Origin of the sequence: Micromonospora sp. NPDC048843, from assembly GCF_040649965.1 — a bacterium.
GTDB lineage: Bacteria > Actinomycetota > Actinomycetes > Mycobacteriales > Micromonosporaceae > Micromonospora > Micromonospora hortensis.
On sequence record NZ_JBEZGJ010000001.1, the window covers coordinates 56,445 to 112,825 of the forward strand.

58 protein-coding genes (2 of these 58 cut by a window edge) are annotated in these 56,381 nt (G+C 71.3%); 19 read left to right on the forward strand and 39 right to left on the reverse strand.

What is annotated here, in order from left to right; genetic code table 11:
• The 5 genes from pheA to AB0C20_RS00290 all read right to left on the reverse strand — a co-directional run.
• Positions 1-812: the 5' portion of a prephenate dehydratase gene (gene pheA, locus AB0C20_RS00270; RefSeq protein WP_357178516.1), read on the reverse strand. It extends 142 nt beyond the left edge of the window; 812 of the gene's 954 nt are visible here — the first part of the coding sequence; its start codon is at positions 810-812; its stop codon lies off the left edge, out of view.
• A 10-nt stretch (positions 813-822) separates the two neighbouring features.
• Positions 823-1,317: a hypothetical protein gene (locus AB0C20_RS00275; protein ID WP_357178513.1), complete on the reverse strand. Its 495-nt coding sequence runs from the start codon at positions 1,315-1,317 to the stop codon at positions 823-825.
• Between the two features lie 207 nt (positions 1,318-1,524).
• Entirely contained in the window at positions 1,525-1,914 is a 390-nt protein-coding gene (locus tag AB0C20_RS00280; RefSeq protein ID WP_357178510.1) for an ACT domain-containing protein, read from the reverse strand.
• Between the two features lie 75 nt (positions 1,915-1,989).
• Positions 1,990-2,448: a hypothetical protein gene (locus tag AB0C20_RS00285; RefSeq protein ID WP_112583869.1), complete on the reverse strand. Its 459-nt coding sequence runs from the start codon at positions 2,446-2,448 to the stop codon at positions 1,990-1,992.
• Between the two features lie 169 nt (positions 2,449-2,617).
• A complete protein-coding gene (locus AB0C20_RS00290) occupies positions 2,618-3,355 on the reverse strand; it encodes a hypothetical protein (RefSeq protein ID WP_112583868.1) in 738 nt (245 codons plus the stop codon).
• A 163-nt stretch (positions 3,356-3,518) separates the two neighbouring features.
• Here AB0C20_RS00290 and AB0C20_RS00295 point away from each other — a divergent pair, with 163 nt between their 5' ends.
• Positions 3,519-4,736 (forward strand): arginine deiminase, encoded by a 1,218-nt coding sequence (locus AB0C20_RS00295; protein ID WP_091396783.1) that lies wholly within the window; start codon positions 3,519-3,521, stop codon positions 4,734-4,736.
• An 82-nt stretch (positions 4,737-4,818) separates the two neighbouring features.
• On the opposite strand, the gene AB0C20_RS00300 is transcribed toward AB0C20_RS00295, so the two are convergent.
• From AB0C20_RS00300 to AB0C20_RS00355, 12 genes are all read right to left on the reverse strand, one after another.
• Entirely contained in the window at positions 4,819-5,706 is an 888-nt protein-coding gene (locus AB0C20_RS00300) for a DUF5926 family protein (RefSeq protein WP_357566893.1), read from the reverse strand.
• A 59-nt stretch (positions 5,707-5,765) separates the two neighbouring features.
• A complete protein-coding gene (locus AB0C20_RS00305; RefSeq protein ID WP_357566894.1) occupies positions 5,766-6,185 on the reverse strand; it encodes an ATP-binding protein in 420 nt (139 codons plus the stop codon).
• Positions 6,186-6,246: 61 nt separating this feature from the next.
• Positions 6,247-7,701, reverse strand: coding sequence for a PAS domain-containing sensor histidine kinase (locus AB0C20_RS00310; RefSeq protein ID WP_357178499.1), 1,455 nt, complete (start codon positions 7,699-7,701; stop codon positions 6,247-6,249).
• A 54-nt stretch (positions 7,702-7,755) separates the two neighbouring features.
• The gene (locus AB0C20_RS00315) at positions 7,756-8,544 is read right to left on the reverse strand and encodes a glycerophosphodiester phosphodiesterase family protein (protein WP_357566895.1); all 789 of its coding nucleotides are present in this window, start codon (positions 8,542-8,544) and stop codon (positions 7,756-7,758) included.
• Positions 8,545-8,554: 10 nt separating this feature from the next.
• Positions 8,555-8,890 carry a rhodanese-like domain-containing protein gene (locus AB0C20_RS00320; protein WP_030487745.1) on the reverse strand — a complete coding sequence of 112 codons (336 nt, stop codon included), beginning with the start codon at positions 8,888-8,890 and terminating at the stop codon, positions 8,555-8,557.
• Positions 8,891-8,948: 58 nt separating this feature from the next.
• Complete coding sequence (locus tag AB0C20_RS00325) at positions 8,949-9,866, reverse strand: LCP family protein (RefSeq protein WP_357566896.1); 918 nt, start codon at positions 9,864-9,866, stop codon at positions 8,949-8,951.
• Between the two features lie 220 nt (positions 9,867-10,086).
• Positions 10,087-11,118: an LCP family protein gene (locus AB0C20_RS00330; RefSeq protein ID WP_357179475.1), complete on the reverse strand. Its 1,032-nt coding sequence runs from the start codon at positions 11,116-11,118 to the stop codon at positions 10,087-10,089.
• Between the two features lie 399 nt (positions 11,119-11,517).
• Positions 11,518-12,744: an LCP family protein gene (locus tag AB0C20_RS00335; protein WP_357178489.1), complete on the reverse strand. Its 1,227-nt coding sequence runs from the start codon at positions 12,742-12,744 to the stop codon at positions 11,518-11,520.
• A 76-nt stretch (positions 12,745-12,820) separates the two neighbouring features.
• Positions 12,821-13,798, reverse strand: coding sequence for an NAD-dependent epimerase/dehydratase family protein (locus AB0C20_RS00340; RefSeq protein ID WP_210782732.1), 978 nt, complete (start codon positions 13,796-13,798; stop codon positions 12,821-12,823).
• A gap of 89 nt (positions 13,799-13,887) precedes the next feature.
• Positions 13,888-15,579, reverse strand: a complete 1,692-nt coding sequence (locus tag AB0C20_RS00345) for a cation acetate symporter (RefSeq protein ID WP_112679586.1) — start codon at positions 15,577-15,579, stop codon at positions 13,888-13,890.
• Complete coding sequence (locus tag AB0C20_RS00350; protein WP_088950720.1) at positions 15,557-15,922, reverse strand: DUF485 domain-containing protein; 366 nt, start codon at positions 15,920-15,922, stop codon at positions 15,557-15,559. Before AB0C20_RS00350 ends, AB0C20_RS00345 begins: the two co-directional genes overlap by 23 nt.
• A 175-nt stretch (positions 15,923-16,097) precedes the next feature.
• A complete protein-coding gene (locus tag AB0C20_RS00355; RefSeq protein WP_357179472.1) occupies positions 16,098-16,850 on the reverse strand; it encodes a flavin reductase family protein in 753 nt (250 codons plus the stop codon).
• Positions 16,851-17,299: 449 nt separating this feature from the next.
• On the opposite strand from AB0C20_RS00355, the gene AB0C20_RS00360 reads away from it, so the two are divergent.
• Positions 17,300-17,572 (forward strand): Scr1 family TA system antitoxin-like transcriptional regulator, encoded by a 273-nt coding sequence (locus AB0C20_RS00360; protein WP_357566897.1) that lies wholly within the window; start codon positions 17,300-17,302, stop codon positions 17,570-17,572.
• Complete coding sequence (locus AB0C20_RS00365) at positions 17,569-17,775, forward strand: DUF397 domain-containing protein (RefSeq protein ID WP_357178482.1); 207 nt, start codon at positions 17,569-17,571, stop codon at positions 17,773-17,775. The genes AB0C20_RS00360 and AB0C20_RS00365 overlap by 4 nt, the downstream gene beginning before the upstream one ends.
• Here AB0C20_RS00365 and AB0C20_RS00370 read toward each other — a convergent pair.
• The gene (locus AB0C20_RS00370; protein WP_357179469.1) at positions 17,772-19,457 is read right to left on the reverse strand and encodes an ABC transporter permease; all 1,686 of its coding nucleotides are present in this window, start codon (positions 19,455-19,457) and stop codon (positions 17,772-17,774) included. The two genes, AB0C20_RS00365 and AB0C20_RS00370, sit on opposite strands and share 4 nt — an antisense overlap.
• Complete coding sequence (locus tag AB0C20_RS00375; RefSeq protein WP_357178479.1) at positions 19,454-20,218, reverse strand: ABC transporter ATP-binding protein; 765 nt, start codon at positions 20,216-20,218, stop codon at positions 19,454-19,456. Before AB0C20_RS00375 ends, AB0C20_RS00370 begins: the two co-directional genes overlap by 4 nt.
• A 255-nt stretch (positions 20,219-20,473) precedes the next feature.
• Between AB0C20_RS00375 and AB0C20_RS00380 the strand changes: the two genes are divergently transcribed.
• Complete coding sequence (locus AB0C20_RS00380; RefSeq protein ID WP_357178475.1) at positions 20,474-20,974, forward strand: SigE family RNA polymerase sigma factor; 501 nt, start codon at positions 20,474-20,476, stop codon at positions 20,972-20,974.
• Positions 20,967-21,821 carry a hypothetical protein gene (locus tag AB0C20_RS00385; protein ID WP_357178472.1) on the forward strand — a complete coding sequence of 285 codons (855 nt, stop codon included), beginning with the start codon at positions 20,967-20,969 and terminating at the stop codon, positions 21,819-21,821. The genes AB0C20_RS00380 and AB0C20_RS00385 overlap by 8 nt, the downstream gene beginning before the upstream one ends.
• A 19-nt stretch (positions 21,822-21,840) precedes the next feature.
• Here the strand turns inward: AB0C20_RS00385 and AB0C20_RS00390 are convergent, their stop codons facing one another.
• From AB0C20_RS00390 to AB0C20_RS00435, 10 genes are all read right to left on the reverse strand, one after another.
• Positions 21,841-23,484, reverse strand: a complete 1,644-nt coding sequence (locus tag AB0C20_RS00390; protein WP_357178469.1) for a cation acetate symporter — start codon at positions 23,482-23,484, stop codon at positions 21,841-21,843.
• Entirely contained in the window at positions 23,485-23,898 is a 414-nt protein-coding gene (locus AB0C20_RS00395; RefSeq protein WP_238687560.1) for a hypothetical protein, read from the reverse strand.
• Positions 23,899-23,942: 44 nt separating this feature from the next.
• A complete protein-coding gene (locus AB0C20_RS00400) occupies positions 23,943-25,643 on the reverse strand; it encodes a DUF4173 domain-containing protein (protein WP_357178465.1) in 1,701 nt (566 codons plus the stop codon).
• On the reverse strand, positions 25,640-26,722 hold the full coding sequence (locus AB0C20_RS00405; RefSeq protein ID WP_357178462.1) for a HAMP domain-containing sensor histidine kinase: 1,083 nt from the start codon (positions 26,720-26,722) through the stop codon (positions 25,640-25,642). Before AB0C20_RS00405 ends, AB0C20_RS00400 begins: the two co-directional genes overlap by 4 nt.
• Positions 26,719-27,399 carry a response regulator transcription factor gene (locus tag AB0C20_RS00410; RefSeq protein WP_357178459.1) on the reverse strand — a complete coding sequence of 227 codons (681 nt, stop codon included), beginning with the start codon at positions 27,397-27,399 and terminating at the stop codon, positions 26,719-26,721. Before AB0C20_RS00410 ends, AB0C20_RS00405 begins: the two co-directional genes overlap by 4 nt.
• A 226-nt stretch (positions 27,400-27,625) precedes the next feature.
• Positions 27,626-28,288, reverse strand: coding sequence for a DUF5701 family protein (locus AB0C20_RS00415; RefSeq protein WP_357566898.1), 663 nt, complete (start codon positions 28,286-28,288; stop codon positions 27,626-27,628).
• A 66-nt stretch (positions 28,289-28,354) separates the two neighbouring features.
• On the reverse strand, positions 28,355-29,116 hold the full coding sequence (locus AB0C20_RS00420; RefSeq protein WP_238670054.1) for a LytTR family DNA-binding domain-containing protein: 762 nt from the start codon (positions 29,114-29,116) through the stop codon (positions 28,355-28,357).
• Positions 29,117-29,139: 23 nt separating this feature from the next.
• A complete protein-coding gene (locus AB0C20_RS00425; RefSeq protein WP_357178452.1) occupies positions 29,140-30,366 on the reverse strand; it encodes a histidine kinase in 1,227 nt (408 codons plus the stop codon).
• A gap of 39 nt (positions 30,367-30,405) precedes the next feature.
• Positions 30,406-31,977, reverse strand: coding sequence for a sugar transferase (locus AB0C20_RS00430; protein ID WP_357179465.1), 1,572 nt, complete (start codon positions 31,975-31,977; stop codon positions 30,406-30,408).
• Positions 31,978-32,241: 264 nt separating this feature from the next.
• Positions 32,242-33,102, reverse strand: coding sequence for a DNA-formamidopyrimidine glycosylase family protein (locus AB0C20_RS00435; RefSeq protein WP_357178449.1), 861 nt, complete (start codon positions 33,100-33,102; stop codon positions 32,242-32,244).
• 80 nt (positions 33,103-33,182) lie between these two features.
• Here AB0C20_RS00435 and AB0C20_RS00440 point away from each other — a divergent pair, with 80 nt between their 5' ends.
• The gene (locus AB0C20_RS00440; RefSeq protein ID WP_357178446.1) at positions 33,183-34,451 is read left to right on the forward strand and encodes a glycosyltransferase; all 1,269 of its coding nucleotides are present in this window, start codon (positions 33,183-33,185) and stop codon (positions 34,449-34,451) included.
• A gap of 33 nt (positions 34,452-34,484) precedes the next feature.
• Here the strand turns inward: AB0C20_RS00440 and AB0C20_RS00445 are convergent, their stop codons facing one another.
• The 5 genes from AB0C20_RS00445 to AB0C20_RS00465 all read right to left on the reverse strand — a co-directional run bounded on the left by AB0C20_RS00445 (position 34,485) and on the right by AB0C20_RS00465 (position 38,263).
• The gene (locus AB0C20_RS00445; protein ID WP_357178443.1) at positions 34,485-35,207 is read right to left on the reverse strand and encodes a CDP-alcohol phosphatidyltransferase family protein; all 723 of its coding nucleotides are present in this window, start codon (positions 35,205-35,207) and stop codon (positions 34,485-34,487) included.
• Complete coding sequence (locus AB0C20_RS00450; protein ID WP_179781433.1) at positions 35,182-36,249, reverse strand: iron-containing alcohol dehydrogenase family protein; 1,068 nt, start codon at positions 36,247-36,249, stop codon at positions 35,182-35,184. The genes AB0C20_RS00445 and AB0C20_RS00450 overlap by 26 nt, the downstream gene beginning before the upstream one ends.
• The gene (locus tag AB0C20_RS00455) at positions 36,237-36,968 is read right to left on the reverse strand and encodes a phosphocholine cytidylyltransferase family protein (protein ID WP_124854040.1); all 732 of its coding nucleotides are present in this window, start codon (positions 36,966-36,968) and stop codon (positions 36,237-36,239) included. The genes AB0C20_RS00450 and AB0C20_RS00455 overlap by 13 nt, the downstream gene beginning before the upstream one ends.
• A gap of 78 nt (positions 36,969-37,046) precedes the next feature.
• Positions 37,047-37,814, reverse strand: a complete 768-nt coding sequence (locus tag AB0C20_RS00460; RefSeq protein WP_357566899.1) for a hypothetical protein — start codon at positions 37,812-37,814, stop codon at positions 37,047-37,049.
• The gene (locus tag AB0C20_RS00465; protein ID WP_181518408.1) at positions 37,811-38,263 is read right to left on the reverse strand and encodes an NUDIX domain-containing protein; all 453 of its coding nucleotides are present in this window, start codon (positions 38,261-38,263) and stop codon (positions 37,811-37,813) included. The genes AB0C20_RS00460 and AB0C20_RS00465 overlap by 4 nt, the downstream gene beginning before the upstream one ends.
• Positions 38,264-38,372: 109 nt before the next feature.
• On the opposite strand from AB0C20_RS00465, the gene AB0C20_RS00470 reads away from it, so the two are divergent.
• The 4 genes from AB0C20_RS00470 to corA all read left to right on the forward strand — a co-directional run bounded on the left by AB0C20_RS00470 (position 38,373) and on the right by corA (position 41,986).
• On the forward strand, positions 38,373-38,765 hold the full coding sequence (locus AB0C20_RS00470; RefSeq protein ID WP_030487774.1) for a CBS domain-containing protein: 393 nt from the start codon (positions 38,373-38,375) through the stop codon (positions 38,763-38,765).
• Positions 38,766-38,848: 83 nt separating this feature from the next.
• The gene (locus AB0C20_RS00475) at positions 38,849-39,307 is read left to right on the forward strand and encodes an ester cyclase (protein ID WP_124770741.1); all 459 of its coding nucleotides are present in this window, start codon (positions 38,849-38,851) and stop codon (positions 39,305-39,307) included.
• Between the two features lie 106 nt (positions 39,308-39,413).
• Complete coding sequence (locus tag AB0C20_RS00480) at positions 39,414-40,508, forward strand: PLP-dependent aminotransferase family protein (RefSeq protein WP_357178429.1); 1,095 nt, start codon at positions 39,414-39,416, stop codon at positions 40,506-40,508.
• Between the two features lie 323 nt (positions 40,509-40,831).
• Positions 40,832-41,986, forward strand: coding sequence for a magnesium/cobalt transporter CorA (corA, locus tag AB0C20_RS00485; protein ID WP_203119035.1), 1,155 nt, complete (start codon positions 40,832-40,834; stop codon positions 41,984-41,986).
• 81 nt (positions 41,987-42,067) lie between these two features.
• Here corA and AB0C20_RS00490 read toward each other — a convergent pair whose 3' ends face one another.
• On the reverse strand, positions 42,068-42,844 hold the full coding sequence (locus AB0C20_RS00490) for a hypothetical protein (protein ID WP_238687541.1): 777 nt from the start codon (positions 42,842-42,844) through the stop codon (positions 42,068-42,070).
• An 84-nt stretch (positions 42,845-42,928) separates the two neighbouring features.
• Here AB0C20_RS00490 and AB0C20_RS00495 point away from each other — a divergent pair, with 84 nt between their 5' ends.
• On the forward strand, positions 42,929-43,459 hold the full coding sequence (locus AB0C20_RS00495) for a peptidylprolyl isomerase (protein WP_238687540.1): 531 nt from the start codon (positions 42,929-42,931) through the stop codon (positions 43,457-43,459).
• 94 nt (positions 43,460-43,553) lie between these two features.
• Positions 43,554-44,465, forward strand: coding sequence for a rhomboid family intramembrane serine protease (locus AB0C20_RS00500; protein WP_357178424.1), 912 nt, complete (start codon positions 43,554-43,556; stop codon positions 44,463-44,465).
• On the opposite strand, the gene AB0C20_RS00505 is transcribed toward AB0C20_RS00500, so the two are convergent.
• A complete protein-coding gene (locus AB0C20_RS00505) occupies positions 44,458-44,886 on the reverse strand; it encodes a PH domain-containing protein (protein WP_357178421.1) in 429 nt (142 codons plus the stop codon). The genes AB0C20_RS00500 and AB0C20_RS00505 overlap by 8 nt on opposite strands.
• A gap of 196 nt (positions 44,887-45,082) precedes the next feature.
• Here AB0C20_RS00505 and AB0C20_RS00510 point away from each other — a divergent pair, with 196 nt between their 5' ends.
• The 6 genes from AB0C20_RS00510 (at position 45,083) to AB0C20_RS00535 (ending at position 50,840) form a co-directional block, all read left to right on the forward strand.
• Positions 45,083-46,255, forward strand: coding sequence for an acetyl-CoA C-acyltransferase (locus tag AB0C20_RS00510; RefSeq protein WP_357178418.1), 1,173 nt, complete (start codon positions 45,083-45,085; stop codon positions 46,253-46,255).
• Between the two features lie 55 nt (positions 46,256-46,310).
• Positions 46,311-47,324 (forward strand): aminoglycoside phosphotransferase family protein, encoded by a 1,014-nt coding sequence (locus AB0C20_RS00515; protein WP_357566900.1) that lies wholly within the window; start codon positions 46,311-46,313, stop codon positions 47,322-47,324.
• 111 nt (positions 47,325-47,435) lie between these two features.
• The gene (locus tag AB0C20_RS00520) at positions 47,436-47,942 is read left to right on the forward strand and encodes a hypothetical protein (RefSeq protein WP_357178412.1); all 507 of its coding nucleotides are present in this window, start codon (positions 47,436-47,438) and stop codon (positions 47,940-47,942) included.
• A gap of 90 nt (positions 47,943-48,032) precedes the next feature.
• Positions 48,033-48,725 (forward strand): response regulator transcription factor, encoded by a 693-nt coding sequence (locus AB0C20_RS00525; RefSeq protein ID WP_124822475.1) that lies wholly within the window; start codon positions 48,033-48,035, stop codon positions 48,723-48,725.
• Complete coding sequence (locus tag AB0C20_RS00530; protein ID WP_357566901.1) at positions 48,718-50,184, forward strand: HAMP domain-containing sensor histidine kinase; 1,467 nt, start codon at positions 48,718-48,720, stop codon at positions 50,182-50,184. The genes AB0C20_RS00525 and AB0C20_RS00530 overlap by 8 nt, the downstream gene beginning before the upstream one ends.
• 56 nt (positions 50,185-50,240) lie before the next feature.
• Positions 50,241-50,840 (forward strand): hypothetical protein, encoded by a 600-nt coding sequence (locus AB0C20_RS00535; protein ID WP_357566902.1) that lies wholly within the window; start codon positions 50,241-50,243, stop codon positions 50,838-50,840.
• Positions 50,841-50,879: 39 nt separating this feature from the next.
• Here AB0C20_RS00535 and AB0C20_RS00540 read toward each other — a convergent pair whose 3' ends face one another.
• Together AB0C20_RS00540 and AB0C20_RS00545 are read right to left on the reverse strand one after the other, a co-directional pair.
• Positions 50,880-52,481 (reverse strand): ricin-type beta-trefoil lectin domain protein, encoded by a 1,602-nt coding sequence (locus tag AB0C20_RS00540; RefSeq protein WP_357566903.1) that lies wholly within the window; start codon positions 52,479-52,481, stop codon positions 50,880-50,882.
• 247 nt (positions 52,482-52,728) lie between these two features.
• Entirely contained in the window at positions 52,729-54,948 is a 2,220-nt protein-coding gene (locus AB0C20_RS00545) for a glycosyltransferase family 39 protein (protein WP_357566904.1), read from the reverse strand.
• A gap of 123 nt (positions 54,949-55,071) precedes the next feature.
• Between AB0C20_RS00545 and AB0C20_RS00550 the strand changes: the two genes are divergently transcribed.
• Positions 55,072-55,779: a glycosyltransferase family 2 protein gene (locus AB0C20_RS00550; protein ID WP_030487790.1), complete on the forward strand. Its 708-nt coding sequence runs from the start codon at positions 55,072-55,074 to the stop codon at positions 55,777-55,779.
• On the opposite strand, the gene AB0C20_RS00555 is transcribed toward AB0C20_RS00550, so the two are convergent.
• Positions 55,765-56,381: the 3' portion of a transketolase gene (locus AB0C20_RS00555; RefSeq protein WP_357566905.1), read on the reverse strand. The gene runs 277 nt beyond the window's last position; 617 of the gene's 894 nt are visible here — the last part of the coding sequence; its start codon lies beyond the right edge, outside the window; its stop codon occupies positions 55,765-55,767. The genes AB0C20_RS00550 and AB0C20_RS00555 overlap by 15 nt on opposite strands.

Genomic DNA, 56,381 nt, shown 5'->3' on the forward strand with positions numbered 1-56,381 from the left:
ACGTCGGCACAGACCCTGCGGAGCCCCTGCAACGCCTCGCCCAGGCGTACGTCGGCCACGTGGCCGGTGCAGTCCAGGAAGAAGACGTAGCGGCCCAACGCCTCGCCGGTCGGCCGGGATTCGATCCGGGTCAGGTTGACCCCACGGACGGCCAACTCCATCAGTACGGACAGCAGCGCGCCGACCCGGTCGTGGGCGATGTAGACCGCGAGCGAGGTGAGGTCGTCACCGGTCGGCGGTGGTGGCGGCCCGGGGCGGGACACCAGCGCGAACCGGGTCACCGCGTCGGGGTGGTCGGCGATCTTGTCGGCGAGTGTGGTGAGTCGGTGCCGAGAGGCTCCGATCGGTGCGCAGATCGCCGCGTCGTACTCGCCAGTGCCGGCACCCGCGGCCGCCGCTCCGTTGGAGAGCACGTCGACCACCACGGCGTCTGGCAGGTGGTCGCGCAACCAGCCCCGGCACTGGGTGGACGCCTGTGGATGGGCCGCCACGGTGCGGATCGCGGTCAGCGGGGTGTCGGGCCGCGCGGCGAGCACGAACTCCACCGACAGGATCACCTCCCGGGTGATCACCAGCGGCTCGCCCTCGGCCATCTCGTCCAACGTGACGCCCACCGCGCCGCCGATCGAGTTCTCCAGCGGCACCAGCGCGGCGTCGGCGTCGCCGGTGCGGACGCTGTCCAGCGCCTCTCCGACGCTGCGAGCGGGCGTACGGGTGCCGCGCTCGGCGGCGGGTATGGAGCGCAGGGCCTGCTCGGCGAAGGTGCCCTCCGGCCCGAGGAAGACGAAACGTGTCGGTGGTGTTCCCGGCATGCCGATCAGCCTACGCACCCGGCCCGTTGGCCGGGCCGGCGTCGCAGGCGAGGGCGCGGATCCCGGCCGGGCTGGTGGCGCGTACCTCGATGGTGCAGACGTCAGTGCCGGCGGTGACCAGCACCGGGGAACCGGGCTCGCCCCGGGTGACCACCTGGAGTTCCTCGTGCCCGGTCACCGTCAGCACTGTGAACTGCCAGTCGCCGGCGCAGAGCGGCCCGGTGCGGACCTGGACCCGGACGTTCGCCGGCAGCACTCCGGCCCTGCCGCGCAGCAGTTGCAGCACCCGCTGGCCGGTCGGCCCGTTGCGGCAGGCCGTCGCGACCAACCCGGCGTCCGGGGTGGGCGTGACCGTACCGAGAGACGGCGCTGTGGTCGGCGGGGTGGACGGTGCGGTGCTCGGGCCGGACGGTGTCGGGGCTGCGGTGTGTGTGGGCACGCTGGTCGGCTCCCCCAGCCCGGGTGGGGCGCCACAGCCGGCCAGCACCGCGACGGCGAGCGCCATCGGCAGGACTCGGGCGAGGCCCCGCGCCGGAACGCGATCGGCTGCCCGGCCAGGGGTCGCCGGTGAGGGGTGGATCGTCGACCGCGGCGAGGGGCACGCGGGCGGGGGTGGGGTGAACGGCACGGGCCGATCCTCGGGACATCGGAGAATTCGTCGCGGCCGGGGTGGCCGAGCCCATCGTAGGGTGAGCGGCCGAACGGGAGAAGGTCAGCCGGTGACGCGGTGCCCGGCGCGCTGGAGCGCGGCCGTGCCCTCGGTCAGCCGGACGGTCGGCACCAGCAGATAGTCGGTGTCGAACGTGGAGAACGTGACGGCGTTGACCCGTGCCTCGGCGAGCGGGTCGACCAGCGCGGCCAGGCTGCCGGTGCCGGCCAGCGCCACGGGGGCGGTGACCCGTAGGCAGCGCCAGGTCGTTTCCACCACGGCCTGTGCCGGGGCCCGCTCGGTCGGGCAGATCACAGAGATCCCGTCGGAGGTCCAGCTCACCGTCACCACGTCCGCGCCGCGCAGCCCGCTCGACAGCGCGTACGGCACTGTGGTGCCAGCGGCCAGCCGGCACACAGCGTATTCCCCCGGCAGCAGAGCGATATCGAGCATGAGGGCACCCTACGGCCTTCGTGCGGACCCATCCGGGCAACGCCGCGTGCGGCGAAGGCCACACTGCGCCGCAGGTCAGACCTCGGAGAAGAAGGTGAGTGAGCCGGCGACGGTGCCGTCGGTGAGCACCGGGGTGGAGATCGCGTCAACTGTCGCGTCGGAGCTGTTCGCCGAGGCGGCCTGCACCCTGAGTAGCCCACGGGCGAGTCGGCCGGAGGAGAGCGCCAGCAGGGGCGGAATCTTGTCGATCTCGGCTTCGGTCAGCTCGCCCCGGTTGGCGGTGAAGTCGAGCAGGCGCAGCCCGCCATCGAGCAACGGTCGCCCGATCAGCCCGGCCGGCTCACCGAGACAGAGCAGCTCGCAACCGGCCGTGGAGATCGCCACCACCCGGGTGTCGGCGTCGATCAGCAGGCACGGCTCGTCGGCCCGGGAGACTGTCGACGACCATTGGCCGACGTTGTCGGACTCCGGCTCTGTCGAGGCCCGCGCCGCCGGCACGAACGCTTCCGAGAGCGAAAGTTCGACGTGGGCCACCGCGCCTCCTATGTGCACCGATCGACTGTCCACGCTAGCGGGTCGCCGACGGAATCACCGAGCGCACCGGGTCACCGGGGCGCGCAGCGTGAACCGAGGCGACCGGTGACGGCGCGGAGACCGGTGAGGTGAACGGGGGGACCGGAGCCGCGTGGCGTCGCCGGTGACGTTACCGGCGGTGGGCCGGCTTGTCAGCGGCCGTTCGGCCCTCGTCGTACCACCGGTAGTCGGCGGTTGGACGGTACGTGCCGTTCAGCCAGGTGCCCGGGTGCTGTGCGACCCGGGAAAGCTTCTCGGCGGTGGCGGGGCTGATCCGGCTGCCGCCGGCCACGAGCAGCCGGTCCAGTTCCCGGTGGGTGGCCATCAGGCAGTCCTTCGGGAGGCCGTAGACGCTGATCACGCCCGAGCCGACGAAGGTCAGCACCGGCGTCACCGGAACGGGCAGCCCCACCGCCTCGGAGAGCGCCTTGCTGGCCCGCTTGGCGTCCCGGCGGGACTCGGCCACGTACGGAGGTCGCTTGCCGTTGATCTGCACCACGTCTCCGGCGACGAGCACCCGGGCCCGGCCGTGGTCGGCGATGGTCACGGCAAACAGACCACTCGGCCCGATGGCGAGGAACCCGGCTCGCTCGTCCTGACCGCGGTCGAGGACGTCTGTCACGTCGGTGCGCGGCCACTCGATCACGTGCCAGGCAGGCCCGAGGTGGTCGAGTTGGCCCAACGCCCGTGCCCCGGCCGCCTCCAGGCGGCGTGCACCCCGCTCGGCCCGACGGCGGCGGGCCCATTCGAGCGGTGTCGGACGGACCGGTTCGAGAACCCCCGGCGCCTCGACGCGGGGGTGTGGCACCGCGACGGGCGGCAGTGCCCGAGCGGACGGTACGGCTCGTCGTGCGGGAAAGACAGTCATCGCGACCTCCGGCAAAAGGTCCCTCGAAGTTATGTCCTCACTACCCTACGTTGCCACTACCGGTGTTCTGCAAGCCGGAGCGCCGGAGTGACTGTGGATGAATGCCATATTCATCCACAGTTCTTTTCTCGGATGCCGCTAAACCCTGCCCTACGCTGCGGGAGTGACCCACTACGTCGACAGTGAAGTCGGGCGGCTCGGCACCGTACTGCTGCACCGGCCCGGCCCCGAACTGGCCCGGCTCACCCCCCGCAACAACGACTCGCTCCTGTTCGACGCGATCCCCTGGGTGGGGCGCGCCCAGGAGGAGCACGACGCGTTCGCCGCCGCCCTGCGCGAGCGCGGCGTCGAGGTGCTCTACCTGGCCACCCTGCTGGCCGAGACGCTGGCCGTCGCGGACGCCCGGGCCGAACTCACCGAGCAGGTGCTGCGTTCCCGGCGGCTCGGCGACACGCTACGCGCCCGCGTCGCCGACCACCTCTCCTACCTGGACCCGGCAGCGCTGGCCGACGTGCTCACCGCCGGGCTGGCCCACGAGGAGTTGCGGATCAGCTCCGAGCGGCCGGGTGGACTGGTCTACACACTGATGGACCGACACGACTTCGTCATCGACCCCTTGCCCAACCTGCTCTTCACCCGCGACTCGTCGCTGTGGATCGGCGACCGGGTCGGTGTCACCAGCCTGGCCATGCCGGCCCGCCGTCGCGAGACCACCCTGACCGACGCCATCTACCGCCACCACCCCAGGTTCGCCGGCACCGAATTCGTCTACCGTCCCAGCCTCGAGCACCTGGAGGGCGGGGACGTGCTGCTGCTCGCGCCCGGGGTGCTGGCGGTCGGGGTGGGCGAGCGGACGACCCCGGCCGGCGCGGAACGCCTCGGTCGGCAGGTCTTCGCCGCCGGCCTGGCCCACACCATCCTTGTGGTGCCGATCGCCCAGAAGCGCGCCACCATGCACCTGGACACGGTGTGCACGATGGTCGACGTGGACGCCGTCCTGATGTACCCCAACATCGCGAGCACGCTGTCGGCGTACACGGTGATCGCCGGCGGGGACGGCGAGGACCCGCGGGTGGACGGGCCGGCGCCGTTCCTGCGGGCCGCCGCCGACGCGATGGACCTCGACCTGCTCCGGGTCATCGACACCGGGCTGGATCCGGTCACCGCGGAACGTGAGCAGTGGGATGACGGCAACAACACCCTCGCGCTGGCCCCCCGGCTCTGCGTCGGCTACGAGCGCAACACGGAGACCAACGCCCAACTGGAGCGGGCCGGCATCGAGGTGATCCCGATCGCCGGCTCCGAGTTGGGCTCCGGTCGGGGCGGACCGCGCTGCATGTCCTGCCCGATCACCCGCGACCCGCTACCCGTCGCCGGCTGAGCTCGCGACGATCAAACCCACCGCCCGGCTGAGCGGGACGACCGCACCCGCCGCACGGCGGGTGCGGAGCGATGGTGCCCGCTCAGCGCAGGGTGAGCTGGCGGCCGAGCAGCCCCTGACGGGCACGGCGGCCGGCGGCGTCGAGTGGGTCGGTGACGGTGAGCGCCTCGGCGTACCGCTTGGCGAACTGCGCCACCGGCTCCTCCCACTCGGCGGCCGGGGTCTCCTCCGGCAGGTCCCAGACCGGCACGAGTCGACCGTGCGCGCGGAACATGCCGGCGAACTTGGTCTGCTCGCCGAGCGTCAGCGTGCCGGCCGCGCCGAGTCGGGCCAGCGCGTCCAGGGCGGCGTCCTCGTCGTCCGGCAGCACCCAGCGCACGTGGGCCTTCTCCGGGACCTGACACCAGTAGGCGGCCTTCGCCGAGGTCAGCCGGACCGTCGGGTAGATGGCCGCGTTGGCCCGCTCCAGCGACGCCTGGACGGTCGGATCGTCGGCGGCTCCGGGGTCGAGCCAGAAGTCGAAACCGTCGTGCATGGTGATGTCCAGCGGACCGTCCACGAGGATGTCCTGCAGCCGGGGCCCGGGGCCGGGCAGTGGCGGCACTGTCACCTGGCCACCCGGCTCGGCACGCAGCGCGCTGAGCAGCGCGTCGGCCAGGTCCCGTGACACGTCACCGGACTGCTGGTGGCGCTGGAGACCGATGAGCACCCGGCCGTCCGGCTTGGTGATCGCCGGGGCGGCCATGGGCAGCACCGTGGCGAGCGTCGCCGCCCGGTCGCCGAATTCCTCGACCAGGGCGGGCGCCAGGCGCAGCGGGGCGGAGGCGGCGGGCACCAACTCGCGCAGCGCGATCCACTCGGACTCGTCGACCAGCCCGTCGAACGGACGCGGCACGAAGACGTCTCGCACCTTGTCGCGACGGGGGGTGGTGTCGGCGGCGGCGCGCTGGCTCTTTCGACGCTTACTCACGGCGTCACAGCCTAGAGCCCCGAGCGGCTCGCCGTGACCGGGACCCGCCCGAGCCGTCCTCAGCTCGCCGACACCAGGTCGGGTCGAGATGTCGGCGTCGGGTCGAACTCCGCCCAGACGCGCTGGCCCATGCCGTCCTGCTCGACGCCCCAACGGGTGGCCAGACCGGCCACGATGTGCAGCCCGCGCCCGTCCGCCGCGTCCGGGCTTGCCGTTCGGAGCCGTGGCCCGGTGCTCGCGCTGCCGCCGTCGGTGACCCGAAGCTGGATCAGCGCGCCCTCGGCCGAGGGCCGTAACTGCCAGGCAACCCGGATCACGCCGCCGGGCAGCGGTCTGGCGTGTCGCACCGCGTTGCCCACCAGCTCCGCGAGCACCGCGATCAGGTCCGCGAGGAGCGTCGGGGGTACGACATCCGTCAGCTCGGCGGCGAGGCGGTGTCGGGCCAGCCGTGCTCCGCCCGGGTGGTGGGGTACCACCACGCACCAGGCTCGATCCCTCGTTGCCGCTGCCACCGTCGCCTCCACGTCGCGCCACCCCTGGTCAACCGCGTGGTAGCCGCACCTCTGCGACCGTACCGCCGCCGGTCCTCGGACGTAGGGATACCCATCCATTCTGCTGTTCAACGATCCGGCGGACGAGATAGAGGCCGAGCCCGGCCCCCGGGTAGCCGCGACGGTCGCCGGACTCGCCCTGCCAGAACCGGTCGAACGCCCGTTCCACGTGCTCGGGTCGGATGCCGATGCCCTGGTCGCTGACTCGGAATGCCACCAGGTGACCGTCGCCCGAGGCGGTGATCTCGATGGGAGAACCAGGTGCCGAGTACTTGCCGGCGTTGGTCGTCAACTCGGTCAGCACGGTGGCCAGGCTGGGCCGATGACCGAGCGCCTTGGGCAGATCGCTCGGGAGGCGGAGCACCAGCCGGCGGCGCAGCTCCGCCGGCAGGTCGACGACGGCGGAGCGCAGCGCCTCGCCGAGGTCGAACGGGGTGGGAGGGTCGTCGCCCGGCCCCACCTCGGCCGCCGAGCTGAGCAGACGGTCGACCAGCCGGGCCAGCTCGTTGGCACGTTGCCCGATCACCCGGGCCGCCTGCCGTCGGTCGACGTCGGTCAGCGACTCCCAGTGGTCGGTGAGGGTGTCCGCGTACCCCTTGATGACGGTGACCGGCGTACGCAGCTCGTGGCTGGTCACCGCGACGAACAGCTCGCGGTCGTGGTCGCGGCGCTGCTGGTCGGTGATGTCGCGGAAGGTGACCACCCGTAACGTTCCCGGGCCGGGCAGGTCGCCGGAGGTGATTCGCAGCCAGCGGCCGTCCGGCATCCGATGGTCCCGAACCTGCCCGGAGGGCGGCAACGGGAACGGCAGTGGGCGGCTCAGCGCCTGCTCGACCGTCCGGCCGGTGACCTGGGCGGCGGCCGGGTTCCAGAGCCGGACGTGCCCGTCCCGGTCGACGACGGCCAGCCCGTCGGCGAGGGCCGCCACCACCGGGCCGTCGCCGTGCACCGGCAGGCCACTCTGGTCGCCGTACATGTGCCCGACGCAGGAGGCGAGATAGGCGATCACCCCCTGCTGCTCGGCGCCCGGCTCGTCGTCGCCCGGATAGAGCGCGTGCAGGCTGCCGACTGTGTGCCCGCCGATCTCGGCCCGGGAGACGACCATCCGGCGCAGGCCGCTGCCGGCCAGTTCGCCGGCCAGCTTGCCGTTGAGGTCACTCACCCGCGCCTGGCGTACCCGTGGTCCGGAGAGCAGGCAGACGGTGTCCGGGTCGTCGACAGCCAGCGGTCGGCCGAGGGCCCACTCCGCCGCGCCGGTCGCGGCGATGACGCGACCGCCGGTAGGACCGAACTCGACGAACGCCATCCCGGTCGCGCCGAGCGCCGGCTGGGCCACCCGGAGCAGTTGGGTGAGGACCGGCAGGCCCGCGTCCCCAGAATTGATCATCTCGATCACGACGGTGTGGCCGGCGAGGAGAGCGGGGAAATCGATACGCTCCGGCATGTGCCGAGTCTGCCCCGCCGACCCGGTTTTGGGCACCCCCGCCCGGTCGATGGGTCAGCGGTCCAGCCGGGCGAGGGCGTACGCGGGCCGGTCGGTGATGATCCCGTCCACCCCGGCGGCCAGCACCAGCTCCAGGTCGGTCGGCTCGTTGACAGTCCAGACGTACACCTGGTTGCCGGCCGCGCGCAGTGCGGGCAGCAACTGCGGGCGGGCCCGGACCAGGCCGATGCCCGGCCCGGCGATCCGGGTGCCGAACGGCAGCCGACCCAACCGCAGCCAGCGCGGCAGCACCTCCAGCAACAGCACTGTGGGCAGCGTCGGGGCCAGCTCGCGCACCCGACGGACCGCCAGCGGGGAGAACGACATGACGGTGACCTGCACCCTGTCGTCCGGCGCGGGGTCGGCCAGCCCGTACCGGCGCAGCAGGCTGACCAGCCGCCGTTCCACGTTCGAGCCGTAGCGGGACGGGTGCTTCGTCTCCACCAGCAGTCGGACCGGCCGCCCGGCGGCGAGCACCGCGTCCAGGAGGCGGGCCAGGGTCAGCAGCCGGGTGTGTGACTCATCCGGTGGCAGGTCGCCGTCCGGGGCGCTGCCCGGGTGCCACGAGCCGAAGTCCAGGGCGTCCAGTTCGGCGAGCGTACGCGCGCTGACCAGACCGCGACCGTTGCTGGTGCGGTCGAGTCGACGGTCGTGCACGCAGACCAGGTGCCCGTCCCGGGTCAGCCGGACGTCGCACTCCAGACCGTCGGCGCCCTCGTCGAGGGCGCGCAGGTACGCGGCGAGGGTGTGCTCGGGTAGGTCGAACGAGGCGCCGCGGTGCGCGAAGACCAGTGGCCCGCCCATTGCGCCGGCCTCAGATGACCTGGCCGGGCTGCCCGTTCGCGTCGACCACCGGTCGGCCGACCGCAGCCCACTGACGCATCCCGCCGTCGGCGTTGCGCACCTGCTCCCAGCCGTTGTTGATCAGGTAGGCGACGACCTGGGCGGAACGCCCGCCGGAACGGCAGACGACAGCCACCTCCCGGTCGGTGGGCACCTCGGCCAGCCGGGCCGGAAGCTCCATCATCGGCAGGTGGTGAGCGGTGGGCGCGTGGCCGGCCGCCCACTCGTCGTCCTCCCGCACATCCAGCAGGTAGGTCTCGTCGGCGATCTCGGTCACGGGCACTGTGGGAACCTGGGGTCCGAACACAGGAAGCAACACTAGATCCTCGTGGCCCGGTTCGGCACCGACCGGGCCGTCGGCAGCGTCACAACCGGGTCACCCAGCGGGGGTTGGCCTGCGCCCAGGCCGGCACCCGGGTGCCGCGGAGTGCCTCGAAGAGTCCGTTTCCGCCGTTGTCCAGCACCACGTACGAGACCTCGTCGATGGTCTGCGGCGAGGAGGGCACCTGGATGCCGCGCATCCCGTCGGGCGGCAGCGCGCGCAGCGCGAGGAGCAGGTCCTCCAGGGGCACGCCGTTGGTGTCGACGGTCAACGAGCCGCCGACCGCCCGGAGCACCTGGTCCAGTTTGACGGGGTTGCTCCGCAGGTCCGCCTTGCCGGCGCTGTCCAACATTGCCCTGAGCAGCTGCTGCTGGTGGTGCTGGCGGTCGTAGTCACCGCCGGGCAGGTCGTAGCGCTGTCGGACGTAGTCCAGCGCCTGCGCGCCGTCCATCTGGTGGCAGCCGGTGGGGAAGACCCGCTTGGTGTGGATCGAGCGGACCTCGGTGTCCACGCACATCTCCACTCCGCCGAGCAGGTCGATGACCTTCCGGAAGCCGGAGAAGTCGATCAGCGCGGCGCCATCGAACCGGATTCCGGTGAGCCGGTGCAGGGTGGCGGAGAGCAGTTGGGCGCCGCCCTGCCCGCCGCCGCCGTGCTCGTACGCGGCATTGATCTTGTCTTGACCGCCGCCGAAGCCGTTCGCGGGCGGGATGGCGACCAGCAGGTCACGCGGGATGGAGACCAGGTACGCCTCCCGCTGCCCGGCGGGGACGTGCACGATGAGGATGGTGTCCGAGCGTTGGTCGGGGCCGCTGTCGCCCGGGCGCCGGTCGGAGCCGACCAGGAGGTAGTTGAGCGGCCCGTCCAGGTCGGTGCGCTCGGTGCGGGCGTCGGCGTCGAGCAGTTGCTCCTTGGTCACCGTGCGGTCGTAGCGGTGGCTGAGCGTCTTGAGCCCGGCCACGGCGAGCCCCGCCAGCAGGACGAGTGCCAGGCCGATGCCGAGCAGGATCCGCGGCCAACGGGCGCTGGGCGACCGGGCGGACGCGGCCGCTCCGGCCCGGTCCGCTGCGTTCCGTCCCCACCTGGACGTGTCCGCCTCCCCGCAGCCGATACGTGAAACCTGCTCACGTCAGGCTACGGGCGGTGAGGGGACGGTCGCTGGCTTTCCGCGACTCCCGGCCTCACTTGCGGGTGGAGATCACCTCAGGGTGGGTGAAGACGAACTCGGCGAGTTTGTCCTGCTTGACCGCCTGGAACATCGCCATCGTCTCTTCGCTCAAGCCCTCGGTGTTGTTGTTGTTGGCGTGGAAGGTGCCGTTGTTGGTCTTGAGCATGGTCAGCTCGTTGCCGGTGACCCCGCGCATGGTGAAGATGAAGTCCTCGATCGGCACGCCGCCCGTGTCCAGCACGAACGCCTTGCCCGCCGCCTTGATCAGGTTGTTCATCTTGGCCGGGTTGGACAACATCCCGCCCTCGGTGGCCTTCTTCGCCATCGCCTTGATCAGCTGCTGCTGGTTGGCCTGCCGGTCGTAGTCGCCGTTCTTGAGGGACTTGCGCTGCCGGGAGTAGTCGAGCGCGGCCCAACCCTCCATCTCCTGGCAGCCCTTCTTGTGCACCACAGGGGTCCGCTGCTTGCCGGTCTTCTTGGCGTCGGCGTTCCACATCGGCTTGCCGTCGACGTACGACATGTGCAGCGACTTGACCTCCTGGCTGACACAGATCCGCACAGTGCCCAGGGTGTCGATGACGTTCTTGAAGCCGCCGAAGTTGATGATCGCCGCGCCGTCGAAGCTGATCCCGGTGAGCCGCTTGATCGTCTGGGCCATCAGCTGGGCGCCACCCTCCCAGCCGCCGCCGTTGGCGGCACCGGCCTGGAACGCGGCGTTGATCTTTCCCGAGCCGCCGCCGTAGCCGTTCTTCTTGAACGCGGGGATCTGCGCCTCGGTGTCCCGGGGGATCGAGATCAGGTACGCCTGGTCGTGCGTGGCCGGAATGTGCAGGATGATGATGCTGTCCGAGCGGACGTCGTCGGCGGCCCAGCGCTCCCGCGCGTCCACGCCGAGCAGCAGCATGTCGATCGGGCCGTCCAGGCTCGCACCGCCCTCGGCGTCGGACTTGCCGGCATCACCCAGCAGGTTGCCCTTCGCGATGCCGCCGGTCGCCTGCCCGATCAACGCCTTGCTGCCGACGATGGCCACCCCGCTGCTCAGCATCAGCACGGCACCGAAGACAACTGTCAGCCTGGCCCAGAGCGGATCCTTGCGCTTGGTCCGCTTCTTCGAACCACCGCCACCCGGGCGGTCGCCGCCACCGCCGCCACCGCCGTTGCCGGGCGGACGCGAGCCTGGCCCGCCCCCCGAGGGGCGTGCCTGCGCGGGTATGGCCGCAGCGACTCGACCGCTGGGGGCGGCGGACCCGGAGGTAGAAGGGCGACGACTGGCCTGAACCGGCATGCGTGCTCCAGCTCGTGATCAGGAGGGGGCGGCACCACTGTACGTACATCAAATCGACTTGGCGAGTTCATCCCGGGTCAATCCGGACGTCGATTTTTCCAGACTCAGTCGATCGTCGTTGCTCGATGACCCGAACGGCTGGTGCCAGCCGGGCCGCGGTCAGCCGCCGTCGTTGCTCTTCGGCGGGTTCGCCTTGACCCAGTCGGCCATCGTGTCCGCGGACATGGCCTGGTACATCGCGAGCGCCTTCTCCCGGTCCGACACCACCACCGACTCACCGTTGATCGTGTCGCTGCCGGAGTTCGGGCTGGTCACGAAGGTGAGGTTCTGGCCGCGCAGGTTACGGAACTGCAGCGCCATGTCTGTAACCGAGAAAGTCTGGTCGACGGTTACGGCTGCGGTCACCGACTTGAGGAAATCGTTTAGCTTCTTCGGGTTCGCCAGCGTGCCGGTGCTGGCCGCCTTGTCCATCAGCGCCCGAAGGAACTCCTGCTGGTGCCGCATCCGGGCGAAGTCCCCGTCCGGGAACTGCTTCCGCTGCCGGATCCAGTCCAGTGCCTCCGCACCGTCCATGTGGTTGGTGCCCTTGGTGAAGGTCCGGTACGGCTTGTGGATCGAGGTGATGGTGCGCTCCACCTTCAGGTCCACCCCGCCGAGAGCGTCGGTTACCTCCTTGAAACCGCCGAAGTCGATCGCCATCACGTGGTCGATCCGAACGTCGGTGAAGCACTCCACGGTGCGTACCGCCAGCGGCAGCCCACCGAACGCGAACGCTGCGTTGATCTTCGCGCGCGAGCCGGAGCCGCAGTCCGCGCCGGCGCTTTTCGGGATCGGCACGTACAGGTCCCGGGGGATGGAGACCAGGTAGGCCTCCTGGTGGTCGGCCGGAATGTGCATGACGATGATCGTGTCGGCGCGCCACTGACTCTTGCTGTCGACCGGCGCGTCCGGGTCCCGTGAGTCGCTGCCGACCAGCAGGATGTTCAGCGCGCCATCGACGGTCTTGGCGGGCCGACCACCGGTGATCTCCGCGAAGGGGTCGGTGCGAGCCAGGTCACTGTTGAGGTTGCGGGCGTACAACCAGGCGCCGACGCTGCCGAGCAACGCCAGCACCAGCACCGCGGCCCCGGCCACCAGGGCGATCCGTCCCCAGCGCGGTCGCGGGCCGCGCCGCCCCGACCCGCCGGTGCCACCCGGGCCGCCGGGCCCGGAGGGCCCCGCCGGGCCGCCGGAGCGAGGCTGCTCCTCGTCGTACGACGGGTAGAAGCGCGCCTCGGTCGGACGGGCGCGCCCGGAGGCGCCCCGATCGGGGCCGGGCACCGACGCGCGCCCGGCGCTGCGGTGCAGGTACGGATGCGGGACGCCGGCTGACGAGGTCGCGGACATGTAACTCAGGGTACGTAGCGGGAGCCACTGCCGCCTTCAGGCGACACTCAGCGGCAGGCGGTACGCGAAGATCTGGTTACCCTAGCCGCGACCGGAAGTACTCGATCGTGCGTCGCAGGCCATCTTCGGGCGCTACCGACGGCTCGTATCCGAGCAGTTCACGAGCGAGCGTGAGATCCGGTCGGCGCATCTCCGGGTCATCCGAGCTGCGGGTGACATAGGTCACCTTCGAGGTGCTGTCGGAGAGCGACACGATCAACTCGGCGAGTTGCCGCATGGTCAGCTCGTGCTCGGTGCCGCAGTTGACCGGGCCCGTCTCGGTCGAGTCGAGCAGCAGCAGGATGCCGCGCACCAGATCCTCGACGAAGCAGATGGACCGGGTCTGGTTGCCAGTGCCGTGCACGGTGATCGGCTCGCCGCGCAGCGCCTGGGAGATGAAGGTGGGGATGGCGCGGCCGTCGTCCGGGCGCATCCGCGGGCCGTACGTGTTGAAGATCCGGACGATCGCCGCGTCGAGCCCGCGGTAGCGGTGGTACGCCATCGTCGCGGCCTCGGAGAAGCGCTTGGCCTCGTCGTAGACGCTGCGGACCCCGATCGGGTTGACGTTGCCCCAGTACGTCTCCCGCTGCGGGTGCTCCTTCGGGTCTCCGTACGCCTCGGAGGTCGAGGCCATCAGGAACCGGGCGCCGTCGGCGGCCGCGCGCTCCAGCAGGTGCAGGGTGCCAACCGAGCCGACCCGGAGGATCTCCACAGGCAACTGGGCGAAGTCGGTGGGGCTGGCCGGAGAGGCCATGTGCAGGATCGCGTCGAACCGCTCGGCCAGCGCCGGGTGGTGGGTCGGCAGGCCGTCGGAGATGTCCGCTTCGACGAGGGTGAAGGTAGGCCGATCCAGCAGGTGGGCGACGTTCTCCTTGGAGCCGGTCACGAAGTTGTCCAGCGCCACCACAGTGCAGCCTCGGGCGATCAGGGCGTCCACCAGGTGCGACGGGACGAAGCCAGCTCCGCCGGTGACGAGGACGCGGTGATCGGAACCAAAGCGCTCAGCAACCTTCATACGGCTCAGCCTACCGACCGCCGAATTCGCGGAAGGGGTCCCCTGTTGACGTCGTACGTCAACAGGGAACCCCTAAACAGGTGCCGCGATCAGTGGGCGCCAGAGCCGGTGAGGGCCCGCACCTCCAGCTCCGCGTACTTGTCCTCGTCGTGCTCCTTGGAGATGACGGTGCCGATCCACCCGCAGAGGAAACCGAACGGAATGGAGAGGATGCCCGGGTTGGACAGCGGGAACCACTGCCAGTCGTGGTCCGGGAACATCGACGTCGCCGCACCGGAGACCACCGGCGAGAAGAACACCAGCAGCACGGCCGAGATCAGCCCGCCGTAGATCGCCCACACCGCGCCGGAGGTGTTGAACCGCCGCCAGAAGAGGCTGTAGAGGATCGCCGGCAGGTTGCCCGAGGCGGCGACCGCGAAGGCCAGCGCCACCAGGAACGCCACGTTGAGGTTCTGCGCGTAGATCGACAGGGCGATCGACACCGCGCCGATCCCCAGGGCGGAGATCCGGGCGACCCGCACCTCCTGCCGCTCCGACGCCTCACCCTTCTTCAACACGTTCGCGTAGAAGTCGTGCGCCAGGCTGGACGACGAGGCCAGCGTCAACCCGGCGACCACAGCGAGGATGGTGGCGAAGGCGACCGCCGCGATGATCGCCAGCAGAGCTGCCCCGCCCAGTTCGCCGCCGAAGAAGTCGATGCCGAGCGCTTCGGCCAGCTGCGGCGCGGCGGTGTTGCCCGCCTTGTCCTGTGCCGTGATCGCCTGGCTGCCGACCAGCGCCGCCGCACCGAAGCCGAGGGCCAGGGTGAGCAGGTAGAAGGTGCCGATGATGCCGATCGCCCAGAGCACGCTCTTCCGGGCCGCCTTCGCGGTCGGCACCGTGTAGAAGCGGATCAGGATGTGCGGCAGACCGGCGGTGCCGAGCACCAGGGCGATGCCCAGGGACAGCAGGTCGACCTTGTTGTAGAACGTCTGCGTCGAGTTGCCGGCGACCTCGACGCCGTACCGGAGCCCGGGTTCGAGGAACGCGCTGCCCTTGCCGGATGCGGCGGCCGCCTGGCCGAGCAGCTCCGACAGGTTGAAGTTGAACTTCGCCAGCACCAGGATGGTCATCAACAGCGCGCCGCCCATGAGCAGGAACGCCTTGACGATCTGCACGTAGGTGGTGCCCTTCATGCCACCCACTGTGACGTAGATGATCATCAGCGTGCCGACCATGATGATGGTGGCCACCTTGGCGGTGTCCGCGTCCATGCCGAGGAAGGTCGTCCCCGGCCGGATGCCGAGCAGCAGCGCGACCAGCGCGCCTGCGCCAACCATCTGGGCGAGCAGGTAGAAGATCGACACCGTGATGGTGGAGACCGCCGCTGCCGTACGCACCGGACGCTGACGCATCCGGAAGGCCAGCACGTCCGCCATCGTGTACCGGCCCGAGTTCCGCAGCAGCTCCGCGACCAGCAGCAGGGCCACCAGCCAGGCGACCAGGAAGCCGATCGAGTAGAGGAAGCCGTCGTAGCCGTACAGCGCGATGATGCCGGCGATGCCGAGGAACGAGGCGGCCGACATGTAGTCGCCGCCGATCGCCATGCCGTTCTGGAAGCCGGAGAAGGACCGGCCGCCAGCGTAGAAGTCAGTCGCCGTCTTGGTCTGCCGGCTGGCCCAGATGGTGATGCCCAGGGTCACCGCCACGAAGACCAGGAAGAGCGTGATGGTCAGGTTCCGGGCGGTGTGATCGCCCGCCTCAGCCGCGAGGAACGTCTCAACCGCGTGAACCGTCTTCACGGGTCACCTCCCCGATCTCGGCGCGGATCCGGTCCGCGATGGGGTCGATCTTCCGGTCCGCGTACCGGGAGTAGAGCCAGGCGATCAGGAACGTGGAGACGAACTGGAGCAGGCCGAAGACCAGTGCGACGTTGATGTTGCTGCCGAACAGCTTCGTGCCCATGAAGTCCCGGGCGTACGCGGAGAGAATGACGTAGAGCGCATACCACAGGAAGAACGCGACGGTCATCGGGAAGACGAAGCCGCGCAGCGCACGCCGCAGCCCGGCGAACTCGTCCGACCGTTGTACGGCCAGGTACTTGTCCGACTGGGAAGCGGCCGGAGCGGGTGTGTCCGTGGACATCTGTGGATCACCACCTTCACAGGCGTCAGAGGAGTTTCGCGCACCGTAAAGAGCGCACTCCCCGCCAGGGAAGGCTGAGATCGACGCCGGTCGGCGAGTGCGCCGAGCGGTTGACTGGCTGCGCCAAGTGACTCAGGTCACTGCGGTGATCGGTCGCCCCTGGCGAGGCGTCCGTTCAGCTCGGCAGCTCGTGGTAGCGACCTCGGTAGTGCAGGAGCGGAGTGGCCTCCTCGGCCAGGTCGACCGCCTCGATCGTGGCCTCGACCAGCAGGCCCCAGCCGTACTCCCGGGCGGTGTCCAGCCGGCACCCGGCCCAGCCGGCGGCATCCGCCGGAACCGGCCCGTACGGCGTCTCGTTCCACGCGCCGGTGGCGAAGAGCCCGCCCGGGGCGGGGAAGAGGCCGGCGAACCGGTCGGCGAGTTGCCGGTGCGGCGGGCCGAGCGGAGTGACAGCGAATCGACCCGACTCCTCGACGGCCGCCCAGAGGTCGGACTCCGGGTCGATCAGCCCGAGCAGCCGGTCTGGCTCCCCCTCGGCCACCAGGGTGGACGAGACGGTCAGCCCGGCAGGACCGGGCGCCGTCCAGAGGGTCACCGGTGCGGCGAGGCGACCACGCAGCCGGCGTACCGGCGACCGTTGCCCGGTCGGAACCGCGAACGGATCGGTGTGGTGGATCTCGGCACCCGGCTCATGATTCACGTGAAACATTGTGCCGCCCCGGACCCTCGCCCAACCAAGGAAGCGCTCGTGCAGGTCGGCGGGTCGTCCGCCGAGCCGAGTGAGCTGCGCGCCGGCCTCCGCCATCAGGGCGCCCAGGTAGACCAGCAGCCCCACCCGGTCGTTTCGGTACTCGGCGAGCAGTGCCAGCCGCGCCGGCTGCCACGGCCAGAGCGCGCCGCAGCCCCGACACCGCCACAGCGGCCGCATCGGCAGGTGTGGCCGGCTCACCTTGGCTCTCCGGCCGGCCCGGGCGGTGGAGTCGCCCGGCTGCGGCGCGATCCGCTCGGCGGAAGGCGATTCCCGAATGACCGTGATGCCTCTGAGTCATATTGATGCCCCTGAGGCATCACGCTCGCGGTGACACACCGATCCCTGGTGCGATGCGCCGTCCGGTGGCTTGCGTGGTCTGAGGTCCGATCCGCTGGCCGGGCTGCGGGCTTCACCAGCGGCCACCGTTCGCGCGCCAGGTCTGCGCCGGGGTCAGCCAACCGGCCCGGCCGGGTCGCGGCGAAGCCACCGTCGGCCGGTTCGCCCACGCGGGTGGTCGATTCGGCGGGCCAGCCGACCGCTCCGATCCGTTCGCGCCCGGCACGGCCGTCGCTGCGGCAACCTTCCTTTTCCGGTACGACCACCGTGCCCCGTTCCTGCCCCGGAAGTTGTGGCAGCGGGCAGAGTCGCCGCAATGCGTCTTCGTCCTGGACGAGACGGCCCTACGCCGCCCGATCGGTGGGCCGGCGGTACTGGACGCTCAGCTTGGTCGGCTGATGGAACTCGCCGTTATGCCGAGCGTCAGACTGCGCGTCGTGCCGCTCGACGCCGGAGCCCACGTCGGGTTGACGGGCGGCTTTCTGCTCGCTGAACTGCCCGACGGTGAACGGGTCACCTATGTCGAGGACGTTGCTCGTGAACACGTGAAGGTGACGCCATGACCGTTCCTCAACCCCGCTGGCGGACGTCGACCAGGTCCGGCGACACGGGCGGTGCCTGCGTCGAGGTGGCGGACAACGTGCCAGGTGTCGTCCTGGTCCGGGACAGCAAGGACCGCTCCGGCCCGACCCTCACCTTCGCTCCGGCCGCCTGGCGCGGCTTTCTTGCCGATGCCGTCCAGGCGGCCAGCCGACGGGCCGGTTAACGGCGCGGCGTGACAGTGGCCAGCAGTTCGGGCTGACGTCGGTCCAGCACGTCGCCGGCCAGGTACGCGCCCAGCAGCGCCGCGCCCAGCCCGTACGCGGCCCCGACCGGCAGGGCCAGCCAGAGCCACGCGTCACCGAGCAGCGCGGCGGCCACCACCATCGGCACCGCGGCGACCACCGAGGCGAGCATTGCCAGCAGGGTGAGCAGCCCCTTCGCCAGGCCCGCACCGCTGTTCATGGCGAACGGGTTGCTCGTCTCCGGCAGTGAGTACGCCCCGAGCACCGAGATCAGGCTGTTTACGGCCAACCCGGCGCCGTAGGTGGCGACCAGGCCGCCGATGGTCAGCCCGATCCACTCCGGTCGGCTGAGCAGTAACGACAACACCACGGCGACGACGCCCAACATCGGCAGCACGTACAGCGAGAAAGCCGTCATGCGGGCCCGCAACTCGACCCGGCCGGGCACCCCGGCCACCACGTTCGCCGCGTACGCGCTGCCGTCGAAGCCGAACTGGTTGGCCAGGGTGACGGAGGCGAGCACACCCACGAAGAGCATGGAGATGGTGACCAGGACCGGGGAGCTGTCACTGGCGTCCTGCGCCATTCCCTCCCCAGCCGCGAACCCGGCGCCACCCAGATTGATCATCACCGGTACGAAGATGCCGACCACCGCGATCGTGATCAGGTTGGCTCGGCGGCGCGCGTCCCGCCACCAGTAACGGGCCTCCCGGGCGACCAGGGCACCGAACCGGTCCCGGCCGGCCCAGGTGGCGACCCGGGGGAACAATTGGGCGACCGCGCCGCCGGTGACCCCGCGCCGCACCGGGACCTTACCGGTGCTCGCCGCACCCACCATCGCCGACTCGATCGACCGGGACCACCAGGCCAGCAGGGCACCGAGCGCCACCACGGTGATCAGCAACTTGACCGGCGCCGCCCACACCCGCCCCTGGGCCACGTCGATGCCGAGGGTCCACGGAGCACCCAACGGCGTCCAGCCGATCACGGTTGCCACGCCGGTCAAGCGGGTCCAGTCCGCCTCACGCAGCGCGGCGAGGCCGAAGATCTGCAACGGGCCGAGCAGCGCGGCCGTCACCGCCAGCAGCACGGCCGCCAGGTCGCGGACCCGTCGGGACCGCAACATGGTGGCGAAGGCGCTGGTCACCGCCCGGCTGGCGGCCACACAGAGCAGCAACCCGGCGAGCACACCTACGACGGCGACCAGACCCGCCGACCAGCCACCCAACGACCAGGCGGTCAGCACCAGCCCGAACGACGCGATGAGCACCGCCAGCACCGGCACGCTGATCAGGGCCGCCACGAACAGGCCGGTCACCAACGTGCGCCGGGACAGCGGCAGCAACGCGAACCGGGCCGGGTCCAGTGTCTCGTCCACACCGAAGAAGACGAGCGGCAGAAACAGCCAACCCAGCACCAGCAGCCCGCCGCCGGCCGCCGCGATCAGCACCGCGTACCGGCCGTTGCCGGTCAGGCCCGGAGCGGCGAAGAGGAAGAACCCGCTGGCGGCGAACCAGAGCCCGAGCAACGCGCCGCCGACGAACAGGGCGATCCGCCAGCCCTGGCCCCGAAAGTTGTTGCCCATCACCCGCAGCTTGAGCCGTACGAAGTGGCGGGCGGAGACAGCGCGTACCGGCGCGGCAGGGGTGGCGTCCGCGCTCACTGGGAGAGCCACGACAGCTCCTCGCCGGTCGCGGTGCGCCCGCCGACCACCTCGACGAAGACCTGCTCCAACGAGCGACCGCCGCGGACCTCGTCGATGGCGCCCACCCGCTTGATGGTGCCGCCGGCCAGGATCGCCACGTGCGAGCAGAGCCGCTCGACGACTTCCATGACGTGACTGGAGAAGACCACGGTGCCGCCGCCGGCCGCGTACCGGGTGAGGATGTCCCGGATCAGCGCTGCGGAGACGGGGTCGACCGCCTCGAACGGCTCGTCCAACACCAGCACCCGGGGGCCGTGCAGCAGCGCGCAGGCCAGGCCGATCTTTTTCTTCATGCCCGCCGAGTAGTCCACCACCAGCGTCCGACCGGCGTCGCCGAGCGCCAGCACGTCCAGCAGCTCGGCAGCCCGCTGGTCGACCACCACCGGATCCATCCCCCGCAACAACCCGTTGTACGCCAGCAACTCCGCGCCGGTCAGTCGGTCGAACAACCGGACACCGTCGGGCATCACACCGAGCAGCCGCTTGGCGGTGACCGGGTCCTGCCAGACGTCGTGCCCGAGCACCCAGGCCGAGCCGGCGTCCGGTCGCAACAGCCCGACCGCCATCGACAGGGTGGTCGTCTTGCCGGCGCCGTTCGGGCCGAGCAGGCCATAGAAGGAGCCGGCGGGGACGTCCAGGTCGACGCCGGCCACCGCGATCGTGCCGTCGAACCGCTTGGCCAGGCCACGCAGTGCGAGCGCGGGGTGCTCAACAGTCATGCGCCGACGTTATCCGTCGATCGCCAGTTCCGCCGTCCGGCGGCGGGCGGACCCGCGATCATCCCCGAGGCGGACGAAGGTTCCGGGCAACAGACCCGCCGATCTTGCGGTCTCTGTTGTCGACATGGGGGATATGCGTCCTCTGTCGCGACAGAAAGTGCAAGATCGCGGAGCAGGTCGATCCAGCGCGGCCAGCTGTGCAACCGGGCACCGTGTTCGCGGGTGACAGGGGCAGGAGCGAAACGGGGAGAGACATTGGACAGAGATGACGGCTTCGAGGAGTTCTACCGAGCCAGCAGGCACCGGGTCGTCACAGTGCTGTACGCGCTCGGCGGCGACCTCCATGAGGCGCAGGACGCCGCGCAGGAGGCGTACGTGCGGGCCTGGCAGCGCTGGCGGCGCATCAGCGAGTACGACGATCCGGAGGCGTGGGTGCACCTCGTGGGACACCGCCTCCTTCAGAACCGTTGGCGGAAGATCCGGAACGGGATCACCGCCCATCGGCGGAATGGTCCGGTGACCGCGGTCGAACCACCGTCGGAGAACAACGTCGCGCTGGTCGCCGCGTTACGTCAGTTACCGACCGACCAACGCGAGGCGATCGTCCTGCACCACCTCGCGGATCTCTCGGTAGCTGACATCGCGACGCGGACCGCTGTTCCGGTCGGCACGGTCAAGGCCCGGCTCGCCCGAGGGCGCAAGGCTCTCGCACCTCTGCTCGGCACCACCCTCCCCGAGGAGGTCAGCAATGCCTGATCAGCCCTTCGTCGACCTGTTTCGGGACACCGAGCACCTGAGCTGGGCCCCGACCACACAGGTGCGGGAGCGCGGTCTGCGACGAGCCCGCCAGACGAGGATCGCTGCGGCGCTCGCCGCAGTGGTGGCAGTGGCCCTGGTGGCCGCCGGGGCGGTGGCGCTGGCCAGCGGCCGGGAGGGCGCGCCGACGCCGGTGCTGCCGGCGACCGGATCACCCACCCCGACACCCACGCCGTCGCCCACCTCCGCCGCTCCTCGGCCGTCGACGACCAGCACAACTCCCGCCACACCGCCATCGAGCCCGTCACGTACCAGTGGTCGGCCGTCAGCCGGTTCCACCAACCCGGCGATCCCGGCCGCAGCCATGCTGCGGCTCTCGGATCTGCCCGTCGGCTTCACGATGGCAGAGGACGACATTGACGGCGACTGGAGCCTGGAGTCGGTGTCGATCTACTGTCGCGAAGCGCCGTCCGGGACGTCCAGCCGCAGGCTCGCCCAGCGAACCGTGTCGTTCGACTCGCCGACCGACAGGATGATCCAACGCGTCGTCCGTTTCTCGATTCGCGATGCCGCCCGTGAGATGGACGCGGTCCGGGCACTTTTCACCGACTGCAAACCCAGGGGGGCGACCAGTTCGATGTCGGTCCTGGCCGATGGGCTGGGGGCCGGTGACGAGTCTCTGCTGGTGGGCTCGGACATCGAGGGCGTGCGGAGCCGCTGGCTCGTCGTACGGCAGGGTGACCTGGTGGCACAGGTGGCGTTGGACATGGACACCACCCCGAAGGAGGCGCTGCGGTACGCCCGCCCGGTGGCGCAGCGGCTCTGCGCCGGCACTGACACCTGCTGAGGGCATGTCGCAGCGGTGATCACTGCATGCGGAGGGCTTCCGGGGTGTGTAGGCGGAGCATGGTGGCGGCGACGTCGGCCGGGGCCCGCCGGCGGGTCGCCATCGACACGGCGACCATCACCGTGAAGGCCAGTGGCACCGTCCAGGCGGCCGGCTGCGCGATGAGCGTGGCCGGCCAGCCGGACAGCGGTGGCCCGAGCACTGTGACCAGCACCGCGCCGATCGCCGCGCCGCCGCCGGCCACCACGCCGGCGGTGGCGCCCACGTCGGTCAGCCCGCGCCACCAGATGCCGAGCACCAGCAGCGGGCAGAAGCTCGAAGCGGCGACCGCGAAGGCCAGCCCGACGACCTGCGAGACGTCCAGCCCGGAGACGTGCAGCGCCAGCACCGCTGGCACGCCACCGGCGATGACGGTGGCCAGCCGGAACCCGCGTACCGATCCCCGACCGAGCACGTCCGTCGAGATCACCCCGGCGACGCTGGTCAGCAGGCCGGACGAGGTGGAGAGGAACGCCGCGAAGGCGCCCGCGGCGACCAGCGCGGCGAGTAGCCGCCCGGCCAGGCCGTCACCCAGGGCCGCCTCGGGTAGCAGCACCACCACCGCGTCGGTCTGGCCGCTGAGCAGCAGTTGCGGGGTGTAGATCCGGCCGAGGACCCCGTACAGGGTGGGCAGCAGGTAGAACGCGCCGACCAGCGCCAGCACGACCAGTGTGGTCCGACGGGCCGCCGCGCCGTCCGGATTGGTGTAGAAGCGCACCAGCACGTGCGGCAGGCCCATGGTGCCCAGGAAGGTGGCCAGGATCAGCGAGTACGTGGCGAACAGGCCCCGGTCGTCGTCACCGGCGGCGCTGGGCAGCAACCAGTCGCTGGCATCGGTGGCCACCCCGGAGACGTCCGGCACCGGATCACCGGCGGCGAAGGTCAGCTCGTCGCCGGGGCGTACCTCCCGGACGTCACCGTCGGGCAGGGTGAGGGTCGCGCGGTGCTCGACCACGACGGTGGTCGCGGCCCGGAACGTCGGCCCGTCGGGCGGGGTCACCGCCGGGCGGCCGTCGGCCTGCCACTGCAGGGCCAGGAAGATCACCGGTACGGCGAGAGCGGTCAGCTTGAGCCAGTACTGGAACGCCTGCACGAAGGTGATCGCGCGCATGCCGCCCAGCGCCACGTTCGCGGTGACCACTGCCGCCACCAGCAGAGCTCCGAGGGGGTACGGGGAGCCGGCCACAGTGGCCAGGGTCAGCCCGGCGCCCTGGAGCTGCGGCACCAGGTACAGCCAACCGATGAAGATCACGAAGGCGGTGGCCAGGATGCGGAGTCGACGCGACCCCAGCCGCAGCTCGCAGAAGTCGGGCAGGGTGAACGCCCCGGAGCGGCGCAGCGGCGCGGCCACGAAGAGCAGCAGGGCCAGGTAGCCGGCGGCGAACCCGACCGGGTACCAGAGCACGTCCACGCCGTACTTGAGGACCAGCCCCGCGATGCCGAGGAAGCTCGCCGCCGACAGGTACTCCCCGCCGATGGCTGCGGCGTTCCAGGTCGGACTGATCGCCCTGGACGCCACCAGGAAGTCGGAAGTGGTCCGGGCCAACCGCAGCCCGTAGAAGCCGATCCCGACGGTGACCAGGGTGACCGCGACGATGGCCGGGACCACGAAGTCGTTGCCCACTCAGCGCTCCGGCCGTTGCACCAGGTCGGTGAAGTCCTGCTCGTTGCGCTCGGCCAGCCGCACGTACGCCCAGCCCACGCCGATCAGGAACGGGAAGGAGGCCACCCCGAGCAGCAGCCACGGCAGGTTGACGCCGGCGACTGTGGTCCGGCCGAGCGAGGGTGCGATCGCGAACAGCCAGGGCAGCCCGCCCAGACCGATGGCCACCACCAGGGACAGCCGCAGCGCCAGCGCGAGTTGAGCCCGGACCAGGCCGCGGACCAGCGCCTCGCCGACCTGGGTCTGCTGAGCCAGCTCGGCGCGGGTCCGCTCGGCGCGGGTGTCCTGCCTGGTGATCTCGGCCAGCACGATCCGGGACCGCCGGGGCGGCGGTACCGCACCGCTCGACCCCACGTCGGGGAGTTGCTTGGCCACCCCGGCAGTCTCGCCCGCCGTACGCGATTGTCAAGCGTTCATGCTCACCAGCGTTGCAACCCGAGGCAGTCGGTCAGGCTGGCGCTCACCGGGGTCGTGTCGAGAACCCGCCGGGCGCGTTCCCTGCCGAGGTTCGCCGCCCAGAACCCGTCCCGGGGCAGCTCGGCGGCGATCTGCCCCAGCGCGCAGGAGCGCATCGGTTCGGGCAGCCGGTTCAGGGCCGGTACGGCATCGGCCGACAGCCCGGACAGGTAGCTGACGTCCAACCGGCCGGTCTCCAGGTACCTGTCGACGTTCCGATCGGCGATCAGGCGGTCCGGGTTGAGAAGGGCCAACCCGAGCAGCGCCAGCACCGCGGTGCCGACCACGAGCCGGGGGAGCCATTCGGCCCGCAACCGCGCCACGGCAACCCCGACCAGGACGAAGAGCAGCCCGAGCCAGAGTTCGACAGTCGACACGACGAGCCGCAGCCGGGTGGCACCGTACGCGTCGGCGTAGACCTGCATCCGGTAGAGCGCCGAGGCGACGATCACCAGACTGAGCGCGGTGAGTGTGCCGAGCAGTACGCGGACCAGCAGGCGGTCCCTCCGGGTGGCCTTCGGCGCCCGGCGGGCGGCGATCGCGATCACCAGCAGGGTGAGTGCGGTGACGGCGAGCAGTTGCCAGAAACCGCCGCGGGCGTACTGGGCGTAGGTGAGCCCTGCCGTCCGCAGCACGTGCCCCGCTCCGCCGAACAACACTGTCAGCTGGACCAGCACGAACGCGGCGAAGAGGGCGTCGAGCAACACCAGCGGGAGGGTCCACTCCAGCCGGTGGGCCGGCCGTGACGACGCCGGTCGCAGACCCTCCAGGTCGGGTGGGCGGGTGACCAGGTACGCGCCGCCGAGCAGACCACCGCCGATCAGGGGCAGCCGCAGCGACCAGCCGATCACACCGGCCGGGTCGATGTCGGGCAGCAGACCGCCGACCAGGTTGGCGAAGACCGCGTCGGCGGAGGAGAAGAGCAACCCGAACAGCGTCAGCAGGACGGCGGACACCGCCAGGCTGCTCACGATGCGTCCGAACCCGACCCCCGACCCCGCCGGGCGGTTGGTACGCACTCCGCGTACCGCCCACGGGAGCGCCCGTACCGTCGCGGCGGGTGGCAGTGTCACGGCGACCAGCATTCCGAGTGGGCTTCGCCCGCCGGTCACCGCCAGCGTCAGGGCCCCGACCGCTGCGATCAGGCAGAGCGCGAAGAGCCAACCGGCGGCCCGGAACGTGCCGACGGCGATCAACGCGATCGTCGCCGCAGCCCAGGCGACCTGCGCCACCCGCCCCGGTGCCCCCGTGGCACCGGGACGGGCGGGTTCGGCACCGGATGCGGTGCCGGGCTCGGTCGGCTCGGTGCGGGCCGCGACCGGGGAGGGCGTCCCGGACCTGACGGCGGCGGTGGTGAGGGCGGCAGTGCCGGCCAACGCGGCGACCAGCCAGCCGAGGCCCGGACGAACCATCGTGAGCACCGAGGCGCCGACGACTGCTGCCGCCGTCGACGCCACCAGCACCGTCGGACCCGCTTCGCCCGATGGCCCCGGCCAACGCCGCGTGATCATCGATGGTGGCCGGGGCAGGAGCGGTACGGCCGGAGCAGCCTGGGGCCGACCGGCCGCCGGTGGTGCGGCCGGGCCGGGCCTGACGGTCGGGGCGACCTGCGCCGGCCCGGTCGGCCCGGTGGCCGGGAGGGGGGTGCTGCCGGGGCTGGTCATGCTGCCTCTTCTCGGTATGGCCCGTCACACGGGATGGTGACCTGGATGCGGCAGCCGGGCCGGCCACCCCGGTCTGGTTCAGCGGGATCGAGGACACCGATCCGGCCGCCATGCAGTTCGACGACCCACCGGGCGATGGCCAGGCCGAGTCCGGTCCCGCCGCCGGCCGACCGGTCGCCGCGGGTGAACCGCTCGAACACCCGGGAACGCTCGTCCGGCGGAATGCCCTGGCCCTCGTCGCTCACCTCGAAGCGGAGCTGGTCGCCGTGCTCCTCGGCGCACAGCCGTACCGTGCCGCCGGGTGGGCTGTGTCGGGCCGCGTTGTCCAGGAGGTTCGCGAAGACCTGGTGCAGTCGCCACGGGTCCGCGTGGACCGTCAGCGGTGCCGGCAGGTCGCGGAGCTGGAAGCGCACGTCCAGGCCGGCGCCGGACGCGCTGGCCGTGGCGTGCTCCACCGCCTCGTCGAGGAAGTCCCCCACGTCTATGCGTACGCGCCGCAGCGGCACCACCCCGGCGTCGAGTCGGGACAGGTCGAGCAGGTCGGCGACGAGGTGCCCGAGCCGTTCGGTCTGGGCCAACGCCGAACGCAGCGCCGCGGGTTCGGGGTCGGCGACCCCGTCCACCATGTTCTCCAGCACGCCCTGCAACGCGGTGATCGGCGTACGCAGCTCGTGCGAGACGTTGGCGATCAGCTCGCGTCGGCGTTGGTCGGCGGCGTGCAGGTCCTCGGCCATCTTGTTGAACGCCTGGGCCAGCTCGCCGACCTCGTCGCGGGAGGTGGCGCGTACCCGACGTGTGTAGTCGCCGCGGGCCATCGCGCCGGCGGCTGCCGTCATGTCCCGCAACGGCGAGGTCATGCCGTGGGCGAGCACCTGCGAGGTGAGCAGGGCGACGGCGATGGCGGTGGCCGAGGTGATCGGCGGCGGCCAACCGATGCCGTACGAGAAGTAGGCGAGCCCGGCCGCCCCGGAGGCGACCAGCAGCACACCCAGCTTCAGCTTGATCGAGCGCACCGGGTCCAGCGGTCGGGGCAGCAACTCCAGCACCCGGTCCAGTCGGGTGAGCACTGTCGCTGTCATGACGGCAGCTCCAAGGCGTAGCCGACCCCGTGCACGGTGCGGATGAGATCGGCGCCCAACTTGCGGCGCAGAGCCTTGATGTGGCTGTCCACGGTGCGGGTGCCGCTCCCGTCACCCCATCCCCAGACGTCGGCGAGCAGCCGTTCCCGGGGGAGCACCGTGCGGGGCCGCCCCGCGAGGTGGACCAGCAGGTCGAACTCGGTCGGGGTGAGGTGCACGTCCGCCCCGGCCCGGCGGACCCGTCGCTCGGCCTCGTTGATCTCGATGTCGCCGAGGCGGATGGCGGGCGGCGCGGGAGTGGCGGCGGCCCGTTCCATCCGACGTAGCAGTACGTGCACCCGGGCGGTGAGCTCCCGCATCGAGAACGGCTTGGTGAGGTAGTCGTCGGCGCCGACCGCCAGCCCCACGAGCAGGTCGGTCTCGTCGTCCCGGGCGGTGAGCATCAGCACCGGCACCGGCCGGTCGGCCTGGATCCGGCGGCACACCTCCAGGCCGTCGAAGCCCGGCAGCATCACGTCGAGGACGACGATATCCGGCTGTCCGGCGTGGAACTGGGCGACAGCGCTGGGCCCGTCCGCCGCGATCTCCACAGCGAAACCCTCGGCCCGTAGTCGGGCGGCGATGGACTCGGCGATGGTCCGTTCGTCCTCGACCACCAGTACCCGGCGTGCGCTCATGGGTCCTGACTGTAGGGAGCGGCCGTGGAGATCAGTGGTTTGCGTTGTGAATAACCTGTGGAGAACCGGTCACGGCTGTGGATAACTCGGGGATCATGCCGGTTGGCGTGTGGGAACTCCGGAGGCTCGTTGTGGACAACCGACCGAGGTGCTGGAAGCCGGGCCGTCCGGACCGGTGGGATGGCCCGACTTCCAGGAACCCGAGTCGATCATCGTCGGCCCGCGGTCACTCCAGGCCGACGCGCTCCGGCCGGGCCGAGGCGGAGCCGAGCCAGGTGTGCGGGTTGCCGTACCAGCACCAGCCCAGCTTGGGTGCGCCCTGGCTGATCCACAGCGCCGGCACCCGCTTGTCGCCGCACCGGGAGCCGACCAGCGAGAAGCACCTGTTGCTCGCCAACGCGGCCGGGTGCAGCGTGATGAAGGCGAGCCCCTCGTCGATGCTCAGCGGCAGTCGACCCTGGGCGGTGATCCCCTCCATGGCCGTGGCGGGTGCCAGGTTGCGGTACTCCTCGCCCCGGTCGACGTCGAAGAGCAGGTACGCCGGACCGGCGGGCACCTCCAGTTCCTTGATCGGGTCGAAGCGGGGCAGGTCGTCCTCGGCAAAGTTCTGGTCGACGACGCCGGGCTTGCTCTTGCCGGCCAGGGTGGTCACCTCCACCCGTTCCGGCACACCGATGAGGTCCCGGGTGGTGACCAGCAGGAACGGCACCCGGGCGTCGGTGGGTGCGGGCAGGCCGGCGGTGCCCTCGACCGCCCTGGCGCGCAGTGGCGCAACAAGGTCGCGGAAGGCGTTCTCGGTCAGCCCGGCGAGGGCGGGGTAGCCGAGCTGCACCAGTCGGTCGAGTTGGCTGTCGAACTCGGATTCGGCGTCGAACAGGGTCTCGGTCACGGCAAGCCTCCCGGAAGTCGTACGGCTTAGCGTACAACGTACGGTAGGGCTGCTCCCATTCCCGGCTCAGCGACTCCAATCCTGCTTCGCGGCCCTGACCAGCTTGTCCTTCAGCTCCCGGGTGTGCCGCCGGCTCACCGGCAGCTCGGTCGAGTCGATCACCACCACGTAGCCGGAGTTGACCAGGCGCAACTCCGCGATCAACTTCAACTGCACCAGGTACGACCTGTGCACCCGGACGAAACCGGCATCGGCCCAGCGCTCCGCCAGCGTGGCCAGCGAGACGCGCACCAGGTGCGACCCGTCCGCTGTGTGCAACCGGGCGTAGTCGCCCTGCGCCTCCACCCAGCGCACCGCCGAACGGGGCAGCATCCGGGTGGTGCCGGCCAACTCGATGGGGATGGTCGGGTCCTCCTCGGCGCGGGCCAGCGCCGCCGGGTGCGACGGCACCACCCGCGAGCCGATCACCCGACGCAGCGACTCGGCGAGCCGATCGGCACGCACCGGTTTCCGCACGTAGTCGGTGGCGCCCAGGTCGAAGGCGTCCACCGCGCCGTCGTCGTACGCGGTGACGAACACGATCGCCGGTGGCCGGGCGAAGCGGCGCAACACCCGGGCCAGCTCCATGCCGTCCAGGCCGGGCATCCGGATGTCCAGGAAGACCACGTCCACGTCGCCGTCGCGCAGCAGCCGCAGCGCCTCGGTGGCATCCCCGGCCGTGTGCAGGCGGGCCACCCGGGGGTCGGCCCGCAGGTGGTACGCCAGCTCGTCGAGGGCGGGCGGCTCGTCGTCCACAGCGAGGACGCGCAAGAAACCGGAAGCGTTCACCGCACCCGTCCCGGTCCGCTCGCTCACGACCCTGCCCGCACGCCCGGGTGGAACTTCGGCACCCGCATGCTCACCTTCGTGCCCGAGCCCAACCCGGTCTCCACTACCAGGCCGAACCGGTCACCGAAGACCGAGCGCAACCGCTCGTCGACGTTGGAGAGGCCGACGTGCTGGCCCGTGTCGTCGCCCGGGTCGCCGGTGCCGCGGGCCAGCTCGGCGATGCCGGCGGTCAGCGTGGTCGGATCCATTCCCACTCCGTCGTCCTCCACCGTGATGTGGCATTCGGCTCCCGCGTCCCGGGCCTCGATGCTCACCATGCCCGTGCCCGGCTTGCGGGACAACCCGTGGCGAACCGCGTTCTCCACGAGCGGCTGGAGGCAGAGGAACGGCAGCGTCACCGGCAGGACCTCCGGTGCGATCTGCAACCGCACCTGCAACCGGTCGCCGAACCGGGCCCGCTCGATGGTCAGGTAGCGGTCGATCGACCGCAGCTCCTCGGCCAGCGTGGTGAACTCCCCGTGCGCCCGGAACGAGTACCGGGTGAACTCAGCGAACTCCAGGATCAGCTCCCGGGCCCGCTCCGGGTCGGTGCGTACGAACGAGCCGATCGCGGTCAGCGCGTTGTAGATGAAGTGTGGGCTGATCTGCGCCCGCAACGCGCGGATTTCTGCGCGGGCCAGCCGCTCCCGCGACGAGTCCAGCTCGGCCAGGGCGAGCTGGTTGCCAGCCCAGTGCGCCGTCTCGAGGGTGGCCTGCACCAACCCCGGAGGTGGCGGGCTGTCGGCGACCGCCACCAGCGCGCCCACCACCCGGCCGTCCGCCGCCAGCAACGGCGCGACCACCGCCCCGCGGACCGGGCAGTCGACCCGATCGCAGTGCAGTTCCTGCTCACCAAGCACCGTCGAGCGGCCGCTGTCCACCGTCCGCTGGGCCGCCGCTAGCAGTTGCTCTCCGTGGTGGGTGCCGCGCCCGTCGAGGGCCAGCAACCGGTCGGCGTCGGTGAGCGCCAGCCCGACCGCGCCCACCAGCGCCCGCAGATGCCGTACGGCCTTCGCCGCGCCCGCTTCACTCAACCCCGCACGCAGCGGCTCGGCCGCCAGGCCGGCGGTGTGCAGCACCTCGTAGGTGGCCCGCTGGGTGGCCGTGGCGATGCCACGGCGGGCTCGTAGCCGCAGCACCGCCAGCAGGGCTGCGGTCAGCGCGGTGACGAGTGAGACGACGCCGACCACGGCGGAGAGGTTGGCAGCCACGCAGCGATCCTCGCCCCTGCGAGCCGGCGCGCCAACCCTCTAGTACGCGCCCTTGCGGGCGAGCACCACCCCGACGGTGCGCCACAGGATGCTCAGGTCGTACGCGAGCGACCAGTTGTCGACGTAGTAGAGGTCCAGTCGGACCGACTCGTCCCAGGACAAATCGGAGCGGCCGGAGACCTGCCACAGCCCGGTCATGCCGGGGCGGACCAACAGTCGGCGCCGCACGTCACCCAGGAAGTCGCCGTCGTCGGCCGGTAGCGGGCGGGGCCCGACCAGCGACATCTCGCCCCACAGCACGTTGATCAGCTGCGGCAGCTCGTCCAGCGACGTGGCCCGCAGGAAGCGACCGACCGGGAAGACCCGCGGGTCCTCCTTCATCTTGAACAGCATGCCGTCGGTCTCGTTCCGATCGACAAGGCTGGCCAGCCGGTCCTCGGCGTTGACGTACATTGTCCGGAACTTCCACACCCGGAACGTGCGCCCCTCGTGCCCCACCCGGGGCTGGCGGAAGAAGACCGGCCCGGGGTCGGAGATCCGGATCGCCACGGCGATGGCCAGGAAGAGCGGAACCAGCAGCAGCAGGCCGAGACCAGCGGCGACCCGGTCCATCAGGTTCTTCGCCAGCAGCGCCGGCCCGGAGAGGGTCGGCTCCTCGACGTGCAGCAGCGGCAGACCCTCGATCGGCCGGATGTGCACCCGAGGGCCGGCGATGTCGGTGAGCTGCGGGGCGACCACCAAATCGACGCCGGAGCCCTCCAACTGCCAGGCCAGACGGCGCAACTCGCCCGGCTCCGCGCTGGCCGACCCGCAGACGGCGATCGTGTCCCCACCGACCTCACGGACCAGGGCCAGGACGTCGCGTCCGGCGTACACCGGAACCGGGGTCGGCATGCCTCGGGCCGCCGCGTACCCGTCGGTGATGTGGATGGCGACGGGCATCAGCCCGGCGGCCGGGCTGCGGGTGACCGCCGCGTAGACCTCCAGGCATTCGGGCAGGGTGCCGACCAGCACCATCCGGTGAGCGGCCTGGCCGGCCCGCCGCCGGATGTAGTGCAGCGCCCACCGGGCCACGAAACGGCCCCACAGGATCAACAGCGTCGCGCCGACCAGCGCCGTGCCGACTGTGAACCGGGAGAGCTGGGTGACAGTAGAGAAGGCGAGGAAGGAGACGCTCGCGGCCACCGTCACCGATGCCCGGATCACCCGCTTGAACTCGTCCGGGCCGAGCCCCAGGTAGCGCCGGTCGTAGGCCCGGTTGCTCCAGAGGATCACCACCCAGCCGAGCGGGAGCAGCAGGTAGGAGACGGTGTGGAACCACGTCGGGTCCTGCTGGGTGCCGGAGAACCCGGAGGCAGCCTGGTCGAAGAGCTGGATCGCGATCCAGCTGGCGAACGCCGCGGCGCCGAAGTCGAGCAGCAGCAGGATCGCGATGTAGGGGCGGTGCCAGCGGGAGACACGGCGTCGCGCCCTCGTCCAAGCCGACCGAGGGACGCCGTTGTGGGACGGCGGCGTCGGCGGCTGGATCTCGAAGCTGTCGACGTGCCGCACGAGTCTGCTCCGGCCTTCGTTGGTTACCGGGCGCTGGAGGCTTGCCGTCACCTCACCCATGTCCTCCCGCATGACACGGGCCGCTCACTCGGCGTGAAGGCCCGGGTCGCCCACCGTCCCAGTCTCCCACGCTGGCTCCGACCGGTCGTCGCCCCGAAGGAGATTGGCGACCGACGGTGCTGGCGGGATCTGGCCGGCTCCGCACCATTTCAGAAGCCGGGGACCGGGCCACTATACCGATGGATGCGCGCGTGGCGAGAAGGGCGGACCGGAGCTTCCGCTCACTGAGGGAGATTCCGCTCCGTAGCCCTGAAGTGCCATTACTCACCGTACGAGGCGAGACAACCGACGGTCAGCGAGCGGCTTGCCGCCGGTCTGGCAGGTGGGGCAGTACTGGAGGCTGGAGTCGGCGAACGACACCTCGCGCACAGTGTCACCGCAGACCGGGCAGGGCAGCCCGGTGCGGGCGTGCACCTTCAGCCCGGAGCGCTTCTCGCCCTTCAGCTCCGCGGCCCGCTGACCGAGGGACCGCTCGACCGCGTCGCCGAGGACCTGTCGGGTGGCGGCGTGCAAAGTGGCGATCTGGGCGTCGGTGAGCCGATCGGTGATCGCGAACGGGGACAGCTTCGCGGCGTGCAGGATCTCGTCGGAGTACGCGTTGCCCACCCCGGACAGCACCGACTGGTCGGTCAGCACCCCCTTGACCTGCCCCCGCCTGCTCCGCAGCCGCTCGGCGAAGAGAGGCAGATCCGCGGCGAGCGCGTCCGGGCCCAGCTTGGCCACACCGGGGACCGTCGCGAGGTCGGTGACCAGATACGCGGCCAGCTTCTTCTGGGTGCCGGCCTCGGTGAGATCGAAGCCGGAACCGTCGTCCAGGCGTACCCGCACCGCGATCGGGCCCTTGCCCGGACGCAGCGGGGTGGTGGCGGGGAACGCCTCCCGGTAGTGCAGCCAGCCCGCTCGCGCCAAATGCACCACCAGGTGCAGGCTGCCCTCGAAGAGGACGTCGAGGAACTTTCCGTGCCGACTGGCGTCGACAACCGCCCGGCCGGCGACCTCGGTCGGCGCCGGCTCGTACGTCTTTAGGGCGCTGATCGCGGCGATCTCCAGCCGATCGACGCGCCGCCCCACCGCGCGCTGACGCAGGTAACCCGCGAGCGCCTCAACCTCCGGTAGTTCGGGCACGACACAACGGTAGCCTTCTTTCCCGTGAGCGTGAGGAATGAGCTTGCGAGTCCCGCAATCGCGAACGAGAGGCAAGCTCCGTGAGAATCGTGGTGGCACACAACCGGTACCGGGAAGCCCAGCCCTCCGGTGAGAACACGATCGTCGACTCGGAGATCGCCCAGCTCACCGCCGCTGGCGTCGAAGTGCTGCCCTTCATCCGCAGTTCGGACGAGATCCCGTCGATGTCGAAGTCGGCGAAGGCGCTGCTGCCGATCTCGCCGATCTGGGCACCGCGCGCCCAGCACGACCTGAGCCGGCTGCTCACCGAGCACCGACCGGACGTTCTGCACCTGCACAACCCGTACCCCCTGATTTCGCCCTGGGTGGTGCGGACCGCGCACCGGCACGGCGTGCCGGTGGTGCAGACGGTGCACAACTACCGTCAGGTCTGCTCGTCGGGGATCTACTTCCGCGACGGCGTGATCTGTCAGGACTGCAAGGGTCGGGCGTTGGGTGTGCCCGCGATCAAGCACCGCTGCTACCGCGACTCGGCGGTGCAGAGCGCGCTGATGGCGACCACCCTGGCCGTGCACCGGGGCACCTGGCGCTCGGTGGACCGGTACATCGCGCTCACCTCGGCCATCGCCGATCACCTCCGCGACTACGGCATTCCCGACGAACGCATCGTGGTGAAGCCGAACTCCGTCCCCGATCCCGGTCGGCCGGCGCCGCTGGGTGACGGGTTCCTCTACATGGCCCGGCTCTCCCCGGAGAAGGGCGTCGACCTGCTGCTGGACGCCTGGCGTCGGCACCCGGTGGGTTCGCTGGGCACGCTGCGGGTGGCCGGTGACGGCGAGCTGCGCCCGCTCGTGGAGGCAGCCGCCGCCGAGCGACCCGACGTGGTCTACCTCGGTCAGCTCGACCGGGCCGGCGTGCAGGCCGCGGTCGAGGCGAGCGCTGTGGTGATCGCCGCCGCGATGTGGCACGACGTGCTGCCCACCGTGATCATCGAGGCGTTGGCGAACGGCCGACCCGTGCTCGGGACGGCGTTGGGCGGCATTCCGTACCTGGTCGGTGCCGACGCTCCGCACGAGCCCGCCGGCACCGGGCCCGCCGAGATCGCCTCCGCGGTCGCCGGGGGCGGCGGCGGGTCAGCCATGCCGGCGGGGATCGGTCTGGGCGAGGCCGGTTGGGTGGTCGCCCCGGAACCGGCCGCGCTCGCGGCCGCCCTGCCGGTCGCCCGCGCCGGTGCGTCCGGGCTCACCCTGGGAGCCCGCGCCCGCTACGAGCGCACCTTCCACCCCGACGTGGTCACCAAGCGACTCATCGACATCTACGCGGGCCTGGCCCGGACCCCTACTCCATGATCGGCGAGCCTGAAGGTCGCGCGGGGGCGGGGGTCAGCGGAGGGAGGCGCGGGCGGAGAAGGCGATGCTGGCCAGCAGGAAGCCCCCGTTGACGATGGTGAAGGCGACCATCACCCAGAGGACCAGCGCGGGGGCCACGGCGAGCACCACGGCGGCCACGAAGATCACCGCGCCGTAGTCGCGGACCAGCTTCACCAGGCGCACCGGCAGCGAGGTCGAGGTGACCATGCTGGCCGCGTTCGGGCCGGCCTGCATCACCGACGTCACCAGGTTGACCATCCAGGTGCCCGCGAAGGTCGCCACGAGCCAGGTCGGCGTGCCCGGCTCCTGCGCCACGGCGGTGGCGCCCAGCGCTGCCACCAGGGCGATCTGCGCGGCCACGTCGCAGAGCACGTCGACGCGCGCGCCGGCCGCGCTGCCCTGGCCGGTCACCCGGGCCAGCTGCCCGTCCGCGCAGTCCAGGGAGTACGCCACCTGCCAGCCGACCAGGGCGAGCAGGCCGACCACCCAGGCCGGTACGTCCCCGGCGGCGACCGGGCCGGCGAGCGCCACCACGGTGACCGAGGTGGCCAGCCCGAGCACCAGGTTGGTGATAGTCAACGCTGTCGGTCGCAGCCCGAGCCGCTGGGCGACGAGCGCGAACACGGCCCCCAGCCACTGGCTGATCGACTCGCTGAACAGGCCGCCGCCCCGGTTCACCCGGTGGAAGTCGGCGACGGTGGGACGGGGGTCAGCCAAGCTGGTCGCGGATTGCACCGGCGTAGTCTGCCAGCCGCTCCCGGGTCTCGGTAGGCGACAGTGCCAGGTGTTCGAGGATGGTGTACCGGTCCGGCCGGGTACGCGGCGCGAACTGCACCGCCTCGATGAACTGGTCGTCGGTGAGCGCCACCTCGGCGGGGAGCCGGGGCAGACCGTGCCGGGCGAGGCAGGCCGACATCTCCCCGAAGCGGCGGAGATCTCCGCGTAGCCAGGTGCAGAACAGCGCACCCAGCCCGGCCAGCTCGCCGTGCGAGGCGGTCCCCGGAAAGAGCGAGTCGACAGCGTGCATGATCTCGTGGCAGCCGCCGCTGCACGGACGGCTGGTGCCGTCGACAGCCATCGCCAGGCCGCTGGAGATCAACGCTTCGGCGAGGACGATCACGAAGGCGTCGTCGCTCATGTCGCCGGGGTGGTTGAGCACCGCTTCGGCGCCGGCCCGCGAGAGCGAGGCGGCCAGCCCGTCGACCGGCTCACCGCGTACCTGTCGGGACAGCTCCCAGTCGGCAAGCGCGCTGATGTTGCTGATCACGTCGCCGATGCCGGCCCGGTTGTGCCGGTCCGGGCCGCTCTCCACGAAGTCCAGGTCGACGATCACACCGATCGGAATGTGTACGCCGTAGGAGCCCTTGATCCCGTCGGTGATCAGGCTGGCCACCGGGGAGGCGATCCCGTCGTTGGCGAGGCTGGTCGCCACCGACACCATCGGCAGCCCTCGGCGGGTCGCCGCGTACTTGGCCACGTCGATGGTCTTGCCGCCGCCGATGCCGACCACCGCGTCGTAGGACCGGGCGCGGAGTTTGCCGCCCAGGTCGTCGGCGGCGTCCAGCGTCCCGCCGGAGACGGTGAACACGTCCGCCGAACGCAGCGACGGTCGGATCAGCTCAGCGATCTGGGCACCCTGACCCGGGCCGACAACCACAGCGACGTCGCCCCCGGAGGAGATCCGCCCGTCGGCCAGGATCGCGCCCAGGTCGGCGACCGCCCCGCGTCGCACGTCGATGTGCAGCGGGGTGAGGACGCTCCGAGCTAGTAGAGGCACGCGATCTCCCGCGCGCGGGCCAGGTCGGCGTGGTTGTCGACCTCGACCCACGGGACGTCACCGATCGGCGCCGCCCGCACCTCCCCGCCCCGGTCGGAGAACTCCTGGTAGCCGTCCTCGTAGTAGAGGTTCGGGTCCCGTCGCCAGGTCGCCTCCAGCGCGTCGGCGAGCGCGTCGGCGACCTGCGGCTCGATCAGCGTCGCGCCGATGTACTCCCCGTACGCCTCGCCCGGGTCCATGATCTTGGTGATCCGGGTGAGCTGGCCGGCGGCGTCGAAGGTGGTCTTCATCTCCTCCTCGGCCAGCGGCTTGAGGGTGTCCACGGCCAGCAGGATGCCTGGGCCACGCTCGGCGAGCAGGGTCTTCTCCACGCTCACCGGGTGCACTGTGTCCCCGTTGACAAGCAGCACCCCGCGCGCGAAGTACTCCCGCGCGAGCCAGAGCGAGTAGGCGTTGTTCCACTCCTCGGCCTTGTCGTTGTGCACAAGGGTGAGCGTGACCCCGTACCGCTTCTCCAGGTCGGCCTGCCGCTCGCGGACCGCGTCCGCCGCGTAGCCGACGACGATCACGATGTCGGTGAGCCCGACCTCGGCGAGGTTGCCCAGCGCGATGTCCAGGATCGTCGTCTCGCCGTCCACCGGCACCAAAGCCTTGGGCAGGGTGTCGGTGTACGGGCGCAGCCGTCGTCCCGCTCCGGCCGCGAGCACCATTCCGATCATCGCGACATCCTCCCTAGTCCTGCTCCCGTCACCGGTGGAGGATAGCGCCGGCCGGGTGCGCCGCTCCGGCCAACCGGGTCAGCCGGGCAAGGCCGCCAGGTCGGCGAGCATGGTCAGGCGCTCCTCCGCGCTGAGCACGGCGTACGGGCCGGCGGCCCGCCGGTCGGTCTCCAACTCGATGGCGAGCCGCTCGGGGCCGGCCGGCAGGGCGGCGATGCTCGACGGGGTGTGCCCGGCGGCGGTCCAGGCGGCGGCGTGCGCGTCGGCCCGGTGGTATCGAAGGGTGCTGAGCCGGTTGAGCAGCAGCACGCCCGACGGGGTGCCGTCCGGCTCGTAGGGGGGCGCCAGCGCGGCGAAGGAGGAGGCGACCGGGTTCGCCTCCTCGTCGGCCAGCACCAGGGCGTACGACAGCAGTCGGCCGAGCATGGCCACCAGCCGTGCCACCCGGTCGTCGTGGCCGGCCCACAACTCCTCGGTGACCTCGGCGTGCACCTGGTACAGCTCGGTGAGGAAGGCGGCGCCCCGCTCGGTGGCGGACAGTGCGCCGTCCGTGCCGCGGTAGATCATCCCGTGGGCCACCTGCTTGTCCACAGTCCGCCGGCAGGCGACCGGGTCCTGGTAGCGGGTGATCGCCGCGAAGCCGGGCCCGTCGACGGTGCCACCGGGTGCGGCCAGCCGGGTGCGCAGGTCGACCAGGAAGCCAGTGGCGGTGACTCCGCCGTAGCGCTGGGACAACTCGGCGCCACCACCGTCGCGGCCGGCCAGGATGCCGGCGCGGAAGGTCCGGTCCACTGCCGGTGCGAGCAGCCCGGCGATCCGGTGGGGCGCGACTTCGACGGCGTTCACAGACCGATCGACCGCAGGACGGCGAAGCCCTCCTCCGCGATCCGCCGGATCAGCCCGTCGTTGACGTCGCGGTGCTCGTCGAGCACTGTCACCTCGTGCTCGGCCAGCCAGCGGTACTCGGTGTGCTTGCCGGCCTCGAGCATCGGGCGGTCGAGGTCACCGTCGACGCGGACCAGGAAGTCGTACTCGGTCCGGGCCAGGCCGTCGTCGCCGACGTAGCTGTACTCGCCCACCTGCCCCAGGACGTGGGAGAGGACCCAGCCGGTCTCCTCGGTGATCTCCCGGCGCAGTGCCTCGTCGATGTCCTCGCCCGGCTCCACGTGGCCACCGACGATGTCCCAACAGTTGGGAAACAGGCGTCGGTGTGGTGAGCGGCGCTGAAAGAAGATGCGGCCGTCATGGTCGACGATCAGCGCGCCGGCGCAGCGCAGGGGCTCGGTGGACACCATCCGACAGTAGCCAGCGTCCGCAGCTTGTGCGATGCCGCTCTTGTCCCGGAAACATCCACCGACCACCATGTCCGTACCGAATGCCACCGTCCCAAAGGGGTGATGTGTGATGCAGGTACGGGATGCGATGTCCAGCCAGGTCCTCGTCGTCGGTCCGGAGCACACGCTCCGCCAGGCGGCCCGGATGATGTCGGCCCGCGGTGTCGGGTCGGCGGTCGTGATCGACCCGGATTCCGAGGGCGTGGGGATCATGACCGAACGCGACGTGTTGAAGGCCATCGGTGCCGGCCTCGACTGCGACGTGGAACGCACCGGCGCCCACCTGACCTGGGACGTGGTCTACGCGGGGCCGGAGTGGACGGTGGCCGAGGCCGCCGCCGCGATGGCCCGGGGCGGATTCCGGCACCTGGTGGTGCTGGACGGCCGGGAGGTGGCCGGCGTGATCTCCGTGCGGGACATCATGCGGGTCTGGTCGGAGAGCCAGGCGGTCGCCACTACCTGACCGACTGTGGTGTGCGGGGCCGGAGCGATGGGTAGACATCCCTTGCGGGCGCGGAGATGCCGTGGCCCGTGGGGGAGGTCCCGATGCGCGACGCGGAGCGGCTGGTCGAGCAGCAGTACGCCATGCTCCTGCGTCGGGACGTGGCCCGGTTGCCGGATCTCTACGCCCCGGAGGCGTTCTACGCCATGCCGGGCGTGACGGTCCGTCCGATCGAGCTGCCCGCGCTGCTGCGTACCTGGACCGGCGCCTTTCCGGATCTGCGGGTCGACCCGATGGGCGCGGTCCGCACGGGCGGTGGCGCCGCCGTCGAGCTGCGGCTGACCGGCACCCACACCGGCACCCTGCATTCGCCGTACGGCACCGTCGCGCCCACCGGCCGGCTGGTGAGCTGGGAGGTGGCCGACGTGGTCCGGGCCCGCAAGGGTCGGATCACCGCCTGGCGCTCCTACTTCGACTGGAGTCAGCTCCTCGACGCGCTCGGCGTGCAGCTGGAGGGACTTTCCCGGGCCGCGCAGCACGACGCGCTCGCCCTTCCGGTCTGATCTGCCGCCGACCGGCCCAGTGGGGTCACCCGACCCGGTGGCTCAGGATGCGGACATCGCCGTGCCGACCGCGCGTCCCCCGCCGCCGCCCGTACGCTCAACATCCATGACCGCCGAGCAGTTGATCTCCTTTGCCCGTGGGGCTCCCTCGCTGGACATCGTCGATGTCGAGGGGCTCAAGGCCGCCGCCGTCCGCGCCTTCGACGCCGACCCCGCTGGGGTGACGGCGTACGGCACCTCCGTCGGGTACCTTCCGCTGCGAAAGTGGATCGCCGAGAAGCACGGGGTCGAGGCCGACCAGGTGCTGGTCACCAATGGGTCGCTTCAGGCCGACGCATTCCTCTTCGACCACCTGGTCCGCCCCGGCGACGCGGTGGTGGTGGAGCGCCCGACGTACGACCGGACGCTGCTGAACCTCCAGCGGATGGGCAGTGAGCTGCACGGCATCGCCGTCCAGCCGGATGGCCTGGACACTGCCGAGCTGCGCAAGCTGCTGGAGTCCGGGGTCCGCCCCCGGCTCGCGCACGTCATCCCCAACTACCAGAACCCGGCCGGCATGACGCTGTCCCTGGAGAAGCGCCGGGAGCTCCTCGACCTGGCCGCCGAGTACGAGTTCACGATCTTCGAGGACGACCCGTACGCGGACATCCGCTTCCGTGGCGAGGCGCTGCCGTCGATGCTCTCGCTGGACACCCGCAACGTGGTGGTGCACGCGTCGAGCTTCACCAAGACGGTCTGCCCGGGTGTGCGGGTCGGTTACCTGGTCGGCCCGGCCGACCTGATCGCCTCCATCGCGAAGAACGCGACGAGCCTCTACATCTCCCCCGGGATGGTGTCCCAGGCGATCGTGCACCAGTTCTGCGTCTCCGGTGACATCGACCGCTCGATCGAGACGGTCCGGGCGGCGTTGGGCGAGCGGGCCCAAGTGCTCGCCGAGTCGTTGCGCCGGCACCTGCCGCAGGCTCGGTTCGTGGAGCCCGACGGAGGCTACTTCCTCTGGGTGGAGTTCCCGGAGGACGTGCTTGTCGACCGGCTCGCCCCGGCGGCGGCCGAGCGTGGAGTCGCCGTGGTCAAGGGCAGTGACTTCGTGCTGGACGGCGGGCGGCACGCTCTCCGACTGGCCTTCTCGGCGGTGACCGCCGACAAGATCGACGAGGGTGTCCGGCGGCTCGCCTCGGCCGTCGAGGCCGTCCGCAGCTGACGTAACTGTCGGGTTCCTGACAGAACGACGATGCCGGCCGTCCCGGGGCTCCCCTCCGGGCGGCCGGCTGGCCCACAATGCTGCGAGCGTCACCCCGCCAGCTGCGGAGACACACCGCCCGGCCTCCGGGCCGGCCCCGCCGGGTTGACGCGGCAGCACAACCTCCCGCCCCCACAGGTGCCGGGTGGGCCGTGTCGTCCCCCGCACACCCCCCGATGCGGCCCGGCCCGCCCGGCGCCGCCCCCACGCGACCGCCGTCACACCGGTCCTCGACCGCGATCGGCGTAGCCTGCAAGCCGCAGCCGAGCGTGGGAGGTGACGCGATGACGGATCGGACAGAGCGGGACCGGACGGCACCGTCGACCACCGGTCGGGTGTTACGACCTCGGGCGTGGCCCTCCCCGGTCCGGGCGATGACCCGGATCCTCAACGCCGACGGCTCGCCGCCCGTGCCGGCCCCGACGGGCACGGGCACCGGTCGCAGCGCTGTGGTCGACTGCGCGCTCTACGTCGACGGCAAGCGGCAGCCCGGCGACTGGACCTACGCGGAGGCGTTGGCCGCTGCCCGCCGCGAGGAGCACGGCTTCGTCTGGATCGGTCTGCACCAGCCGGAGCTGGCCGAGATGACCGCCATCGCGGAGACGTACGGCCTGCACGAGCTGGCGGTCGAGGACGCGGTCAAGGCCGAGCAGCGCCCCAAGCTGGAGCGGTTCGGCGACGTCGTCTTCCTGGTGCTGCGCACCGCCCGCTACTGCGAGCACACCGAGCTGACCGAGAACTCCGAGGTGGTGGAGACCGGGCAGGTGATGCTCTTCATCGGCCCGAACTTCGTGATCAGCGTCCGGCACGGCGATGCCTGCCGGCTCGCCCCGATCCGCGCCGACCTGGAGACCAAGCAGGAGTTGCTGCTGCACGGCCCGTGGGCTGTGGCGTACGGGGTGACCGACCGGGTGGTCGACCTCTATCTGGAGGTGGCCGACCAGATCGAGGACGACCTGGACATGCTGGAGGCCGAGGTCTTCGACCGGCACGGCCACGGGCGGATCCAGCGGATCTACCAGATGAAGCGGGAGCTGGTGGAGTTCAAGCGGGCGGTGGTGCCGTTGCAGCGGCCGCTGATGACGCTGACCTCCCAGGTCAACCGGGACGTGCCCAAGGAGATCCGCAAGTACTTCCGGGACGTGCAGGACCACCTGAGCCGCACCGTGGAGCAGGTGAACTCCTACGACGACCTGCTGAACTCGATCCTCCAGGCGCGGCTGGCCCAGGTCACCGTCGACCAGAACAACGACATGCGCAAGATCGCTGCCTGGGCCGGTATCGCCGCGGTCTGGACCGCCATCGCCGGCATCTACGGGATGAACTTCGACAACATGCCCGAGCTGAAGATGACCTACGGCTATCCGGTGGTGTTGGCCCTCATGCTCGGCGTCTCGCTGGCCCTCTACCGCTGGTTCCGCCGCAACGGCTGGCTCTGATCCTGCGATAGTGCCGCGCACGCGAAAGCGCCGACGAGTGGGTGGACCCACTCGCCGGCGCCCGATGCGCTGCTGTTGACGTCAGCGGCGGCCGTTGGTGCGGGCCGTGTCCTTGCCCAGCGCCTTGGTGAGATCGTCGGTCGGACGACCGGAGACGTCGGTGGCGCCCTCGGCGACCGACGGGACCTTGTCGGTCGGGCGGACACCGGTCTGCTTGGCCGGGGCGGTGGTGCTGGCGCTGGAGCCGCCGGCCACCGCCGAGCTGCCCGCGCCGGTCATCGCCGCGCCGGACATGGCGGACCCGTCGGACCCGCGGGCGGCGGACGGCGTACGTACCTCGATCGAGTCGACTTCGTCGCGCATCGGCTCCAGGGTGCTGCGGGTCGGGTCGTACTCGGCCCACTCCTGCTGCTCCCGGCGGCGACGCAGCGCGACCGCGCCGGCCACGCCGGCGATGGCACCCGCCGCCAACAGGCCGGTCATCATCGAGCCGCGACGACGCGGCTGCTTCTTCTTACCGGTGATCCGCATGGTCTTCGACTTGGCCTTCCTGGTCAGCGGCCCTGCCTGCGCGGCGCCGTCACGAGCAGCCGCCGCCAGCGGTGCCAGCGTGGTGAGAGTCGTCCCCCAGCCGGTCGACGCGCGGTCGCGTACCTTCGCGGCGGTCGGTGCGACGTAACCCCGGGCCACCTGGACCCGCGGGCCGACGGTCGCGCCGGCGCCCTTCGCGGCGTGGTTGGCTGCCAGCATCAGGTGGCTGATGCTCTGGTTCAGCTCGGCCTTTGCCAGCTGCCCCTGGGACTTACGCCGCCCGAATCCAAACACGGTCCTACCTCCTGGGAGTTGTTCCTTCGTCATCCTCCACCTTCGGATGCCTCCGCGATGCCAGATCGGGCACATGGGAGGATCCGCATGGAACTGACCAACGAGTGAGGAGTACCCGTGGCCGAGGCTATCTACGCCACCCTGCACACCAACGCTGGCCCGATCCGGCTGGAGCTCTTCCCCAACCACGCGCCGAAGACCGTCCGCAACTTCGTCGACCTGGCCGAGGGCAACCGTGAGTACACCGACCCGCGCACCGGTCAGCCGGGCAGTGGTCCGTACTACGACGGCACCATCTCGCACCGGGTGATCAGCGGTTTCATGGTCCAGATGGGCGACCCGACCGGCACCGGCCGGGGCGGACCGGGCTACAAGTTCGCCGACGAGTTCCACCCGGAGCTGCGGTTCGACCGTCCGTACCTGCTGGCGATGGCGAACGCCGGACCGGGCACCAACGGTTCGCAGTTCTTCATCACGGTGTCCCAGACGCCGCACCTCAACAACCGGCACACCATCTTCGGCCAGGTCGCCGACGAGCAGTCGGTGAAGATCGTGGATTCGATCGCGAGCACCCCGACCGGTCCGAGCGACCGTCCGCTCCAGGACGTCGTCATCGAGCGGGTCGAGATCGAGCGGTCCGCTTCCTGAGCGACTGGCGAGGTACCTTTGCTCGCATGATTGAGCGCTCCGGAGCACGGCCGGTGCCAGCAGACCGTGTGGTGTTGGACGGAGGGTCGGCCCGGTGAGCGAGTCTCCGCCGACCACCCCGGTCTGCTACCGGCACCCCGGCCGGGAGACCTACGTCCGGTGCTCCCGCTGTGACCGGCCGATCTGCCCGGACTGCATGCGGGATGCCGCGGTCGGGCACCAGTGCCCGGAATGCGTCAACGAGGGACGTCGCAGTGTCCGGCCGGCGCGTACCGCCTTCGGCGGCGGTACGGCCGGCCGGCACGGCTATGTCACCAAGGCGCTGATCGCCGTGAACGTGCTGTTCCTGCTGGTGTCCATCGCCTCCGCGCGGGGTGGGGACGCGGCTGTGGGTGGCTCCGGCTTCGGCGGCCTGATGGGTGGCAGCACGCCGCTGACCGAGTGGGGTGCGGTGCTCGGCCGGGCCTACCTCTCCGACTACACGCTCGGCGGGATCGCCGAGGGCCAGTGGTACCGGCTGGTCACGGCGATGTTCCTGCACTACGGCGTGCTCCACCTGCTGCTCAACATGTGGGCGCTGTGGGTGCTCGGCCGGTCGTTGGAGGCCAACCTCGGGCGGGTGCGGTTCGCCGCGCTCTACCTGATCGCGGGCCTCGGCGGCAACGTGGCCGCCTACCTGTTCAGCAGCCCGCGGGCGGCCACCGTCGGCGCGTCGACGGCCGTGTTCGGTCTGTTCGCCGCGCTGATCATCATCGAGCGCAAGTTGGGCCGGGACATCTCCCGGATCATTCCGATCCTGGTGATCAACCTGGTGTTCACGCTGGCCGTGCCGGGCATCTCGATCCCCGGGCACCTGGGCGGCCTTGTGGTCGGCGCGTTGATGGCGTTGGTGCTCGCGTACGCGCCGCGTGGTCGGCGCACGCTCGTGCAGGTCACCGGTGGGGCGCTGATCCTGCTGATTCTGCTCGCGCTGGTGCTCTTCCGGACTGCCCAGTTGCTCACGTAACCGGGCGGGCGGCCCGCAGCGCGGCGGCGACCTCCTCCGGGGTGGTGTCCAGCTCAAATCGGCCGAAGAGGTGCAGCGACTCGCCGGCGTCGATCTCCAGAACCTCGGACGTCAGCCCCAACCGCGGTCGACGATCCACCGTGATCGCCTCGATGGTCGTCCAGGGCAGCAGCCGGCGGCCGGCGAACCCGTGGATGACGGTGAGTCCGGTCGGATCCACCGCCAACCGGACCGGTGCGACCAGGTCGCGTACCGCCCAGCCGACCAGGACGGCGGCGGCCAGAATGGCCAGCACCAGCCGGACCGCGTCGCCGTCGGCGAGGAGCAACCCGAGCGCGATCAGCAGAACCGCACCGGCGAGTTTTGCCGCCGGCAGGCTTGCCGGGACCCGCCACTGCCGGTTCGGGGAGATCTCATCCACCCGCCCAGCATGCCAGCGGTCCGCCGGATCGTAGCCTCGCGCGGGTCGATCATGGAGTTGTGGTGCCCCCCATATCGTGCGAAGTGGAAACTTCTACCCACCACTACTCCATGATCGACGCGGGAGGGCCTGGGGGCGGTGCCGTGGGCGCCGGACGACGTAGGATCGGGGCAGCCCAAGTTACCGGGGAGTAAACATGAGTGACGCGGTCATCGTCGGCGCGGTACGTACCCCGGTCGGGCGGCGCAAGGGCAGCCTCGCCAGCGTCCACCCGGTCGACCTCTCGGCGCACGTGCTGCGCGCCCTCGCCGAGCGCACCGGGCTCGACCCGGCCCAGGTCGACGACGTCTTCTGGGGCTGCGTGTCCCAGGTCGGTGAGCAGTCGTGGAACATCGCCCGCAACGGCGTGCTCGCCGCCGGGTGGCCCGAGACGGTGCCCGGCACCACACTGGATCGCCAGTGCGGCTCCAGCCAGCAGGCCCTGCACTTCGCCGCCGCGACTGTGCTCTCCGGTCAGGCCGACCTGGTGGTCGCCGGCGGCGTGGAGTCGATGACCCGGGTGCCGATGGGTTCCAGCGTGGCCGGCGGCATGCCCTTCAGTGACCAGCTTCGCGCCCGTTACCGGGGCGTCGAGGGCTTCGCCGACGACGCGCCGCTGCCGTTCAACCAGGGGGTCGGGGCCGAGCTGATCGCCCAACGGTGGCGCCTCTCGCGCACCCAACTGGACGAGTTCGCGCTGGCCAGCCACGAGAAGGCGGCAGCCGCGCAGGACGCTGGCGCGTTCGACCCGGAGCTGGCAGCGGTGCCGCTCGCCGACGGTGGGAAGTTCGCCGCCGACGAGGGCATCCGCCGGGAGACCTCCCTGGAAAAGCTGGGTGAGCTGGCCACCCCGTTCCGCGCCGACGGCGTGGTGACCGCCGGTTCCGCGTCCCAGATCTCCGACGGCGCCGCGGCCCTCGCGGTGACCACGTCCGACTGGGCCAGCCGACACGGCCTGCGCCCGTTGGCTCGGATCCACACCGCCGTGGTCGCCGCCGACGACCCGGTCGCCATGCTCACAGCGCCCATCCCGGCCACCGCGAAGGCGCTGCGCCGCGCGGGGCTGGGCATCGAGGAGATCGGGGTGTACGAGGTGAACGAGGCTTTCGCCCCGGTGCCGCTGGCCTGGCTGGCCGAGACCGAGGCGGACCCGGAGCGGCTCAACCCGCGCGGCGGGGCGATCGCCCTCGGCCACCCGCTCGGTGGCTCCGGCGCCCGGATCATGACCACCATGCTCCAGCACATGCGGGACAACGGCATCCGCTACGGCCTGCAGACCATGTGCGAGGGTGGCGGCATGGCCAACGCCACAATCGTCGAGCTGGTCTGACGCGGGGCGGAAAACGCCTCGCCTCGACGCGGAACGGCCGCCTAAGGTGCCCAGCGTGACGACGATCGCCGGTGAGCGCGCCCCCGACTGGTCCAGCGAGCAGTGGCAGGTGCGGGCCCGATCCTGGGTCGACGCGCAGCTGAGCCGGGCCGGCCGACGGGTGACCGGTCTGGTGGAGCCGAGGCTGCGGCCCTGGTCACTGGTGTGGCGGGTGCCCACCGACGACGGTCCGGTCTGGTTCAAGGCCAACAACCCGGGCACCGTGCACGAGGCCGTCCTGATCGCGGCGCTCGCCGAGTTGACGCCCGACCGGGTGCTGACGCCGATCGCTGTGTACCCGGCGCAGGGCTGGTCGCTGCTGCCCGACGGCGGCGAGTCGTTGCGCGACGTGCTGGCCCGCGACCCCGACCTGGCGCACTGGGAGCGGGCGCTGCCCGGGTACGCGGCGCTGCAACTGGCGAGCGCGTCGCGCGCCGACGAGCTGGTCGCCCTGGGCGTGCCGGATCAGCGTCCGGAGGTGCTGGCTGGCCTCTTCGCCGAGCTGCTCGACGATCACGAGGCGCTGCTGATCGGTGCCGAGGGCGGGCTCGGTCCGGAGGTGCACGAGCGGTTGCGGGCCGAGCTGCCGGCGTACGCGCAGCGGTGTCGCCGGCTCGCCGACCTCGGCATTCCGGCGACGGTGCAACACGACGACCTGCACGACGGCAACGTGTTCGCCGGCGCTGCCGGGTACCGGTACTTCGACTGGGGCGACGCCTCGGTGGCGCACCCGTTCGGCACGCTGCTGGTGACCCTGCGTTCCATCGGGCACGCCGGGAAGCTCGCCCCCCACGACGCCCAACTGGTGCGGTTGCGAGACGCGTACCTGGAGGTGTGGACCGACAGGTACGACCGGCAGACCCTCGTGGAGGCCGCCGACCTCGCGATCGGCCTGGGGCCGGTGAGCCGGTCGCTCTCCTGGCGTCGGGCTCTGGACACTACCGAGGAGTCCCGCGCCGAGTACGCCGACGCGGTCCCGGGCTGGCTGGAGGAGCTGTTCGCCGCCAGTCCACTTCAGCCGAACTCCTGACCATGATCCGTCCGAGTCGGAAGTCGGACAGGCAGTGCGACAGGCGGCGTGGAACTTCCAAAAATCCCGCGTGACCCACGTCACCCTGCTGGGGGCGTCGTTGGGCAGGTCATGGACGTCTTCTCCCGAACGTTCCTCCCGGCCGCCGCCGAGGCTGGCCTGGCCGTGCAGACGGTGAGCCGGCACATGCCGGTCTTCCGGCGCTGCGTCGGCTCCGGTGACGCCACCATCCTGGTCACCCGTTGTAGCCGCCCCGACCGCCCGGTCACCGGCGACTACCTGTTGCTACTCACCCACCGCCGCCTGGTGGTGACCCAGCAGACCCGGCTCCTGCACCGACTGCGTCTGCACCTCAACACCGAGTTGCGCGAGCTGAGCAACGTCACCTGGAGCCCGGACCCGCGGCTGCAGTCGGTAGAGATGGCGGCCACCGCGATCGACGGGATCCGTGAGCGGTTCCTGATCCGGACCAGTCACCCGAAGCAGGTCTGGCAGCTCGACGCGTTGCTCAACCAGGCGTTCCGGACCCGCCTACGGCCGCCCGGCGCGCGGGTCGTCGCCAGCATCGGTGACGCACCGGCCACCGCCCGGCCCGGGATGTTCGCTCCGTCCTGGTGAGCTGACCCCGACCCGGGCGTCACTCCGCCTTTACCGAACTCGAACACACACCGATCGCGCCGAGGCCTCCCAGTCGGCAATCATGGGCCGGTGACCGTCGAACCACCGCATCGCGGGCTCGTCCTCGTCGTGGAGGACGAGCCGGCCATCGCCGACCTGGTCCGGCTCTACCTGACCCGGGACGGGTTCGGCGTCCACCTGGAACGTGACGGCGAGGCCGGTCTGAGCGCGGCCCGCCGGTTGCGCCCGGTGGCCTGCGTTCTGGACATCGCGCTGCCGGGTCTGCCCGGCACCGAGATCTGCCGCCGACTGCGCGAGGCCGGCGACTGGACCCCGGTCATCTTCCTCACCGCCCGCGACGACGAGGTGGACCGGATCGTCGGGCTGGAGTTGGGCGCCGACGACTACGTCACCAAGCCGTTCAGCCCCCGGGAGCTGGTTGCCCGGGTCCGGGCGGTGCTGCGCCGATCTGCCGGCGGCCCGGAGGGCGCGGACCGGCCACGTGTCGTCGGCCCGGTGACGCTCGACCCGGCCCGCCGCACGGTCACCGCCGCCGGCGCCCCGGTGCAGCTCACCTCCACCGAGTTCGACCTGCTGGCCCACCTGATGGCCCGGCCCGGCCGGGTCTTCACCCGGGAGGAGCTGCTGGCCGGAGTCTGGGGCTACGCGGCGCACGCCGGCACCCGGACGGTGGACGTGCACGTCGCCCAGGTGCGGGCGAAGCTCGGCCCGGCGAGTGTGATCCGGACCCATCGCGGCGTCGGGTACGCGGTCGATGCCTGACCACCCCGGGCACGTCGAGTCGCCGACCATGGCACTGCCGGTGGTCGGCGCCGCCCCACCCACCGCACCCCGACGAAGCCGACTCGGCCGTACGCTGACCGCCCGCGCGGTGCTCGTCACCTGCGCTGTGGCGTTGGTGTCGGTGCTGGTCACCGCCATCGTCGCGGTGCCGTTGGCGATCCGTGGCGCGGAGCGCAGCGAGCAGGAGGCGCTCGCCGCCCAGGCCCGACTCGCCGCCGAGGTGCTGCGGACCCGCCTCGACCGGGGTCGCAGCGCCGACGAGGAACGGCTCATCCAGCAACTGCGTGACCAGGGCATCGACGCGTACCTGATCCGCCGTGGGGCGGTCGACCGGGCGGGTCTGCCACCCCGGGTGGTGCAGCGGATCGGGCAGGGCCGCAACGTGTCGGCTCGCCGCTCGGTCAACGGTGAGCGGGCCCTGGTCGAGGGTCGGGCCCTGCCCGGCGGCAACGGGGTGGTGCTCTCCCGTCCGCTGGCCAACGGGTTGTGGGCCCGGGTGCTGCTCAGTCTCTGGTTGCCGCTGCTGGCCGGGTTGACCGCCGGTGTGGTGGCCGGGCTGCTGCTGGCCCGTCGGTTGGCCCGGCCGATCCGGGTCGCGGCCACCGCCGCCGCCCGGCTGCGCGCGGGTGACCGTGCCGTCCGGGTGCCTGTCGAGTCGCCGGACGAGGTCGCCGACCTGGCCGAGGCGTTGAACGGTCTGGCTGCCGCGCTGGCCACCAGCGAGGGCCGACAGCGGGAGTTCCTGCTCTCCGTCTCGCACGAGCTGCGCACCCCGCTGACAGCGATCCGGGGGTACGCCGAGGCGCTCGCCGACGGGGTGCTCGGCGCCGACGACACTGTGGACACCGGTCGGACGATGCTGGCCGAGGCCCAACACCTGGACCGGCTGATCGGCGACCTGTTGGCACTGGCCCGGCTGGAGGCCGCCGACTTCCCCCTGGAACCGGTGCCGGTGGACCTGACCCAACTGGCGGTGGAAGCGGAACCGACCTGGTCCGGTCGGTGCGCGGCGGTGGGTGTGCCGTTCCGGGTGGAGACGCCCGGTCGGCCGGTGCCCGCGTACACCGATCCGGGGAGGATCCGGCAGGTGCTGGACGGGCTGCTGGAGAACGCGCTGCGGGTCGTACCCCCGGGGTCGCCGGTGGTGCTCGCGGTCCGGCCGACCGGCGCGGACCCGGCGCACGGCGGCGTGTTGGAGGTTCGCGACGGCGGGCCCGGCTTCACCGACGACGACCTGGCGGTGGCCTTCGAACGCGGTGCGCTGCACGAGCGCTACCGGGGGGTGCGCAAGGTGGGCAGCGGACTGGGGTTGGCACTGGCCGCCGGGCTGGTCCGCCGGTTGGGCGGGGAGATCGCCGCGGGGCACGCGCCGGAGGGCGGTGCCGCCTTCACCGTCCGCCTGCCCGGTGATCCTTACCTGACCCGAACATCGGCCTGACGCTCCGCTCGTCGTTCCCGGGAAGGCTGGGGGCTCCACTGACGAGAGGAAGAGTCATGCCACGTTGGGGTATCGCCACCGGCACCACGGCACTGCTCGCGGCGGTCGCGCTCGGCGTCAGCGGCTGCGGCGCGGCCGAGGTGGCCAGCCAGCCCGCCCGGGATGTCGCCGTCGACGTCGCCGCCGCCATGGGAGTCGAGGGTCAGGCGCTGGCCGCGATGGGCTTCGACGCCGACGACCTGGACGTGCTGGCCGTCGCCGCTCCGGCCACGCCGACGCCGGGTGCGTCCCCCAGCGCGAAGGAGAAGGCCCGGGAGAAGCGCGGTGAGGAGTGGCGCAAGCGTCGCCAGGCCCGCGTGCTGCTGCGCAAGAACACACTGCACGGTGAGGCGGTGGTGAAGACGAAGGACGGCGGTACGCAGACTGTCGCCGTGCAGCGCGGCGAGGTGACAGCGATCGACGGCGACTCGATGATCGTCAAGTCCACCGACGGCTTCACCATGACCTGGACCTTCGGCGACGACCTGCGGGTGGTCGAGCGGCGGGCCACGGTGCAGCCGAGCGAGGTGACTGTCGGCGCGACGCTCGGCGTCGCCGGCGCGAAGGACGGCGACAAGGGCGTGGCCCGGCTCGTCCTCGTACCCCGCGCCAAGTGAGCGAAGGGGCCCTGGCCGACGCCAGGGCCCCTGCCCTCGTCAGTAGACGCGGGAGCCGATGAAGTCGTCGTGACCGTAGCCGACCGGGTTGGCGGCGGTACGGGCCTCGAACGACCACTGCTGCCTGGTGCTGCTGGAGCAGTTCGCCAACCGCAGGCGAGAGCTGCCCAGCAGCGGGTTGTCGAACGCCACGCAGAGGTTGTTGGCGCTCGCCGGCCTGATCTGGTTACCCACGAAGACGAACTGCTGCGCGCCGGTGCCGTTGCAGTCGTAGATGTTGACGGTGGTGCCGGCGGTCATCGAGCTGTTGGCGACGTCCAGGCAACGGTCGTGGGACAGCTCCGAGTGCAGCGACCGTCGGGCCGAGTCGTACCAGAAGCCCTGGTTACGCCCACCGTGGCAGGAGTACGGCTGCTGTGCGGTGCCGTTGCGGGAGTCGTACCCCTTGCCGTCGACACAGGTGCCGGTGGCCACGTTGCGCAGTTGCTTGAACTCCAGCAGCCCCGGGTAGAGCACGCCACCGCCGGTGCTGGCCGGGTCGACGCAGCTCGCCCGTGTCTGCCCGGAGTTCCAGAACTGGGTGATGCACTGGGCGAACATGCCGTGCCCGCGGGCGTTGGGGTGGAACGACTGTCGGGCGGCATTCTCGTTCCAGATGCCGACCTCGATGAAGAGGCCGCGGACCGAGGTGTTGTCGGTGCACACCTCGTGCCCGTGGAAGAGCCGGCTGGCGTCCAGGTAGCGGGTGCCGGTGTTCGCCGCGGCCGAGCGCAGCGCCGACTCGAACATCGGCACCGCCTTGTTCCGGGCGAACGCCGCGTCGGCCAGGTAGAGCAGACAACCGCCGGAGTACCAGCCGGGGAAGTTGGCGTTGTCCTCCACGTCGGGGCTGCCGGGGCTCGGGTACGACATCAGCACCAGTTCGTAGTCCGACAGCAGGTAGCCGGCGTTGGTCATGGTCTGCCGGATGTCGGTCAGCGCCGACTCCACGGCCTGCCGGCTGCCGTCGGTGCGGATCGTCCACTGGTCGGTGTAGGTGGGGTAGCAGGCGCCCTGGAAGAAGACCCGGCGGACGGCGCAGTCGGTGGCGACCGGGCCGAACTGGATGGTGCCGTCGCCGTTCGCGCCGACCACCACCCAGATCAGCTTCACGTGTGTGTTGCGCGCCTTGATGCCCAGGTGGTCGCCCTGGTTCAGCTCGTTGTGCTGGGTCGGGCCGCCGGCGATCAGGTTCCAGGGGGTGGCACCGGAGCAGGCGATGTTGTACTGCGCGTCCGACGTGATGCCGGTGCGGAAGACCGCCTGGTCGTACGAGCGGTCGCACCAGTTGCCGTCCTGGTGGGTGCCGGGGACGTAATTGCCGACCCCCTCACCGGAGATCTCGCTGTCACCCATGGTGATCAACGAGGTACGCCGTTGCTCGATCGGGCGGATCGCCGGGCTGCCGTAGAGGGCGGTCGCCTCGGCGGCCCGGATGGCTTCGAGGTTGGCGGGGAGTGGTTGGACGGTTGGTCGGTCGGCGGCGGTGGCGGGGGTGGCCGGTCCGGCGAGCATCGGTAGGACGAGAGCGGCGACGGCGACGGCGACGGTGATGGCCCGTCGTCGGGTCGCGCGTTCGGGCCTGGCGGGAATTGCAGGCATCGACGCACTCCTTTCGGCTCAATCGCGGGACGTCGATTGAGTTACCAGACGGTAACGTGCGGATCAACGGATGTGAATGCGCTTCAGGTCCTTGCGCGCGGGATGCAGAACCGCCCGGATCGGACTATCCGGGCCCCCGCGCCAGCGCCACGACGGCGATGGGCCGGCTCCTGGTTCAGCGGGCCGGGCGGCGGTGCGGCGGGCATCTGGTTCAGCGGGCCGGGCGGCGGTGCGGCGGGCTTCTGATTCAGCGGCCGGGCGGCAGGGCGTAGCCGACGTAGCCGCGGAACTCCAGCCGCCAGCCGGCCGGGACGAGTTTGGCGCAGGCCGCCTCGTTGCCGGTGCAGACGATCGCGTCGACCGAGGAGGGGTCGGCCGGTGGTCGTTCGGGCAACACCGACTGCAACGCCACCAGGTCCGGTGAGCCGCCGTCGGGCTGCCGCAGCAGCAGCCACCACGGGTACTCCCAGTTGTCGTTCTGCTGCACCAGCCCGATCCGTCGCGCACCGCTGTCCTGGACCGCTGTCGCCGCCCAGCGGAACTCGTCGGCCCACTGGGGGCGGCGCAGGAACCGGGTGTCCCAGTCCGAGGTGGTGAAGACCGAGCCGGCGCCGACCAGCCTGCGCGGGAAGCCGTATGACAGTGCGAGCACCCCGGCCAGCGCCGAGGTGGCCAGCACGGTGACGGCGGCCACTGTGGCAACCATTCGACGCCCACCCGCACGGTTATGCAGGAGTGCGTCCAGCCAGAGGCCGGCGAGGGGCACGGCGAGCACCACGGCGTAGAGCAGCAGCCGGTTGCCCCACGGCTGCCACTTGATCATCGCGGTGTGCAGCAGCACGGCGGTCAGCACCACAGCGGCGTACGCCCGCAGCGACCCGGCCCGCTCGGGAGCGACCCGCCGTGGCCGGGCGAGCGCGATCACCGCACCGATCGCCGCCAACGCTCCGGCCAGTGGAAACGCCACCCGGTCCTCATCCGGATACCAGGCGGGCTCCGGGAACAGTTCCCGCCCGAAGGTGATCGCGCGGTCCTGCGGGTCGACCCCGATCGCCTCGGCGCCGCTGATGATCACCTCGGCCCCGGCCCGACGCAGCGGCGCCAGCGGCGTGTCGAACGCGGTGTGCCCGATCCGCAGCGCGTTGACCACTATCGACGCCGGGTCGTGCCGCTCCATCGGGATGGACTCGCGCAGCCGGGGCGGCCCCAGCGGATGCCCGAACTCGGCTGTCACCCGGGCCAGGAACGGGCCGACCACCACGGCCGCGACCACCAGGATCAGCACCGAACCACCGACGGTGCGGGCCAGCCCTCCGACCGGCCAGGACCGCCGACCCCCACCGGGTCTCGCCGGGCCCGCCGGTGCCGATCGATCGTTCCGAGTCAGCCTCAACTGGGCCAGTCCCCAGAGCACCAGCAGCGGGCCGACAGCGATCAGGCCGCTGGTCTTGGTCACAGCGGTCAGCCCGGTGGCCGCCCCCAGCCCGAGCAGCGTGCCCCAGCCGGTCCGTCGACTCACCCCGTCCAGCACCAGTGTCGCCGCGCAGGCCACCCAGGCCGCGCAGATCAGGTCGGTCTGCGTGCTGGTCGCCTGGAGCACCACCATCGGCGTGGTCGCCAGCACGAACGCGGTGAGCAACTGGGCCCGCCGGCCGCCACCGAGCTGTGCGGTGATCCGTGCGGCCACCAGGAGGCAGACCACTCCGGCAGCCCACTGCACCAGGTTGTGCAGGTGGTCCCCACCGGTGAGCAGGCGAAGGTGCAGCAGCAGGTACTCGGCTCCGGGCGGGATGGTCACCTGCCGGTGGATGGCGGTGGGCCAGAAGTCCAGGTCACCCTGGGCCACCCAGTGCTCCACCTTCGGCAGGTGGTACGTCTGCGAGTCGAAGTTGTTCGGCTCGGCCAGCAGCGCGACCAGCAGCTCCACCAGGACCAGCCCGCCGACAGTGGCGGCGAGGAGTCGCTCACCCGGTCGGGCCGTACGCCAGGCGTCGACCGCCACGGCACGAAGGTCAGCGAACCCCCGACCAGCCCGGGTCGGCGCGAGGACGGGCTCACCGCTCTCGACGGCCGGGGCGGACACGTCGGGTCCGCCCCCGGACACCACAGCGCCGACCGGTACCGGCCGCGGTGCGGTGCTGACTGCCGGCGCAGCGCTGACCGGCACCGGTGTGGCAGCGGGCGGCTGCCCGAGGCGGGTCGCCCGTCGCCAGCGCAGACCGGCGGCCGTCGCGGCCGCGACCAGGAAGAGCAGCCAGGCGACTGTGAACGCGCCTCGGGTCAGCGCGTGCGACGCGCCGAGGACCTCGACGACGAGCACCGCGTACGCCCCGCTGAGCAGGGCGGCGCGCACCACGGCGAGCCGCAGCGGTGCCACCGCGCCAGCCTCACGTGGCATCGTCGCGACGATGAGCAGGAGCACCGCGGCGGCGGGAACCACCGCGAGCAGGGGGCCGGCAGCCGACATGGCGGAAGTAAACACCATTGATCTGAGGCCGCCGCGCCGGCTGCCCAGCGGTAGCGGTACGCGGTAAACAAACCAACCAGGCTAGGCTATGGCCGACGTGTTGCCGCCACCGTGGAGATCCCCGTGAAGCTCTCGATCCTCATGCCGGTCTACAACGAGGAAGAACGCATCGCGGATGCCCTCAAGCAGGCATTGGCGGTGGACTATCCCTGTGAGATCGAATTGGTAGTCGTCGACGACGGCAGCCGCGACGGCACGGGCGAGGTCCTCGGTCGCGCCGACGACGCACGCCTGCGGGTCATCACCCACCAGCGCAACGCCGGCAAGGGTGCCGCCATCAAGACGGCTGTCGACAGCGCCGAGGGCGACTACATGGTCATCCTCGACGCCGACCTGGAGTACGACCCGCAGGACATCCCCAAGCTGCTCGACCCGGTGCTCGACGGTCGGGCCACGGTTGTCTACGGCAATCGCACCTTCGGCAGCCACAGCGCCTACAGCTTCTGGTACGTGATGGGCAACAAGGGCGTCACGATGGCGGCCAACGTGCTGTTCAACTCCTACATCGGCGACCTCGAGACCTGCTTCAAGCTGATGCCGGTGGCGCTCTACCGGTCGCTTGAGGTGCGCTCGCGCGGCTTCGGCATGGAGGCCGAGGTGACCGGCAAGCTGCTGCGTCGCCGGATCCGGCCGTACGAGGTGCCGATCAGCTACCGGGCGCGCGGCCGCGAAGAGGGCAAGAAGATCACCTGGAAGGACGGCGTCGAGGCGATCTGGATCCTCGGGCGCGAGCGCGCTCGCCGCCGCCCCGCCGTCTCAGCCGCCAACTGACCCCAGGAACGCGCTGATCGACCGCCGCAGGCCGTCGGCGTCAAGACCATGCCACCGGGCGTGGTCGGCCGGATCGCCGTACCGTCGCAGGTCGGTCTGACGCACCCCGAGGGCGAGCAGCCGGTGCGGTACGTCCGCCAGGGCCCGGCTGACGAGCGCGCTCGACGTTCCCGCCAGATACGGCTCGACCAGCACCACGTCGGTGTTGGCGAGCGCCCGCAACCCGGGCGTGTCGAGCGGCCGGGGCGTGTGGGTGTACGCCACTGTCACGTCCATTCCCTCGGTCGCCGCCAGTGTGGGGTCGAGCATCGGTCCGACCGCCACCACGAGCGGCGCGTCCGTCACGCCCCGCCGGAGCACCAGTAGCCCCGTGGCGTCCGGGTACGCCTCGGCGTTGCGCTGCTCGGAGAGCCGCAGGTAGATCGGATCGTCGTTGGTCACGGCGTTGCGCAGCAGCGGCGCCACCTCGTCCGGGTGGCCGGGGACCCGGACCGTCCAGCCGTCACCGAGCGAGTCGAAGAGCGCCACATCCCCGGGTGACTGGTGGGTGCGGCCCTCAGCCGACCCGTCGTACGACGCACCGATGCTGACCAGGACGGCAC

What these genes read in the sequence shown, in the direction of transcription:
- AB0C20_RS00275 (WP_357178513.1), bottom strand. Translation starts at nt 1,317, where the DNA reads ATGGCGCTCGCCGTCGCGGTGCTGGCCGGCTGTGGCGCCCCACCCGGG.
- AB0C20_RS00280 (WP_357178510.1), bottom strand. Translation starts at nt 1,914, where the DNA reads ATGCTCGATATCGCTCTGCTGCCGGGGGAATACGCTGTGTGCCGGCTG.
- AB0C20_RS00290 (WP_112583868.1), bottom strand. Translation starts at nt 3,355, where the DNA reads ATGACTGTCTTTCCCGCACGACGAGCCGTACCGTCCGCTCGGGCACTG.
- AB0C20_RS00310 (WP_357178499.1), bottom strand. Translation starts at nt 7,701, where the DNA reads ATGCCGGAGCGTATCGATTTCCCCGCTCTCCTCGCCGGCCACACCGTC.
- AB0C20_RS00315 (WP_357566895.1), bottom strand. Translation starts at nt 8,544, where the DNA reads ATGGGCGGGCCACTGGTCTTCGCGCACCGCGGCGCCTCGTTCGACCTA.
- AB0C20_RS00330 (WP_357179475.1), bottom strand. Translation starts at nt 11,118, where the DNA reads ATGCTGAGCAGCGGGGTGGCCATCGTCGGCAGCAAGGCGTTGATCGGG.
- AB0C20_RS00335 (WP_357178489.1), bottom strand. Translation starts at nt 12,744, where the DNA reads ATGTCCGCGACCTCGTCAGCCGGCGTCCCGCATCCGTACCTGCACCGC.
- AB0C20_RS00340 (WP_210782732.1), bottom strand. Translation starts at nt 13,798, where the DNA reads ATGAAGGTTGCTGAGCGCTTTGGTTCCGATCACCGCGTCCTCGTCACC.
- AB0C20_RS00350 (WP_088950720.1), bottom strand. Translation starts at nt 15,922, where the DNA reads ATGTCCACGGACACACCCGCTCCGGCCGCTTCCCAGTCGGACAAGTAC.
- AB0C20_RS00355 (WP_357179472.1), bottom strand. Translation starts at nt 16,850, where the DNA reads ATGCGGCCGCTGTGGCGGTGTCGGGGCTGCGGCGCGCTCTGGCCGTGG.
- AB0C20_RS00365 (WP_357178482.1), top strand. Translation starts at nt 17,569, where the DNA reads ATGACCGTTCCTCAACCCCGCTGGCGGACGTCGACCAGGTCCGGCGAC.
- AB0C20_RS00375 (WP_357178479.1), bottom strand. Translation starts at nt 20,218, where the DNA reads ATGACTGTTGAGCACCCCGCGCTCGCACTGCGTGGCCTGGCCAAGCGG.
- AB0C20_RS00385 (WP_357178472.1), top strand. Translation starts at nt 20,967, where the DNA reads ATGCCTGATCAGCCCTTCGTCGACCTGTTTCGGGACACCGAGCACCTG.
- AB0C20_RS00400 (WP_357178465.1), bottom strand. Translation starts at nt 25,643, where the DNA reads ATGACCAGCCCCGGCAGCACCCCCCTCCCGGCCACCGGGCCGACCGGG.
- AB0C20_RS00405 (WP_357178462.1), bottom strand. Translation starts at nt 26,722, where the DNA reads ATGACAGCGACAGTGCTCACCCGACTGGACCGGGTGCTGGAGTTGCTG.
- AB0C20_RS00410 (WP_357178459.1), bottom strand. Translation starts at nt 27,399, where the DNA reads ATGAGCGCACGCCGGGTACTGGTGGTCGAGGACGAACGGACCATCGCC.
- AB0C20_RS00430 (WP_357179465.1), bottom strand. Translation starts at nt 31,977, where the DNA reads ATGGGTGAGGTGACGGCAAGCCTCCAGCGCCCGGTAACCAACGAAGGC.
- AB0C20_RS00455 (WP_124854040.1), bottom strand. Translation starts at nt 36,968, where the DNA reads ATGATCGGAATGGTGCTCGCGGCCGGAGCGGGACGACGGCTGCGCCCG.
- AB0C20_RS00465 (WP_181518408.1), bottom strand. Translation starts at nt 38,263, where the DNA reads ATGGTGTCCACCGAGCCCCTGCGCTGCGCCGGCGCGCTGATCGTCGAC.
- AB0C20_RS00470 (WP_030487774.1), top strand. Translation starts at nt 38,373, where the DNA reads ATGCAGGTACGGGATGCGATGTCCAGCCAGGTCCTCGTCGTCGGTCCG.
- AB0C20_RS00475 (WP_124770741.1), top strand. Translation starts at nt 38,849, where the DNA reads ATGCGCGACGCGGAGCGGCTGGTCGAGCAGCAGTACGCCATGCTCCTG.
- AB0C20_RS00480 (WP_357178429.1), top strand. Translation starts at nt 39,414, where the DNA reads ATGACCGCCGAGCAGTTGATCTCCTTTGCCCGTGGGGCTCCCTCGCTG.
- corA (WP_203119035.1), top strand. Translation starts at nt 40,832, where the DNA reads ATGACGGATCGGACAGAGCGGGACCGGACGGCACCGTCGACCACCGGT.
- AB0C20_RS00490 (WP_238687541.1), bottom strand. Translation starts at nt 42,844, where the DNA reads ATGACGAAGGAACAACTCCCAGGAGGTAGGACCGTGTTTGGATTCGGG.
- AB0C20_RS00510 (WP_357178418.1), top strand. Translation starts at nt 45,083, where the DNA reads ATGAGTGACGCGGTCATCGTCGGCGCGGTACGTACCCCGGTCGGGCGG.
- AB0C20_RS00520 (WP_357178412.1), top strand. Translation starts at nt 47,436, where the DNA reads ATGGACGTCTTCTCCCGAACGTTCCTCCCGGCCGCCGCCGAGGCTGGC.
- AB0C20_RS00530 (WP_357566901.1), top strand. Translation starts at nt 48,718, where the DNA reads ATGCCTGACCACCCCGGGCACGTCGAGTCGCCGACCATGGCACTGCCG.
- AB0C20_RS00535 (WP_357566902.1), top strand. Translation starts at nt 50,241, where the DNA reads ATGCCACGTTGGGGTATCGCCACCGGCACCACGGCACTGCTCGCGGCG.
- AB0C20_RS00540 (WP_357566903.1), bottom strand. Translation starts at nt 52,481, where the DNA reads ATGCCTGCAATTCCCGCCAGGCCCGAACGCGCGACCCGACGACGGGCC.
- AB0C20_RS00545 (WP_357566904.1), bottom strand. Translation starts at nt 54,948, where the DNA reads ATGTCGGCTGCCGGCCCCCTGCTCGCGGTGGTTCCCGCCGCCGCGGTG.